Consider the following 56999-nt stretch of genomic DNA (forward strand, 5'->3'; position numbering starts at 1 on the left):
AGAAGAGCGAGCCCGAGTGGATGCTCGAAGCCCGTCTGAAGGCTCTCAAGACCTTCGACCGCAAGCCCATGCCCAACTGGGGTTCCGACCTGGACGGCATCGACTTCGACAACATCAAGTACTTCGTGCGGTCCAGCGAGAAGCAGGCCGCTACGTGGGACGACCTGCCCGAGGACATCAAGAACACGTACGACAAGCTCGGCATCCCCGAGGCCGAGAAGCAGCGCCTCGTCTCCGGTGTCGCCGCTCAGTACGAGTCCGAGGTCGTCTACCACTCGATCCGTGAGGACCTCGAGGCGCAGGGTGTGTTGTTCCTCGACACCGACACCGCACTCAAAGAGCAGCCGGAGCTGTTCCGCGAGTACTTCGGCACCGTCATTCCGGCAGGCGACAACAAGTTCTCTGCGTTGAACACCGCAGTGTGGTCCGGTGGATCGTTCATCTACATCCCGCCGGGCGTGCACGTCGACATCCCGCTGCAGGCCTACTTCCGGATCAACACCGAGAACATGGGCCAGTTCGAGCGCACGCTGATCATCGTCGACGAGGGTGCCTACGTGCACTACGTCGAGGGCTGCACCGCGCCGATCTACAAGTCCGATTCGCTGCACTCCGCCGTGGTCGAGATCATCGTCAAGAAGGGTGGTCGTTGCCGGTACACGACCATTCAGAACTGGTCGAACAACGTCTACAACCTGGTCACCAAGCGCGCCAAGGCAGAAGCAGGCGCAACGATGGAGTGGGTCGACGGCAACATCGGCTCCAAGGTCACCATGAAGTACCCGGCTGTGTGGATGACCGGCGAATACGCCAAGGGCGAGGTTCTCTCGGTCGCGTTCGCAGGGCCCGATCAGCACCAGGACACCGGTTCCAAGATGCTGCACCTGGCACCGCACACGTCGTCGAACATCGTCAGCAAGTCCGTCGCCCGTGGCGGTGGACGGACGTCCTACCGCGGTCTGATCCAGATCAACAAGGGCGCGCACGGCTCTCGTTCGACGGTCAAGTGCGACGCCCTGCTGGTCGACACGATCAGTCGGTCCGACACCTACCCGTACGTCGACATCCGTGAGGACGACGTGTCGATGGGTCACGAGGCCACTGTCTCGAAGGTCAGCGACGATCAGTTGTTCTACCTGATGAGTCGCGGCATGACCGAGGACGAAGCGATGGCCATGGTCGTCCGCGGATTCGTCGAGCCCATTGCTCGCGAACTGCCGATGGAGTACGCGCTCGAGCTCAACCGGCTCATCGAGTTGCAGATGGAAGGGTCGGTCGGATAAGTGAACAACCCCCTCACCGGAGTCATGGGTGCCGTGGCATCCGAGAACCCCGATTCCGCCAAGGAAGACAAGTCGAAGCTCGTCGCCAACAAGGGCGCTCAATTCACGTCGTACGACGTGAACGCGTTCGAGGTGCCGTCGGGCCGCGACGAACTGTGGCGCTTCACGCCGCTGCGTCGCCTTCGCGGCCTGCACGACGGTTCGGCAGTCGCCGACGGGACCGCTCAGGTCACCGTCGGGGCTGCAGACCAGGTGGTCGTGGAGACCGTGGGACGCGACGACGATCGACTCGGGAAGGCCGGCGTGCCTGCCGACCGGATTGCCGCACAGGCATATTCGGCCTTCACCGAGGCCACGATCGTCAGTGTTCCCAACGAGGTCGAGGTAACGGAGCCGATCGAGATCACGATCGACGGACCGGGCGTCGACCACGTCGCCTACGGACACGTGCAGATTCGCCTCGGCACGTTTGCTCGCGCCACCGTTGTGATCGATCAGCGCGGCAGCGGCACGTACGCCGAGAACGTCGAGTTCGTGCTGGGTGACAGCTCGCAGTTGCACGTCGTGCTGATCCAGGACTGGCAGTCGGACGCGGTGCACGTGGCCGCCCACCACGCCCTGCTCGGACGTGACTCGGTGTTGCGCCACTACAACGTCAGCCTCGGCGGCGACTTGGTGCGCATCAGCCCGACCGTGCGCTACAGCGCGCCCGGCGGTGACGCGAACATGCTCGGTGTGTACTTCGCCGACGCCGGTCAGCACCTCGAGCAGCGACTGCTCGTCGACCATTCGGCTCCGCATTGCAAGTCGAACGTGATGTACAAGGGCGCGCTCCAGGGTGAAACCGGACCCGGCACCGTCGACGCACACACCGTATGGATCGGCGACGTTCTCATTCGCGCCGAGGCCGAGGGCACCGAGACGTACGAACTGAACCGAAATCTCGTGCTCACCGACGGCGCTCGCGCCGATTCGGTACCGAACCTGGAAATCGAAACCGGCGAGATCGTCGGAGCAGGGCACGCCAGTGCTACCGGCCGATTCGACGACGAGCAGCTGTTCTACCTGCGTGCTCGCGGCATCTCGGAGGAGGTGGCCCGTCGACTGGTGGTCCGCGGCTTCTTCCACGAAATCATCGACAAGATTCCGGTCCCCGCCGTACGCGAGCGTCTCGATGCTGCCATCGAGACCGAGCTCGCCGTCGTCGGCGCGTAGGCCCAACCGAACCTTTCTCGACTGCACAAAGGAACTTTGATGTCCACACTCGAAATCCGCGATCTGCACGTCAGCGTCGCCAACACCGACTCGTCCGCCGAGCCGATCGACATCCTCAAAGGTGTCGATCTGACCGTGAAGTCCGGCGAGACGCACGCGATCATGGGGCCCAACGGCTCCGGCAAGTCCACCTTGTCGTACGCCATTGCCGGCCACCCGAAGTACACCGTCACCTCCGGCACCATCACCCTCGACGGTGAAGACGTTCTCGAGATGAGCGTCGACGAGCGCGCCCGCGCAGGTCTGTTCCTGGCGATGCAGTACCCGGTGGAGGTGCCCGGAGTGTCGATGTCGAACTTCCTGCGCACCGCCGCCACCGCCGTGCGCGGCGAAGCCCCCAAGCTGCGGCACTGGGTCAAGGAAGCCAAGACCGCCATGAGCGAGCTCGAAATCGAGGCGAACTTCCTCGAGCGCAACGTCAACGAGGGTTTCTCCGGCGGCGAGAAGAAGCGTCACGAGATCCTGCAGCTGGGACTACTCAAGCCGAAGATCGCCATCCTCGACGAGACCGATTCCGGCCTCGACGTCGACGCTTTGCGCGTGGTGTCCGAGGGCGTGAACAAGTACAAGGAGCGTGAAGACGGGGGAGTGCTGCTGATCACGCACTACACCCGCATTCTTCGCTACATCAAGCCCGACTTCGTGCACGTCTTCGTCAACGGTGAGATCGTCAAGTCCGGCGGCGCCGAGCTGGCCGACGAGCTCGAGGCCAACGGCTACGCCGGCTACACGCAGGCCGCGACCACCGGAGCATGAGTATGGCTGCACCGGCAGCTGTGGCGGTAGCGACATCGTTCGATGTCGCTACCGTTCGCCGCGATTTTCCTATCCTCTCGCGCACCGTCCGCGACGGAAAGCCGTTGGTGTATCTGGATTCCGGCGCAACCTCGCAGCGGCCGGTGCAGGTGCTCGACGCCGAACGCGAGTTCCTCACCACCTGTAACGCGGCGGTGCACCGCGGGGCGCACCAGCTGGCCGAGGAAGCCACCGACGCGTACGAGGGAGCCAGGGCGGATATCGCCGCGTTCGTCGGTGCAGACGTCGACGAGATCGTCTTCACCAAGAACGCAACCGAGTCGCTCAACCTCGTGACGTACGTGTTGGCCGATCAGCGCTTCGATCGTCATCTCGGACCCGGTGACGAGATCGTCGTCACCGAACTCGAACACCACGCCAATCTCGTTCCGTGGCAAGAGCTTGCGGCCCGTACCGGCGCAACTCTGCGGTGGTACGGATTGACCGACGACGGTCGAATCGACCTCGACTCGCTGGAATTGTCGTCCGCGGTGAAGGTCGTCGCGTTCACCCACCAGTCGAACGTGACCGGTGCCGTCGCTCCCGTCGAGGAGTTGGTGCGTCGCGCCCGAGCTGTCGGCGCGCTCGTCGTTCTCGACGCGTGCCAATCCGTGCCCCATATGAAGGTCGATTTCCACGACCTCGATGTCGACTACGCAGCGTTCTCCGGCCACAAGATGCTGGGACCCTCGGGTGTCGGAGTGTTGTACGGCAAGGCCGCGCTGCTCGATGCGATGCCGCCGTTCATCACCGGCGGATCGATGATCGAAACGGTCACGATGGAGAAGACGACGTTCGCTCCTCCGCCGCAACGCTTCGAGGCCGGTGTGCCCATGACGTCGCAGGTCATCGGGCTCGGTGCCGCCGTGCGGTACCTCGACAACATCGGTATCGACGCCGTGGCAGCTCACGAAAAGACCTTGGTCGCAGCGACTCTCGCCGAGTTCGCAAAGATCGACGGCGTTAGAGTCATCGGTCCGACGGAGAACGTCGATCGAGGTTCGGCAGTGTCGTTCGTCGTCGACGGTATCCACGCACACGACCTGGGGCAGATTCTCGACGACGAAGGCGTCGCCATTCGCGTCGGTCATCATTGCGCGTGGCCACTGCATCGGCGCTTCGGAGTGGCAGCGACCGCGCGGGCGTCCTTCGCGTTGTACAACACGGTCGAGGAAGTGCAGGTGCTCGCGAACGCGATTCGTCGCGCGCAATCGTTCTTCGGCACCGACCGCAACGGTGAGGAGGGACACGCCTGATGCGAATGGAACAGATGTACCAGGAAGTGATCCTCGATCACTACAAGCATCCGCACGGTCGTGGACTGCGCGAGCCGTTCGGTGCGGAGGTGCACCACGTCAATCCCACCTGCGGCGACGAGGTGACTCTGCGGGTTCACGTCGACAACGGCACCGTTGCGGACGTCTCGTACGACGGCCAGGGTTGCTCGATCAGCCAAGCCTCCACGTCGGTGCTGACCGATCAGGTGGTCGGCTTGTCAGTTCAGGACGCCCTGAAGACCGTGGATTCGTTCAGCGAGATGGTCGGCAGCAGAGGTACCGTCGAGGGAGACGAAGACGTCATCGGCGACGGCATTGCGTTCGCCGGTGTGGCCAAGTATCCGGCTCGCGTGAAATGCGCCTTGCTGGGTTGGATGGCTTTCAAGGATGCGGTTGTTCAAGTAGTGGACGCAGATACGACAGCTACGACGGGCGGGACCGCCCAGTCGGCACTTTCCGGAGGACAGCAATCATGACCGACGCAACAGAGACCACACCGGCTGTGACGACGACGCCGGTGGAACTCACCGCCGACGAGATCAAGGTACTCGAGGACCTCGAAGAAGCGATGCGCGACGTCGTCGACCCCGAGCTGGGAATCAACGTCGTCGATCTCGGTTTGGTCTACGACATCAAGATCGACGCCGAGGACATCGTCACCGTCGACATGACACTGACATCGGCGGCCTGCCCGTTGACGGACGTCATCGAGGATCAGGCCCGTGGTGCGCTCGTGCGCAGTGGGCTCGCCGCCGACCTCAAGATCAACTGGGTCTGGATGCCGCCGTGGGGACCGGACAAGATCACCGACGACGGACGCGAGCAGCTTCGGGCCCTCGGCTTCACCGTCTGACGGTCCGGTCCGGCTGCCCCGTCACGCACCCTTCGCTTCGTCGGTCGACGGGGCAGCCTTCTTTGCTGCGGCCTTCTTGGCCGGAGCCTTTTTTGCCGGGGTCTTCCGCGCAGTGGTCTTCTTGGCAGCGGTCTTCTTGGCCGGTGTCTTCGACGACGAAGATTTCGACGATGATGATGTCGACGAATCGGACCCCGACTTCGCGTTCTTTCCCGCGGCCTCGACGCTGCGCTGGAGGGCGGCGACCAGATCCACGACCTCCGCGTCCTCGCCGTCGTCCTGTGACTCGGCCTCGGTGTGGATGACCTTCTCGCCACCGTTCGCCAGTGTCTCGTCGATCAGTTTGCGCAGTTCGATCTGGTAGTCGTCGGTGTACTCCGTCGGATCGAATTCCGAGGACATGCTCTCGACGAGCGACGTCGCCATCTTCACTTCTTGCGGGCGCGCCGACGGGGCGTCGTCGAGCGACGGAAATTCTGCGGCTCGTACCTCGTCCGGCCACAGCAGAGTCTGGATGACCAGCACGTTGTCACGGACCCGCAAGGCGGCCAGCCGCGTCTTCTGTCGCAGCGTGAAATGGACCAGCGCGGTGCGTTCGGTTTCTTCCAGCGTCTCTCGCAGCAGTACGTACGCCTTGGGCGACGACGAGTCGGGCTCCAGGAAGTAACTCTTGTCGTAGAGGATCGGATCGATCTGCTCGGTCGGAACGAATTCGAGAACGGGGATCTCGTGCTTCTCGGCAGCGGGGAGTTTGTCGAAGTCGTCGTCGGTGAGGATCACGCGCTCGCCGTCGGGCGAGTCGTACGCCTTGTCGATGTCGGCGAACTGGACCGATTTTCCGCATTCCTGGCAGATGCGGTCGTACTTGATTCGTCCGCCGTCCTTTGCGTGCACTTGATGAAACCGGATGTCGTGTTGCTCGGTGGCCGAGTAGACCTTCACCGGAACGTTGACGAGTCCGAAGGCGATCGAGCCTTTCCAAATGCTGCGCATGTGTTCATGATCGCCGACCGGGCGCCTGTGTGTCGACCGTTGCCGAGAAACTCAGCCGCGTCTCGGAGCGTGGACGACGGTGCGCGCGATAGCGAGCCTGGCCGAGACCGGAAGTGTAGGGAACATTCTCAGCATTGCGGTCATGGTCCCCATGGCGTCGTCGTGGCCGGACAGGTAGGAGCGTTGCAGTTCGACCGGCAGCGAGAAGAAGCTGGCGAAGAACTGCGGAACCATCTCCGGCTCGAGGCTCAACGCAGTGCGCAGACCGAGATTGCGTAGCTTCTGCACCGTCCAGGTGTGGAGTGCACGTCGGCTCCCCGGCTTGCCGGTGCGAAGTCCGTCGACCAGGTGATCGGCAGACGCCAACGACGCGGCGACGCTGTATCCCGTCGCCGGATGCATCAGATTCGACCGCGACCCGAACAAGACGGGACCGCTTCGTGGGGTGTGCAGCCGTGAGCGCGGCGGAGGTTCGACCGAAAAGCGCACCCGCTCGACGTCCTCGGTCCCGGTCGGCACGAGATCGCGTCGGGCGAGACGATGATGCAGACGAGTCCGGAGTACATCGAGGTGGAGGGCAGGCCTGCCGACCAGGCACGTTTCTTCGAGCAGAACGCGGTGGTCGTCGAGTGCGACGGCATAGAGAAAACTCGGAGCGTCACCGGGTCGTACGCCGTTGTCGGTACGCCAATCCATGAACCAGGCGTCGGAGCCTTCCAGAATGGGCTCGGCGCGTTCCCGCTCGACGACGATTCCGTATGCGGTCTGTTGCGCCAGATCACGCGAGTCGAGCGTTCCTCGCGCATCGACGACGTGGCGAGCCGTGACGACCGTCCCGTCGACGGTGGTGACGCGGGTGCCGGTGACGTCGACTGCGGTGCCCGCGTGCACTCGTACGAGGTCGAGAGACAGCGAGGCTTGCAGGGCATGGGTGTCGAGCACGCAGTACGTCCGGTCGATGACGCGATGCCGATCGGTCCACACTGCGGGCCTGCGTGCAGTCGAGGCGATTGCGGACTCCGAGAGCCATGACGGCAATTCGTCCGCCCATGCCGAGTAGGTCGGCGTCCAGGTTCTGGACGGGTGCGGATCGAGTGCGAGAACGTCCATACCCGCGGCCGCGCAGCGGTGGGCGATCGCGCGACCCGCCGGTCCCAGCCCGATCACGGCGACGTCGGCCGACAGGTCGCTCACATTCCGCCGGTGGCGAGCAGGCCACCGTCGACGCGCACCGTCTCGCCGGTGATCCACGAGGACGCGTCCGAGACCAGGAACGCGACGAGCGATGCCACGTCCTCGGGGGTACCGAGTCGCTTCATCGGGTAGCCGGCCGCTGCTGCTTCTTCGCCGCCGGCGAACAACGCCTCGGCGAACTTGGTCTTCACCACGCCCGGCGCCACCGCGTTGACGCGGATCTTCGGACCGAGCTGCCATGCCAGCTCCTCGGTGAGCCGAATCAACGCAGCTTTGGATGCGCCGTACGCGGCAATGACTCCGGTGGAGCGGATGCCTGCGACGCTGGCGATGTTGACGACCGCACCGCCGTGTTCTCCCATCCACGCATGGAACGCGTTCTGCACGAAGCCGAGCGTGCCGACGACGTTGGTGTCGAAGATCTTGCTGACACCGACGAGGTCGGCATCCATCAGCGAGCCGTAGACGGGGTTGATACCGGTGTTGTTGACCAGGATGTCCAGCGAACCGAAGGTCTCGACGGTGCGGTCCACTGCGGTGCGCCGATGTTCCGGGTCGCCCGCGTTACCGTCCAGCGCGAGTACGGAGTCGCCGAGTTCCGCCGCGACGGCCAGCAACGGTTCCCGCTTACGCGCAGTGATGGCCACGTTGGCACCGCGCGCGAGCAGTTCTGCGGCGATCGCGCGGCCGATGCCTCGACTACCCCCGGTGACCAGTGCGGTCCGTCCGGTGAGGTCGAGGGGCAGGGCTGGGCGGGCAGTGGCCGTTTCGGTGACGTCGGTCATCGCTCAGACGTTACCGGGGTCACCTGCGTTCCTGGGTGGAGGCACGTGAATGCTGAGCTAAAATGGGGGTTTGCTGTGCCGACCTACGGCGCTTTCATTGCTCGCTCGTCGGTCGACGAGCACTCATCTTGTTCGGCAATCGCTAGGAGCTCACGCGTGATCACCGCCACCGACCTCGAAGTTCGTGCCGGTGTGCGGACCCTTCTGTCCACCGAGGGGCCCGCGCTCCGCGTGCAGGCAGGTGACCGCATCGGGCTGGTCGGCCGCAACGGTGCCGGAAAAACCACCACGCTGCGCATCCTGGCGGGCGAGGGCGAACCGTATGCCGGCGAGGTCGTACGCACCGGAGATCTCGGCTACCTCCCGCAAGATCCCAAAGAGGGCGACCTGGACGTGCTGGCCAAGGACCGGGTGCTGTCGGCCCGCGGGCTGGACACCCTCCTGCACAGTATGGAGAAGCAGCAGGCTCTGATGGCCGAGGTTGCCGACGAGACATTGCTCGACAAAGCTGTCCGTAAGTACGGCGAGCTGGAAGAGCGGTTCGCGTCCCTCGGCGGCTACGAAGCCGAAAGCGAAGCGGCTCGCATCTGCAACAGCCTCGGCTTGGCCGACCGCATTCTCGGTCAACCGCTGCGAACCCTGTCCGGTGGTCAACGTCGACGCGTCGAACTCGCTCGCATTCTGTTCGCCGCGTCCGACGGCAGTGGCGGACGCTCGAACACCACATTGCTGCTCGACGAGCCCACCAACCACCTCGACGCCGATTCCATCACCTGGTTGCGCAGTTTCCTGCAGAACCACGAGGGCGGACTCATCGTGATCAGTCACGATGTCGAACTGCTCGGTGATGTCGTGAACAGGGTGTGGTTCCTCGATGCAGTGCGCGGTGAGGCCGACATCTACAACATGAACTGGAAGAAGTACCTCGACGCACGCGCCACGGACGAGCAACGGCGCCGTCGCGAACGCGCGAACGCGGAGAAGAAGGCGGGTGCGCTGCGCGTCCAGGCCGCCAAGATGGGTGCCAAGGCAACCAAAGCCGTTGCGGCACAGAACATGGCCAAACGAGCAGACAAGCTGATGGCCAACCTCGATGCGGAGCGCGTATCCGACAAGGTTGCGCACATTCGCTTCCCTGAGCCTGCTCCCTGCGGCAAGACTCCGTTGATGGCCAAGAACCTGACCAAGATGTACGGGTCGCTGGAGATCTTCGCCGGCGTCGATCTGGCGATCGACAGAGGAAGTCGAGTGGTGGTGCTCGGGCTCAACGGTGCGGGCAAGACGACGCTGCTTCGGATCCTCGCGGGAACCGAGAAGGCCGACACCGGCGAGATCGAACCCGGCCACGGCATGCGCGTGGGTTACTTCGCCCAGGAGCACGACACCCTCGACGACATGGCGTCGGTGTGGGAGAACATCCGGCATGCGGCACCCGACACCGGCGAGCAGGAGCTCAGATCGCTACTCGGCGCCTTCATGTTCACCGGACCCCAGCTCGAACAGCCCGCAGGAACGCTGTCCGGCGGCGAGAAGACGCGTCTGGCGCTGGCCGGACTGGTGTCTTCGGCTGCGAACGTGCTGCTGCTCGACGAACCGACCAACAACCTCGATCCGATCTCACGCGAGCAGGTTCTCGACGCACTGCGCAGTTACAAGGGTGCTGTCGTTCTGGTGACTCACGATCCGGGTGCCGCCGAGGCGCTCTCACCAGAACGAGTCATCCTCCTTCCCGACGGCACCGAGGACCACTGGTCGCAGGACTACCTGGAACTGATTCAGCTGGCCTGACCCGGGTCGCGCCTGCGCACCGATTCTTCGACCAGATCCAGAATGGCCGACAGGTTCGACCCGCCGTTGCCCGACGCGATTCTGGCGACCAGACCGTCGAGAACCAGGTCCAGGTAGTCGGCCAGAACGTCGTTGGGAACGTCGTCCCGCAGTTTTCCTGCCGTTTTCTGGCGTTCGAGTCGGCCGAGTGTCGCGTCGGTCAGCTCGGCCGAACGCTCGGCCCAGCTGGTTCGGAAGTCGGCGTCGGTTCGTAGTCGTCGGGTGATCTCGAGCCGCGTTCCGAGCCACTCGAACTGCTCCGGCTGGGCCAGCATGTCTCGCATCACCTGAACCAGACCCTGCGTCGCCGCGACTTCGGCCATACGCCGGGCGTCCTCCTGCGCCAACGCGAGGAAGAGACCGTCCTTGTCCTTGAAGTGGTGGAAGATGGCTCCGCGGGAGAGGCCTGTCGCCTCCTCGAGGCGTCGCACGGTGGCACCCTCGTAGCCGAACTCTCCGAAGCATTTACGCGCACCGTCGAGAATTTCGCTGCGGCGGGCCGCCAGGTGGTCTTCACTGACCTTGGGCACGTGTGAAACTCCTACTTTCCGATGAAGGGGCCCGTACCGATACGGCGATGGGCCCGAAACACGTATCGAGTTCCGGGCCCATCGCTGTGCGTGGCGTTTGTCTACAGCGCCGTGTGACTAGCCTCTGATCATGTTGCGCAGGACGTACTGCAGGATTCCGCCGTTGCGGTAGTAGTCCGCTTCACCGGGGGTATCGATACGGACCACGGCGTCGAACTCGACCTTGGTTCCGTCTTCCTTGGTCGCGGTCACCGCCATCGTCTTCGGGGTGGTGCCCTCGTTCAGCTTCTCGACGCCGATGATGTCGAACGTCTCGGTGCCGTCGAGCTTGAGCGACGCGGCGCTCTCGCCTGCCGGGAACTGCAGCGGAACGACGCCCATGCCGATGAGGTTGGAGCGGTGGATGCGCTCGAACGACTCGGTGATGACCGCCTTGACGCCCAGGAGCGAGGTGCCCTTGGCCGCCCAGTCACGGGAGCTTCCGGAGCCGTACTCCTTGCCGCCCAGCACGACCAGCGGGATGCCGGCCTTCTGGTAGTTCTGCGACGCATCGTAGATGAACGATTGCGGGCCACCGTCCTGGGTGAAGTCGCGGGTGTAGCCACCCGAGACGTCGTCGAGCAGCTGGTTCTTCAGACGGATGTTCGCGAACGTTCCGCGAATCATGACCTCGTGGTTGCCACGACGCGATCCGAGCGAGTTGTAATCCTTGCGCTCCACGCCGTGCGAATCGAGGTACTGAGCGGCAGGCGTACCGGCCTTGATGGGTCCTGCCGGGCTGATGTGGTCGGTGGTGACCGAATCGCCGAGCAGGGCCAGCACGCGGGCACCCTTGATGTCCTCGACCGGAGCCGGGTCCATCGTCATACCGTCGAAGTACGGAGGCTTCCGCACGTACGTCGAGTTGGGATCCCACTCGAACGTGTCGCCCTCGGGGGTCGACAGGTTCTGCCAGCGGCTGTCACCGGCGAAGATCGTCTCGTAGGACTTGCTGAACATGTCCCGGCTGATCGAGGACTTGATCGTGTCCTCGATCTCCTGCGACGACGGCCAGATGTCCTTGAGGTACACCGGGTTGCCCTCGTGGTCGTTACCGAGCGCGTCGGTCTCGAAGTCGAAGTCCATCGTGCCCGCGAGGCCGTAAGCGATGACCAGCGGCGGCGACGCCAGGTAGTTCATCTTGACGTCGGGGGAGATGCGACCCTCGAAGTTGCGGTTGCCCGACAGCACGGCGGTCACCGAAAGATCGTTGTCGTTGATCGCCTTCGAGATCGGCTCGAGCAACGGGCCCGTGTTACCGATGCACGTGGTGCAGCCGTAGCCGCCCAGGAAGTAGCCGAGCTTCTCGAGGTACGGCCACAGGCCGGCCTTCTCGTAGTAGTCGGTCACGACCTGCGAACCGGGTGCCATGTTGGTCTTGACCCACGGCTTGGTGGACAGGCCCTTTTCGACGGCGTTCCGAGCGAGCAGTGCTGCGCCCAGCATGACCGACGGGTTGGAGGTGTTGGTGCAGGAGGTGATACCTGCCACCACGACGGCGCCATGGTCGAGAACGAACTCGCCTGCTTCGTCGGTGATGACACGAACCGGCTTGCTCGGGCGACCTTCGGAGCCGTATGCGGCCGACCGCACATCGACTGCATCGTCTTCCGCGAAGCTCAGCGACGCGGGATCGCTGGCCGGGAACGACTCGTTGAGGGCCTCGTCCAGCTTGCTGTCACCCTCGTGCGCCGGGTGGTTCTCCTCCACGTAGTTGTGGATGTCCTTGCGGAACGCAACCTTGGACTCGGACAACAGGATTCGGTCCTGCGGGCGCTTCGGGCCTGCGATGGACGGGACGACCGTGTTGAGGTCGAGCTCGATGTACTCGGAGTACACGGCTTCGTTCTTCGGGTCGTGCCACATGCCCTGTTCCTTGGCGTACGCCTCGACGAGAGCGAGCTGCTCGTCGCTGCGGCCGGTGAGGCGCAGGTAGTTGATCGTCTCTTCGTCGATCGGGAAAATGGCTGCGGTGGAGCCGAATTCGGGGCTCATGTTGCCGAGGGTGGCGCGGTTGGCGAGGGGAACCTCGGCCACACCTTCGCCGTAGAACTCGACGAACTTTCCGACGACGCCGTGCTTGCGCAGCATCTCGGTGGCGGTCAGAACGACGTCGGTGGCCGTGACTCCCGGCTGGATCTCGCCCGAGAGCTTGAAGCCGACTACACGCGGGATCAGCATCGACACGGGCTGGCCGAGCATGGCAGCTTCGGCTTCGATTCCGCCGACGCCCCAGCCGAGCACGCCGAGGCCGTTGACCATCGTCGTGTGCGAGTCGGTTCCGACGCAGGTGTCGGGGTACGCCTGACCCTTGCGGGTCATGACGGTCGGTGCGAGGTACTCGATGTTGACCTGGTGCACGATGCCCATGCCGGGCGGGACGACCTTGAAGTCGTCGAAGGCGCCCTGGCCCCAACGCAGGAACTGGTAACGCTCGCCGTTGCGCTCGTACTCGAGGTCGACGTTGCGCTCGAGTGCATCGGCGCGGCCGAACACGTCGAGGATGACCGAGTGGTCGATGACCATGTCGGCGGGGGAGAGGGGGTTGACCTTGTTGGGGTCGCCGCCGAGGGTGGTCACGGCCTCACGCATGGTGGCGAGGTCCACGACACACGGAACGCCGGTGAAGTCCTGCATGATGACTCGCGCAGGGGTGAACTGGATTTCGATACTCGGGTCGGCCGAGGGATCCCACGACGCGATCGAGCGAATATGGTCGGCGGTGATGTTGGCACCGTCCTCGGTGCGAAGGAGGTTCTCCGCGAGGACCTTCAGTGCATAGGGCAGTTTCTCGGCACCGGGCAAGGCCGACAGCCGAAAGATCTCGTACGAGTTCTCTCCGACTTCGAGGGTGCCCTTTGCACCGAATGAATTGTTACTTGCGGTCACTTCAGCTCCACTCGTCTATGAGGCACACCGCCGACGGGGCTGTGTCGACGGTTGAAGCGAGGCGCTGACCGTGTGTCTCGGCATGGCATCCGGCGTGCGGATTGCTTGCGGACCCTCGGGCAGTGTCTCGATGGAAGTCTAACAGTACGCTTGTCCTGTGAAAACGTGCGGGTCCGTTTCGCGGTGGACACCGCGAGAACGACCCACGTCACAATCCTCACGTAGTGCTTCGTGCGACGCAATGAAGGGCGGCCTCAGTTGCCGCGTCGGGCATACCTGCCTCCCGAGAATCGACGGCACCGTGACGTAGGGTTCCACGCGACTGGTTCCTACCGACTGGACGAGAGATGACTGAGCCGATCCACGCTGTTTCCCCACTTGCCACCGATATCCCGGCAGGTCTGGACGTCGACAGCATCGTCGCCACGGTCCGCGAGTCAGGAGTCAGTGCTCCTGCGGCAGAGCAGGACGGACTGACTGCCGCCGTGAACCGAGCCGAGGACCACGGAATCGATCTGAGCATCGTGATCGTCCCCGACGAACCGCGCCACGATTCGCAGCTACGCGACCTCGCCACTGCGGTCGGTGCCCGCGAGGGCGGAACGGTGTTGGTGCTGAGCCCGGGGCAGGTCGGAACGTTCAGCGACTCGATCAGCCGAGTGACACTCGAAGCCGGTCAGGATCGCACGTACACCGGAAATCACGTCGTCGCCGCCGACAACTTCGTCGACACACTCGTCGAGGACCAGACTCCGTGGGGCTTGCTGACGGGTGGGTTGGTGGTGATCGTCGCCGCGGTGGCCGCGTTGACAGCCGCTGTGAAGGTCCGGCGATACCGCGCGCGGTCGGCCACTGCCGACCCGCACGAAGCGCAGCCCGTCGAGCGCTGACGTAGCGCGCACATTCGTCATTCGACCGACCGACATCGACGCGCGATTACTCCACCGGACGTCGGTCCGGAAAAAGTCCGAAAAATTGTTTCGGGCAAACACCGAGTTCACGGCATTGTGCCTGGTGGAATTACAAATGTGTCATTTGTGACTGGAGTTTCTTTAGTGTGCGAAGTGTCGTACGGTGCCATTGGCACTGCTGGGGAAGGAGTGTCGCAGAAGGCAGGTGTCATCCGTGGGGAACTCGGGAGGCCACTGCTTCGGGTGTGACTGACGTGGTTCGCACCTGTCGTGTCGCTGCGCGCCACTTTCCCGCCCGGCGAACATGTTCACCGTCACCTGCGATCGGGGTGGGAACGGGGAACGCCTCGACGGCACGACGGTCCTCTCGGGACCCGAGTGAATGCCGGACCCGAGGGAGACATTTGTGAGCCGACGTCCAGTTCGCGGCACGCGCCGCAGAGCGCTCGTCCGTACCCGATTCGTACTGGCAGGTGCCGGTCTGGTTCTCGCGCTGACCGCGACCATGCCCGGAGTCGCCGCCGCGGTACCGCCGCCCCCGCCCAACCCGTCCGATACCGACATCGCCGCGGCCGGCAGCGCCGTCGACTCACGCCTGGGGCAGGTCGGACAGCTGATCGACGCGATCGCATCCGCCAACCAACAACTCGCACAGCTCGACGACGAGGTCGCCGTGAAGCGAGAAGGCGTCAACAAAGCACTGGTCGACCTGCAGAACGCACGGGACGCCGCCGACGTGGCCGCAGCAGTCGTAGGAGCAGCGCAGCAGGCGCTCGCCGATGCAGGCACACAGATTCAGGCAGCCCAGCGCAAGTTCGACGAATTCGCCAAATCGAGCTACACCCAGGGCTCGGGCGTCGCCTCGATGGCGTCGTTCCTCGGTTCGAGCGGACCGGACGACGTTCTCGACCGCGCCCAGGTCCTGAAGGTGCTGTCCAACAGCCAGAATGCCGTGCTCGACAGCCTCCAGCGGGCCCGAACCGAGCAGGCGAACCGGGACTCGGCCGCCCGCGAATCCAAGCAGCAGGCGGACGCGGCAGCGTCCGAAGCCGAATCCAAGAAGGCCGAGGCCGAGCAGGCCATCGCTGCAGCGCAGGCGGCGTTGCAAGCCGAGGCCGATCAGAAAGCCGCTATCGAGTCCCAGCGAGACGCCGCTCAGACCGAGCTCGACGCAGCCCGAAGCAATGTGGCCGGCCTCCAGGGTCAACGAGCCGCATACAGCGACTGGGAGGCGCAGAAGGCAGCAGAGGACGCAGCAATAGCAGCAGCCGCAGCTGCCGCTCGTGAGGCCGCGGTTCAGGCGGCGGCCCGGGTCTCGGCCAACCTGGCCGCACAACAGCGAGCCGCTGCGATCGCCGAGGGCCAACGCTCGCACGTCGATGTCGACGACGACTCGAGTTCGTCCACCGACTCCGACAGTTCGAGCGGAACCACGACTCCGACCCAGCCCACACCCAGCAAGCCCACTCCCAGCAAGCCCAAGCCCTCGACCACACCGTCGGTCACGGGCAGTGCTGCCGTGGAATTGGCGATCGACCGCGGGATGAGCCAGCTCGGTGTTCCGTATTCCTGGGGCGGCGGCGACGAGAACGGGCCGACCAAGGGAATCCGAGACGGCGGAGTCGCAGACAGTTACGGCGACTACAACAAGGTCGGCTTCGACTGCTCCGGCCTCATGATCTACGCATTCGCAGGTCTGGGTATCTCTCTGCCCCACTACACCGGCTACCAGTACACGGCAGGCAAGCAGGTTCCGTCGTCGCAGATGAAGCGTGGCGACATGATCTTCTACGGACCGAACGCCAGTCAGCACGTCGCGCTCTACCTCGGCGACGGGAAGATGCTCGAGGCTCCGCAATCCGGATCGGTGGTCAAGGTCTCCGACGTCAGATACAGCGGTATGACGCCGTACGCCGTGCGCATGGTGTCCTGAGCTCGCTGTCGCTCCCGAGGTCGCTGTTCGGTACTTCTGCGTCGTTCCGCAGGCTCCACTCCGGCGCGCGGGTCAGGGGTGGGTTTCGGCGCGCGCGAGCATCACCTGGAATAGTTGATCTCGGCGGTATGGAACGTGCCCGACGATGATCGACTGAAAGCGGTGAATTCTTGGTGACATCACGTGACGGCCGGATTTCGAACGACGAGGAGCCGACACAGATCGGGTCTTCGAGTCCGAATCCTCGGGGTGGGGAGCCGGAGCGGGTGGACAGTCCCGATCTCGCCGAGGACGTTCGGCTTCTCGAGAAGGCCGTGTACGAGGTCAAAAGGGTGATCGTCGGTCAGGATCGTCTGGTCGAGCGCATTCTAGTCGGCTTGTTGGCCCGTGGGCATGTGCTGCTGGAAGGCGTTCCCGGCGTGGCGAAGACCCTCGCAGTGGAGACGTTCGCCCGCGTGGTCGGTGGCTCGTTCTCCCGCGTCCAGTTCACCCCGGACCTGGTGCCCACCGACCTGGTCGGAACCCGCATCTACCGTCAGGGCCGCGAAGAGTTCGACACCGAACTCGGCCCGGTCGTCGCGAACTTCGTCCTTGCCGACGAGATCAACCGAGCACCGGCGAAGGTCCAGTCGGCGCTGCTCGAAGTCATGGCCGAGCGGCACGTGACCATCGGTGGCAGGACGTTCCCCATGCCCGATCCTTTCCTGGTGATGGCGACGCAGAACCCCATCGAGAACGAAGGCGTGTACCCGCTCCCGGAAGCCCAGCGCGACCGCTTCCTGTTCAAGATCGTCGTCGACTACCCGACGGTGGAGGAAGAACGCGAGATCGTCTACCGCATGGGGATCAAGGCCCCCGAGCCCAAGCAGATACTCGACCCTGTCGAGTTGGTCCGTCTGCAGAACCTGGCCAGTTCGGTGTTCGTGCACCACGCGCTCGTCGACTACGTGGTTCGGGTCATCGCCGCCACCCGCACGCCCGAACAGTTCGGGTTGGACGATGTCGGCAGCTGGATCGCATACGGGGCCTCCCCGCGTGCGACCCTCGGCATCATCGCTGCGTCCCGCGCCCTCGCCCTGCTGCGAGGCCGCGACTACGTCGTTCCTCAGGACGTGCTCGAGGTGATTCCCGACGTGCTCCGGCATCGGCTGGTGCTCTCCTACGATGCCCTCGCCGACGAAGTGACGCCCGAGACCGTGATCTCCCGCATTTTGCAGACCGTCGGACTACCGCAGGTGTCGCCGCAGGCGGTTCCGATGTCGCAGGACAACGGCACCGCACCCGGTCAGCCCTTCGGTGGCCAACAGGGCACACCGCAGTTTCCGGGAGCGGGGCCGCAGTATCCGGCTCAGGTACCGCATCCGGCCCAGGGGCAGTACCCGGGTCAGCCGCAGTTCCCCGGGCAAGGGCCCGGCTCGGCACCCCAGCCCGGACCCGAGCAGCGCCCACCGGGCGGTCCGGCCGGCGAACCCGCTCCGTCGCTGCACAAGCCGTCGGGTGATGCATCGTCGACCGGTTCGCCGGGTCAGTGAGCGCAGCCGACAGAGCCGGCCGAGGTGCGGTCTCACGGCCGCCGTCGTTTCGGTCCGGCGAACTGCGTGATCCGAAGCTGGCCGCTGCGCTGCGCACGCTCGAGATAACGGTACGTAGGCGTCTCGACGGCGTTCTGCACGGCGACCACCTCGGCCTGATACCCGGCCCGGGATCCGAACCGGGGGACGCGCGCGAGTATCAGCCCGGTGACGACGTTCGGCAGATGGACTGGTCGGTCACTGCCCGGACGACACACCCACACGTGCGGCAGTCGGTGGCCGATCGCGAACTGGAAACGTGGCTTGTCGTCGATCTGTCGGCCAGCCTCGACTTCGGAACCGCGGGGTGTGAGAAGCGCGATCTCGCGGTCGCGGCCTCGGCCGCCATCACCCACCTGACCGGCGGCGGTGGTAATCGCATCGGAGCTGTCGTGGCCACCGGCGCGACGACGACGCGAATCCCGGCGCGCGGGGGCCGGGTGCACAGCCAGTCGATGCTGCGGACGATCGCTACGACACCGTCCGCCGCGGACGGCGTCCGAGGAGATCTTCGCGATGCCGTCGAGGCGCTGCGGCGTCCCGAACGCCGTCGCGGTCTGGCCGTGGTGATCAGCGACTTCCTCGGCCCGATCGACTGGGAGCGATCGCTGCGGGCGATCTCTGCCAGACACGACGTACTGGCCGTCGAGGTACTCGATCCGCGAGACCTCGAACTTCCGGATGTGGGAGACGTGGTTCTGCACGACCCGGAGTCCGGCCGCACTCGGGAGTTCGCCGCGACGCCCCGGCTCCGCGCCGACTTCGCGCGAGCAGCCGCAGCACACCGCGACGACGTGGAGAAAGCGTTGCGCCGATGCGGGGCACCGCGTTTGACTCTGCGCACCGACGGTGACTGGATCGCCGATGTCGTCCGCTTCGTCACTGCTCGCAGGCACACCATCGGCTCCGGTTTCACCAATACCGCGAGGGCAGGTTCGCGATGAGCCTCACCGATTTCTCTGCGCCGTGGTGGCTCGCGTTTCTGGTCGTCGTCATCGCCTTGACGGCGGGGTACGTCTGGATTCAACGCCGCAAGCAGAAGCACGTGCTGCGTTTCTCCAACATGGAGTTGCTCGAGTCGATCGCGCCGAACCGGCCCAGTCGTCTGCGTCATCTCCCGACCGCACTGGTACTGGTCGGGCTGATGTTCCTGACCGTCGCGTTGGCCGGCCCCACTGCCGATCAACGTGTTCCACGCAACCGCGCGACGGTCATGCTCGTCATCGATGTGTCGCTGTCCATGGAAGCGACGGACGTCGAACCCACTCGGCTGGCTGCGGCCCAAGAAGCAGCGAAGTCGTTCGCCGATGGCCTAACGCCCGGCATCAACCTCGGTCTCGTCGCGTTCGCCGGCACTGCCTCGGTATTGGTCTCACCCACGGCCAACCGCGACGCCACCAAGTCGGCAATCGACAAACTGCAGCTCAGCGAGCGGACGGCCACCGGTGAAGCAATCTTCACCTCGCTGCAGTCGATCGATACTCTCGGCGCGATCCTCGGGGGTGGCGACGCGGCACCGCCGGCCCGCATCGTGCTGCTCTCGGACGGTAAGCAAACCGTTCCCCAGAACCTCGACGATCCACGGGGCGGCTACACCGCAGCGCGCGCAGCCAAGGACAAGGGAGTGCCGATCTCGACGATCTCGTTCGGCACCAGCTACGGGTCGGTCGAGATCGAAGACGAAGGTGGAGGCGGGGTCGAGCGCGTCCCCGTTCCGGTCGACGACCCGTCGTTGCGCGAGATCGCGACTCTGTCCGGAGGGAGTTTCTTCACGGCCTCCTCGCTCGAGGGCCTCCGAGACGTCTACGACACCCTGGAGGAGCAGATCGGTTTCGAGATCACCCGCGGGGACGCATCGCGACCCTGGTTGATCCTCGGTGTCCTGTGCATCTCCGCCGGGCTCGGTTCGGCGTTGGTGATGCGGCAACGATTGCCGTGATCGCTGTTATTACTCACCAGTAAGTTTCGCTTTGTCATTCCAGGACGAACAGATAGGTTGCTAGGCATGTCCACACCTGACTTCATCGCGCGATCGGTACTCGTCACCGGAGGTAACCGGGGTATCGGTCTGGCCATCGCCCAACGGCTCAGTGACGACGGACACAAGGTGGCCGTCACCCACCGCGGATCCGGGGCTCCCGACGGATTGCTCGGGGTCGTCTGCGACGTCACCGACTCCGATTCGGTCGACGCGGCCTTCAAGGAGGTCGAGGAGAAGCACGGACCTGTCGAGGTACTCGTCGCCAACGCGGGCATCACCGACGACACCCTGCTGATGCGTATGACCGAGGAGCAGTTCCAGCGGGTCATCGATGCGAACCTGACCGGAGCCTTCCGAGTCGCCAAACGCGCCAACCGGGCCATGCTGCGCGCGCGCTGGGGTCGGATGATCTTCCTCAGTTCCGTTGTCGCGATGGCCGGCGGGCCGGGGCAGATCAATTACGCGGCGTCGAAGGCCGGAGTCATCGGCATGGCCCGGTCGATCACGAGGGAGTTGGGTTCGCGGTCCATCACGGCGAACGTCGTCTCACCGGGATTCATCGAAACCGACATGACCGCAGAGTTGTCGGACGACTTGCGCGGCAAGGCGAAGGAATACATTCCACTTCAGCGTCTCGGTCAGCCCGAGGACGTTGCAGCAGTCGTGAGTTTCCTTGCGGGACCGGACTCGTCGTACGTGTCCGGTGCTGTCATTCCCGTCGACGGCGGCATGGGCATGGGGCACTGAGAAACCCTCTCGCACAACGATTTCGATAGATACTCACCTCCGAATTAAGGACGTAGCATTATGGGCGGATTGCTCGAAGGCAAGACCATTCTCATCACCGGCATCATCACCGACGCGTCGATCGCGTTCCACGCCGCGGCCATGGCGCAGGAGCAGGGTGCCAAGGTGATCATCACCGGGTTCGATCGGCTGCGGCTCATCGACCGCATCGCGCAGCGGCTGCCCAAGGAGGTGCCCCCGGCGATCGAGCTCGACGCCACCAACGAGGAGCACCTCGCCGCGCTGGCGGACCGAATTCGTGAAGTAGCGCCGGAGGGTATCGACGGAGTTCTGCACTCCATCGCATTCGCACCTCGCACCCTGATGGGCCCGGATGCCAAGCCGTTCCTCGACGGCCCCGGCCCCGACGCGGCGAGGGCATTCGAGATCTCGGCGTGGAGCTACGCATCTCTCGCGCGTGCCGTGCTGCCGGTCATGAACGAGGGTGGCTCGATCGTCGGAATGGACTTCGATCCGCGGACGTCGATGCCCTACTACAACTGGATGGGCGTAGCCAAGGCTGCTCTCGAGTCGGTGAATCGTTACGTGGCACGGGAAGTGGGCGCAGCCAAGCGTATCCGCTCCAATCTCGTTGCAGCAGGACCGATCAGGACTCTTGCCGCCAAGGCGATTGCGGGCACCGCGACCGGCGATGCGGCCAAGATGGACCAGCTGAACGTGTACTGGGACGGTGCCGCTCCCATCGGATGGGACGTCAACGATCCGACCGTCGTCGCCAAGTCGATCGTCGCGTTGCTGTCGGATTGGCTGCCCGGAACCACCGGGTCGATCGTGTACGTCGACGGCGGAGCGAGCCACAACACGTACCTGCCCGAAAACATGTGACACGTCGGTGAGCGGAGTCCGACGTGGGCTCGCTCACCGTAGGTTTCGTCGACCGATTGTGCCCCTGCCGCAGCCCTGCTGCGACAGGGGCACAATGGATTCATGACCACCCCTGGAGATTTCGACGCACTGTTGGTGCTCTCGTTCGGCGGACCGGAAAAGCCCGCCGACGTTCGCCCGTTTCTTGAGAACGTCACTCGCGGACGTGGTGTGCCGCCCGAGCGTCTCGACGCCGTCGTCGAGCACTACATGCACTTCGGTGGCGTGTCACCGATCAACGAACTCAATCGCGACATCATCGCCGCACTGCAGGCCGAGTTCGATTCGGCCGGAATCGAATTGCCGATCTACTTCGGCAATCGCAATTGGCATCCGATGGTCGAGGACACCGTTGCGACGATGAAGGCGGACGGCGTCCGCTCCGCGCTCGTCTTTCCGACTTCCGCGTGGGGCGGGTATTCCGGGTGCAGGCAGTACCACGAGGACATCGCCAGGGCCCGTGCGTCCGTGGGGGACGACGCCCCGCATTTGCTCAAGATCCGTCAGTACTACGACCACCCGTTGATGGTCGAGGCGTTCGCCGAGGCCGTCGATGCCGCGCGCAGGTCGCTGCCAGAGGAGCATCGGGCAGGAGCGCGGCTGGTGTTCACCGCGCATTCCATTCCGTCGGCAGCCGACGCCAATGCAGGCCCACCCGCGGATGGTGGCCACCTGTACAGCCGGCAGGTTGCGGAGGCGTCGCGTCTGGTCGCGGCCGCATCCGGCAGCACCGAATACGATCTGGTGTGGCAGTCTCGTTCCGGACCACCGCAGGTTCCGTGGCTCGACCCCGACATCTGCGATCATCTCGAAGCACTGTCCGAGAAGTCCGTCGACGCGGTGATCGTGTGCCCGATCGGTTTCGTGTCCGACCACCTCGAAGTGGTGTGGGATCTCGACACCGAAGCCGAGGAGAAGGCCCGTGAACTCGGGATGGCTTTCGCCCGCGTGGGTACGCCCGGTTCCGATGCTCGATTCCCGAAGATGATCAGGGAGCTGGTGGACGAGTATCGCGTCGGCGGGACGTGCCGAGGACTCGGCAGCGTTCCCGGCTACGGATCCACCCTCGACGGCAATCGATGTGCCGTCGGATGTTGCGAGCAGCCGACGCGTCCATCGCGGCCTGCGACGGCACCTGCCTGACTGGCGGCTCCTGCCTGACGGGTGGCCTCTTGCCTGTCTCGCGGCCCAGCCCCGACAGGACCGCTACGTGTCGGTCCTGTCGGTCATCGGGCCGACTGCATCGAGGCACCGATGCTCGTCGCCACGGCGATGGTCCGGGCCGTGCGCACGGCGGCCCACAGCGGCCGGACGAGTTCTTCTCGGGCGGCCGCTGCGGCGGCAGTCGGTGCCTCCGAGGGAGCCGATCCGGCGGCGACGGTGAGGATGGCCGCGACCCGATCGGCCGATTCGAGCACTCGGAAGGCGCGTTCGGACATCTCGGGGGGATAGCGGTGCCGTGCAGCGTCGGCGATCAGCTCGGCGATGCGAGTGCGCGGGTCGGCCTCGAGAGTGCGGGTGGGGAGCGATTGCATCTGTGCGAGTGCATCCGCCGCGCCGCGCACGGCCTCGCGCATCTCGTACTCGGCCTCACCGAGACCTCGATCTCGGTGGGCGTGAGAGGGAACGTCGATCGAATACACGGTCCAGCGCAGCACGTCGGGGCCCTCGACGACGGGTACCACCCCGATTCCGGCGGAGCCCGGGGTACCGATCATCACCGCCTGCTCGGCACCGATCGCTGCACGAGAGAATTCTGTCCGGGCCGGCAGTTCGGCCACCGCACCCGCTGCGGGCAGCACCAGACGTATCCGTTCCTCCCCGGCTGCGGGTGAGGGTCCTGCGTTCGCGGCGGTTCGGACCGCGGCGAGCGCCCCGGCGATGCCCTCTGCGTAGCCCGGAAAGCGCAGCCCGTACGTCGTTGCTGCTTCGTTGTCACCGGCACCGACCAGATGCATCGGTGCCCACTCGGACATCGCGTCGATGACGTCGTCCGGCGAACCGGCACCGGCCAGCCAGGAACCGGCCCACAGGGCAAGACTTGCACTCGGAGAACACACGACTCACGAGCATAGGTCGGCGTGGCGAACCGTGCTCGGGACGCCGGTATCGCTAGCGTTGGTCGCCGTGAACGACATGTACGGCGGAGACATTCTCAAAGGGCACAGTCGCATGCGGAAGGTTCCGGCACCGGAGGTGCCGGCCGAGCGCGGCATGGTGGTCGAGGACGCAGGTTCGGGTTATTGCGGTGCTGTGGTCGGCTTCGAGCGCACATACGACGGAGATTTCGTCCGACTCGAGGACGGCGCCCGAACGACGCGACTGTTCGCCCTGCGCGAGGCCGCATTTCTGATCGACGGCCGCCGGGTGACGCTGGTCCGCCCGAAGCCCGCGACCGCGGCCAAACCGACCAGATCGGCGTCCGGATCCACCAAGGTCGAGGGCCTGCGAGCCCGGACGGCTCGTGCCAGCCGTATCTGGGTCGAGGGTGTGCACGACGCGGCCCTGGTGGAAAGCGTGTGGGGACACGACCTTCGAGTGGAGGGCGTGGTCGTCGAACATCTCGAGGGCCTGGACAATCTGGGGGAGCGGTTGGCCGATTTCGGCCCCGGCCCGGGCCGTCGCGTCGGGGTCCTGGTCGACCACCTGGTGACCGGGTCCAAGGAATCGAAGATGACCAGATCGTTGGGCGAACACGTTCTCGTCACCGGCCATCCGTTCATCGACGTGTGGGAGGCCGTCAAGCCGTCGGCGGTCGGCATTGCGGCGTGGCCGAAGATTCCGCGCGGTCAGGACTGGAAGACCGGAATCTGTCGAGAGCTGGGCTGGGGAACTCCGCAGGAAGGATGGCGGCGGGTGTACTCGTCGGTGTCGAGCTTCCGAGATCTGGAGGCTCCACTGATCGGTGCCGTCGAACAGTTGGTCGATTTCGTCACCGAGTAGCTGTTACGACCAGCTGATCCGTCGGCGGATGTCCGATTCGTGCCAGGATGGAGCTTGTGGCAGCGATCTTGTGGCTCATAGCGGCGGTTGTGCTTGCCGGTGCCGAAGCACTGACGGGGGACTTCTTCCTACTGATGATCGCCGGCGGTGCGCTCGGTACCGCCGGGGTGTCGGCGTTGACCGACTTCCCGGTATGGGCAGACGCAATCGTTTTCGGCGTGTTGTCGTTGGCGTTGGTTCTGGGTCTGCGTCCGATCTTGTTGCGGCGCTTCGCACATCCGCCGGACACCCCGATGGGGGTTGCGGCTCTCACCGGTAAGAGCGCAGTCGTGCTCGAACAGGTCACTGCGCACGAAGGCCAGATCAAACTCGGTGGCGAGGTGTGGACCGCGCGTCCGTTGGACGAGACAGAGGTCTACGCCCCCGGTACCACCGTGACCGTGATGGAAATCGACGGTGCCACCGCCGTCGTATGGAAGGGACCGTAAAGCCAGTGGAAGCACTCATAGCACTGGCCGTCATCGTTGCGTTCGTCGCCGTGTTGATGGCCAAGTCCATCTCGATCGTCCCGCAAGCCGAGGCAGCAGTGATCGAAAGACTCGGTCGGTACACGCGTACCGTGTCCGGTCAGCTCACGTTCCTCGTCCCGTTCGTCGATCGCATCCGTGCGAAAGTCGATCTGCGAGAACGGGTCGTCTCGTTCCCGCCGCAGCCGGTCATCACCAAGGACAACCTGACGGTGTCGATCGACACCGTCGTCTATTTTCAGGTGACCAATCCACAGTCGGCCGTGTACGAGATCAACAACTACATCGTCGGTGTCGAGCAGTTGACCACCACCACGCTGCGTAACGTCGTCGGCGGAATGACGTTGGAAGAGACTCTGACGTCCCGTGATTCGATCAACGGTCAGCTCCGAGTGGTGCTGGACGAGGCCACCGGTCGGTGGGGTCTTCGAGTCGCCCGCGTCGAGCTCAAGAGCATCGACCCGCCACCCTCGATTCAGGAATCGATGGAGAAGCAGATGAAGGCCGACCGCGAGAAGCGCGCGACCATTCTCACGGCCGAGGGGCACCGTGAATCGGCGATCAAGACAGCCGAGGGCGACAAGCAGAGTCGAATCCTCGCTGCCGAAGGCGGTAAGCAGGCGGCCATCCTCACTGCCGAGGGTGAGCGGCAGTCCAGAATTCTGCGGGCTCAGGGTGATCGCGCCGCGAAGTACCTCGAGGCGCAGGGGCAGGCGAAGGCCATCGAGAAGGTCTTCGGTGCCATCAAGGCGGGTAAGCCCACTCCAGAACTGTTGGCCTACCAGTACATGCAGACGTTGCCTCAGATGGCGCAGGGCGACGCGAACAAGGTGTGGATGATCCCGAGCGATTTCGGCGACGCTCTCAAAGGGTTCGCCAAGACCCTCGGAGCCCCAGGCGAGGACGGGGTGTTCCGATACGAGCCCAACGAGTCCGCGGGCAACGAGCCGAAACCCGAGGACGACTCGGACGAGGTTGCGGAGTGGTTCGAGACCAAGACCGATCCGGCTGTCGCCGAAGCCGTCAAGGCCGCCGAGGCGGTGGCCCGTAAGCCGGTGGACACGTCGTTGGCCGCATCTCCGGAGCTGTCCAAGGGTATGGATATCGGTGCCCTGTCGGCATCTCCCGAGGCAGAACCGGAAGCGCGCTGATCACGAATTGATCGCGAATCCCACGCCCGCTGCCGCCAGTGCCCACAGAACGCTGGCGAAGGTGCCGATGATGAACTGTTCGGAGGCGTGGGATTCGCGCAGTTCGGGGTAGCGCGCAAGTCCTTTGACCGCCAGTACGATGGCGATTCCCTCGGGCCAGCCGGTGAGAATGGATACCGCAACCGCTACACGTTCGAGAATTCCTATCGTCAACCCTCCACGCAGCGGCTCGACCGGCTCGTCGTCGGTCGAGTCGTTCTGTCGTCTGGCGACGCGAAAGACGCTCGGCACCACGGCAGTGCCGCCGACGGCGGCCACGGCAACGCTCAGGACGACTCCGACTGCATGACCGACGCCGTGTGCCGGCCCGGCGAGCGTGGCAAGCACAGCGGCTGCGGTGAGCAGAGTCGAGGCAGCCACAGTGGGGACCCACAGCCTGATGCGGTCGCCGGCCGGGACGAGGGCGACACCTGCCGTCAGAGCCAGAAGAACGAGGGCGACGACGATCATGACGTGTGACTTCCTGTCGCGTCAGCCGCGTTCAACAACCTCGCGGCAAGGGTGCGGCCGGCATTTTCGACGTGCCAGCCGGCGACGGAAAGTCGTTGCGACATAGCCTGTTTGCTGATACCGAGCCTTTCGGCCGCGTCGGTCTGCGACATTCCCTCTGCCATGAGCGCAACCGCCTCTCGGCCCTGGTCCGAGCGACGAGCGACGAGTATGGCAACCAAGGTCGATGCGGTTTCGGCGTCCTCGGCCGCTTCCGGCTCGGGTCCGGTGACGGCGAGCGCAGCAGGCGCATTCTTCGCTCTGGTGACGGCGTCTCGGGCAGCCTCGAATGCCTGGCCCCGGCCGGCGCGCGTCGTGTCGGGTAACGGAAGCTCGACCGAACCGACGCCGATTCCCACGCTCCAATGTGGCGTCGCCACCAGGTCGAGGGCGATCGCGACGACGGTTGCTGCGTCCTCACAGACGGCCTGGACCTCGTCGCCTGCGGTGCGTTCGAACGGGCGGATCAGATCGAAATCGCGATACCGGTCCAGTAGATCGGGCACGCGATCGATGTCACGTCTGCTGCGACGCTGGTCGACGGTCATCACGAACATGCGACAAGGCTAGAGCGTTGATTTGATCAAGTCAAGCTTCCAGGCTTGATTGTCCCGAATCAAGGTTCTCGCCCTGACGCCTGTTCTCCGGTGCCGATGCGGCCTCACGAGTCCGCGACAAACGCCAGTCGACGAACAACCCGCTCACGCCGATCGCAATGCAGATCCCGGACAGCACCAGCAGTACCGGATGGGTCTGCCCGCCGATTGCTCCACCGATCACCACGATCCCGAGGGTGCCGGGCAGCATGCCGGCGGCAGTGGCCAGAGCGAAGGGGACAAGCCGAACCGCCGACACACCGCAGGCGTAGTTCACCAGAGAGAAAGGCACCGGGGCGATCAATCGCAGAGAGCCGACCGCGAGCCACCCTCGTCGGCGCAGGCTCTCGTCGACAGAGTCGAGAGCTGAATGCGACATTCGCGCCGCCACGGCTTCTCGCCCGATCGCCCGAACCAACAGCAGGGCGAGGACCGCGCTGACCGTAGAGGCGCCGATCGTCACCGCCAGACCGGTGAATGGCCCGAACAGCACTCCGGCGCTCAATGTGAACAGGGTTCTGGGAATGGGTGCAATGGTCACCAGTGCATGGACGGCGAAGAACACGAGCGGAAACGCAGGACCGACCGAGGTGCCCCACTGGCGCATCTGCTCGACACTCGGATGCGGGGCGAACACCGCAACGACAGCCAGGACGACGATCACCGCCAGTAGCGCGATCAGACGAAGGTCGCGCAGGTGCCGGGTCACGAGAGGCAAGAGTACCGGCGTGAGATGACAGAACGGTTCGGGAGCGGAGCCTGCGGAGTGACCCAGGGGGCGGGAGCGGAGCCTGCGGAGTGACCGAAAGGGGGCGGGAGCGGAGCCTGCGGAGTGATCGAAAGGGGGCGGGAGCGGAGCCTGCGGAGTGACCAGACGGTTCGGGAGCGGAGCCTGCGGCGTGGGTCACCGAACGTGAGGTGATCCTCACGATAGCCTGCATGTAGGTGGGGTTAGCATCACTTCAAGTCGGGTGTAGGACTGCCCGCCGAACCGAGGGAGCAGCACACGTGTCCATCGCGTCGCACGAAGATGCCGCACGCAGTGCCCACGCGGCCTGGCAGCAGGCGGTGGCCGGGGTCCTGGCCAAGTCTCGCCGGGTCGATGTGGCCGATCTGCCTGCCGATCCCGAACATCTTCTCGATTCCACGACGTACGACGGAATCACGGTGTCTCCGCTGTACACCGCGTTCGACGAGCGCCCCGAGGGTCCGTTGCCGGGGCAGTTTCCGTACCTGCGGGGGCGTGATCCGCATCGGGACGTCAACGCGGGCTGGAAGGTGTGCACGCGTCACGGTTCCGACGTTCGTGACGGTGTGCCCGCGCTGAACGGTCAGATCCTCGATTCGCTCGCCAACGGCACCAGTGCGCTCTGGTTGACGGTGGGGTCGCGTGGGTTGGATCCGTCGGATCTGTCGGAGGCTCTCCGTGGCGTACTGCTCGAGCTGGCCCCGTTGACGATCGATGCCCGCAGGGATGTTCGCGCGGCAGCGACGGCACTGTTCGACGTTCTCGATGCGGCAGAAATCGACGATCGCGCCGCCGTCGACGTCAGACTCGGAGTGGACACTCTCACTGCTGCAGTGGCAGGCACGGAATCCATAGAGATGGCCGAGGCGCTCGACCTGGCCCGCGCGTGCATCGACCGCGCCGAGTCGATGCGTGCCATCACCGTCGACGGCACCGTGTTCCATAATCTCGGTGCGTCGGATGCGCAGGAACTGGGTGCGTCGATCGCGGCCGGGCTCGAGTACGTCCGATCGATGACCGAGAACGGTGTGGCCGTCTCGGATGCTTTGCGCCAGATCGAGTTTCGATTCGCAGCAACCGACGACCAGTTCCAGACCATCGCCAAGTTTCGCGCTGCTCGCATTCTGTGGGCACGGATTGCGCAGGTGTGCGGTGCGCCCGACGCCGGTGATGCTCCTCAGCATGCGGTGACGTCGGAAGCGATGATGTCTCAGCGCGATCCGTGGGTGAACATGCTGCGTACCACTCTTGCGTCGTTCGGGGCCGGAGTGGGTGGTGCGGATTCGGTGACGGTGCTGCCGTTCGACGCGGCACTGAACGGTGGCGCCGCCGGAGTGTCCAAGACGTTCGCTGCCCGTATCGCGAGAAACACTCAGTTGCTCCTGCTGGAGGAAGCCCATCTGGGTCGGGTTCTGGATCCGGGTTCGGGCTCGTGGTACATCGAGGAACTCACGGCTGCGGTTGCCGCGACGGCGTGGGAGTTCTTCCGGGGCGTCGAGGCTTCGGGCGGATTCGCTGCAGCAACCGCGGACGGTTCGCTGGTCGCCGACATCGAGAAGACCCGTGCAGAGCGCGATTCCGACATCGCGCATCGCATCACTCCGCTGACCGGTGTCAACGAGTTTCCCAATCTGGCCGAGGCCCCCCTGACTCCCGAGCAGACGCAGCCTGCCGGCTCGGCACCCGTGTATCGGTACGGCCGGGCATTCGAGTCGCTCAGAGATCGATCGGATTCTTATCTGGCCCAACATGATTCGCGGCCCCAGGTGCTACTGGTCCCGTTGGGGACCGTCGCCGAGCACAACGTCCGGACGACCTTCGCGTCCAATCTGTTGGCGTCGGGGGGAATCGAAGCGGTCAACCCCGGCCCCCTGGGCGTGGACGCTGTCGCCGGTGCTGTCGAAGCGTCGGGAGCCTCGATCGCCGTGGTGTGCGGAACCGACAAGCGCTACGGCGACGAGGCCGCTACTGCCGTGGACGCTCTGCGTGCAGCAGGGGTCTCGCGGGTTTTGCTCGCCGGCCCGGAAAAGATCTTCGCCGGCGTCGACGGCCCGTCCCGTCCCGACGGATTCCTGACCGCCAAGGTCGACGCCGTCGCCGTGCTGACCGAACTTCTCGACACGCTGGGAGCCTCGAAGTGAGTACCGACGAGAACCGAATCTCGCACACCATCGGCAGTTTCGCCGACGTACCGCTGGTCGATCCCGACGAGCCGACGCCGTCGCCGCCGTCTGCGGAGGACGTGGCCACACACGTGAAGAACGGTGCCAAGGCGAACTTCTACACCCCCGAGCAGGTGGTGTGGTCCACTCCCGAGGGCATCGACGTCAAGCCGGTGTACACCGAGGCAGACCGGGACGCCGCCGAGGCCGAGGGCTACCCGTTGCACAGCTATCCGGGTGCCCCGCCGTTCCTCCGCGGGCCGTATCCCACGATGTACGTCAACCAACCGTGGACCATTCGCCAGTACGCCGGATTCTCCACCGCAGCCGAGTCCAACGCCTTCTACCGCCGCAACCTCGCGGCCGGGCAGAAAGGCCTGTCGGTGGCGTTCGATCTGGCCACGCACCGGGGCTACGACTCCGATCACCCGCGAGTGCAGGGTGACGTCGGAATGGCCGGTGTGGCAATCGATTCCATCTACGACATGCGACAGCTGTTCGACGGTATCGACCTCGGTAGCGTCTCGGTGTCGATGACGATGAACGGAGCGGTGCTGCCAATTCTGGCGCTGTACGTCGCCGCCGCGGAGGAGCAGGGCGTCGGGCCGGAGAAACTCGCCGGCACCATCCAGAACGACATCCTCAAAGAGTTCATGGTGCGCAACACCTACATCTATCCGCCGAAGCCGTCGATGCGCATCATCTCGGACATCTTTGCGTACACCAGCGAGAAAATGCCGAAGTACAACTCGATCTCCATCTCCGGCTACCACATCCAAGAAGCCGGTGCCACAGCCGATCTCGAACTCGCCTACACCCTCGCGGACGGTGTCGAGTACATCCGAGCCGGCCTGGACGCCGGCATGGACATCGACACGTTCGCGCCGCGACTGTCGTTCTTCTGGGCCATCGGAATGAACTTCTTCATGGAGGTTGCCAAGCTCCGCGCCGGGCGGCTGCTGTGGGCCGAGCTCGTCCAACAATTCGAGCCCAAGAGTGCCAAATCCCGTTCCCTGCGCACTCATTCGCAGACGTCGGGTTGGTCGCTGACCGCACAGGACGTGTTCAACAACGTCGCCCGCACCTGTGTCGAAGCCATGGCCGCGACCCAGGGCCATACGCAGTCCCTGCACACCAACGCGCTCGACGAGGCACTGGCGTTGCCGACCGACTTCTCGGCCCGTATCGCCCGCAACACTCAGCTACTCATCGCGCAGGAATCCAACACCGTTCGGCCGATCGATCCGTGGGGCGGGTCGCACTACGTCGAGTGGCTCACCCATCAGCTGGCGAATCGGGCTCGCGCACACATTGCGGAGGTCGAGGAAGCGGGCGGCATGGCGCAGGCCATCGGCGAAGGCATTCCGAAGTTGCGCATCGAGGAGGCGGCGGCTCGTACCCAGGCGCGCATCGACTCCGGCCGACAGCCGCTGGTGGGCGTCAACAAGTACGTGCCCGACGAGCCCGACACCATCGAGGTACTCAAGGTCGAGAACTCGAAGGTGCGAAAAGAGCAGATCGAGAAGCTCGAGCGTCTTCGTGCCGAGCGGGACACTGCCGAGGTCGAGGCGGCACTGGCGAACCTGACTCGGGCCGCAGCGTCGGACCAGCCGGGCATGGAGAACAATCTGCTGGCTCTCGCCATCGATGCCGCCCGCAAGATGGCCACCGTCGGTGAGATTTCCGACGCCTTGGAGAAGGTCTACGGGCGCCATCAGGCGGAAATCCGGACAATCAGTGGTGTGTACCGCGACGAGGCAGGTAAATCCGAGAACATCACCCGCGCCACCGCGCTGGTCGAACAGTTCGCCGAGGACGAGGGCCGTCGTCCTCGTGTTCTGGTGTGCAAGATGGGGCAGGACGGACACGACCGAGGCCAGAAGGTCATTGCCACGGCGTTCGCCGACATCGGCTTCGACGTCGACGTCGGTCCGTTGTTCCAGACGCCCGAGGAGGTTGCCCGGCAGGCAGCGGACAACGACGTCCATGTCGTCGGAGTGTCGTCACTGGCGGCGGGCCATCTGACGCTGGTGCCCGCCTTGCGACAGGCCTTGGCCGACGTCGGGCGCGAGGACATCATGATCGTCGTCGGTGGCGTCATCCCGCCCGGCGATTTCGACGAGCTCTACGCGGCGGGTGCCGCGGCGATCTTCCCTCCGGGCACCGTCATCGCCGACGCGGCGATCGGCCTGGTGGAGAAGCTGTCCGTTGCGCTCGGGCATGCACCACGCGAGGCCAACGCCTGAATATGAACTCTCCGAACAAGGGCCGCGTCATCGACATCGATGCGGTGGCCGAGTCGGTCCGAGCGAACGAACGATCCGGCCTCGCGCGGGCGATCACGTTGGTCGAGTCGACCCGCGCGGACCATCGCGACTTGGCGCAGCAGTTGCTCCTCCGGGTACTGCCCGACGCCGGCGGATCGCACCGGGTGGGCATCACCGGGGTTCCGGGGGTCGGGAAGTCGACGTTCATCGACGCGCTGGGAATGCGGTTGATCGAACAGGGACATCGGGTCGCGGTGCTGGCCGTCGATCCGTCGTCGACGCGGACCGGTGGTTCCATCCTGGGAGACAAAACCCGGATGTCGCGTCTCGCGGTGCAGGAGAACGCGTACATCAGGCCGTCGCCGACCTCGGGAACGTTGGGCGGAGTCGCACGCGCGACGAGAGAGACCATCGTGTTGCTCGAAGCCGCAGGGTTCGACGTGATCCTGGTCGAGACCGTGGGCGTGGGCCAGTCCGAGGTGACGGTCGCGAACATGGTCGACTGCTTCACGTTCCTCACGCTTGCGCGTACCGGGGATCAGTTGCAGGGCATCAAGAAGGGCGTTCTCGAACTCGCAGATCTGGTGGCCGTCAACAAGGCCGACGGCAAGCACGCGACCGACGCGAAGAACGCGGCGCGAGAGTTGGCGGGTGCACTGCGGCTGATTTATCCGCACGATGCGATCTGGAAGCCCCCGGTGTTGACGATGAGTGCCATCGAAGGCACCGGCCTCGACGAGTACTGGAACACGGTGCTCCGCCACCAGCAGGTGCTCCGTGACGCAGGCGAGTTCGCCGAGAAGCGGCGCAAGCAGCAGGTGGACTGGACGTGGACGATGGTCAACGATCAGCTACTGCGTCGGTTGGCTCAGAGCCCGTCGGTGAAGGCAATTCGAGACGACGTGGAATCTCGCGTGCGCGACGGGTCGCTCACGGCGGCGTTGGCCGCTCAGGAGCTACTCGACGCCTTCGATTCCTGACGCCTGCTGTCCCTGCTGGGTGGGGTACAGAGTCGCCGCCAGCTCGCCGACGCGTTCGACGAGCTGATCGAAGAACGCCTGAGGATCGGCGTGGGTGGCGATGGCTGCGTTCGGAGGCCTGCCCCACATTCCGCGCCAATCCGCCACCGTCGTTCCGCGAGTGAGGGTTCCGACCAGTTCCACGTCCACGGTCGCGTGCCGGTAGGTGGCGATATCCGGTTGCACCGCCACTGCTGCGGCGAACGGATCGTGCATGTGGGCCAGGAACCCCTGATCGTGATCGCGATGGAATTCGAAGTAGAAGCGGACCGCGTCCGAGAAATGACGCACGATCGGGTTCGAGGCCGTCGATCGCGCCCCCGGCGCATCGGTCGACGAGATCAGCTCGGCCGGAACGCTTCCGGCGCGTTCACCGAGAAGGCGAATGTGCTCGGGTGTCATCTCTATGGTCTCGGTGATGTCGAGTGCGCAGACGATCGGGCGGCGGTCCTCGGGTAGTCCGGAGAAAGCGGCGAAGACCTCCGCTGCAGCCTCGGGGTCCACCGCGATGTTCCACTCGCTCGTCGGCGTCGTGTTGCCCTGATGCTGAAAAGCACCACCCATCAACACCAATCGCTTCAACAGCCGAGGCAACTCGGGGTCTCGGCGAACCGCCAGCGCGAGATTGGTCAGCGGACCGGTGACGAGACCGGTGATCTCACCCGGTCGCGAGCGAATCAACTCGATCCACATCGTGGTGGCATCGCGTGCGGACAGGTCCCGACTCGACACCGGCAGCTCCGCATATCCGATGCCCTGCGGTCCGTGCGTGTCCTCGGTGGTCATCAAAGGTGCCACCAACGGCACCTGCGCACCGAGCGACACTTCGATATCGGCCGCGCGGCACAGGTCGAGCCAGGCCAGGTTGTTCGCGGCGACCTGGTTCACCGGCACGTTACCGGCGGTGGACGCTATGCCGAGGATCTCGGCCTCGTCGGTGGCCAACAGATACAGCAGTGCGAGCGAGTCGTCGATCCCGGTGTCGACGTCGACGATCATCGGTACGGTCATGCGTTCACCCGAGTCGTCGGGTTGTGGCGGACCGGGAAGTTGACCGATCGGGCGATGAAGCACTTGGCTGCGGCCTCGGCGTGCAGTTCCTCCGCACGGGTCACCATCGAGGAATCGGCGACCGTCACTACCGGAGCCAGGGTCACCTCGACGAACTGCCCCGAGCCGTCGGATTGCTCGGTCATGACCCCGGTGGGGGAGTCGACGTAGTCGGTGACGGTCACGTGCGACGCGGCGGCCAACCCGAGGTACCACAGCATGTGGCAGCTCGACAGCGACGCCACGAGTAGCTCCTCTGGATTCCACCGCTCGGGATCGCCGCGAAAGCTCGGATCGGAACTGGCCGAGAGATCGGGTTTTCCGGGTGCCGTGACCAAATGATCGCGGTCGTATGCGGCTGCATTCGCCGTCCCGTGTCCGCGATTGCCGGTCCAGCTCACGGCCAGGGCGTAGTCATGGGTGGGCATGGGTCCATCGTGCCAGGCCGCCGTCCACCGTCGTCACGCACGCCGGGGAGACCTGTCCGTATTGCGATCAATGCGCCAATTGTCAAGGTAGTGGCCAAGATTCGATCGACCGACCTCTACCTGGGGGAATGCACGCTCGTGCGTGCCGATGTCCGTTTCGGCGTTTGTCTGCTGGTCATTGCGCTCGCTAACGTTGCTGCAATGACGGTTGCGCAAGGTCCAGAATCGCCCGAGTCGTCACCCCAGATCCCGAAATGGGGCCAGCGCCACGTACAGCGTCTGCGGCGTGACGCATTCTTCAAACGTATGCGTCGCAAGCCGGCGATGTCGGAAGAGAGCATCACGGTCGTGGACCAGCCCATGCTCAAGCGGGCCGTGTCTGCTGCGGCACTGGGCAACACGATGGAATGGTTCGACTTCGGTGTGTACGGCTACCTGGCCGCGACACTGGGCAAGGTGTTCTACCCGGACGCGTCACCCGCGGTCCAGTTGCTGTCGACCTTCGCCACGTTCGCGGCCGCGTTCGTAGTACGGCCACTCGGTGGACTCTTCTTCGGCCCTCTCGGCGACCGCATCGGACGCCAGAAGGTCCTGGCCGCCACCATGATCATGATGTCGATCGGTACGTTGGCCGTCGGCCTGATTCCCAGCTACGACTCCATCGGAATCTGGGCTCCCATCCTGCTGCTCGTCGCCCGCCTGGTTCAGGGATTCTCCACCGGTGGTGAATACGGCGGTGCCACGACTTTCATCGCCGAATATTCACCCGACAAAAGACGAGGTTTCCTCGGCAGTTGGCTCGACTTCGGCACTTTCGTCGGATACGCGATGGGGTCCGGATTGGTGACAATTCTGAATGCGGTACTGGGCGACGCCACCATGATCGAATGGGGCTGGCGCATACCGTTCTTCATTGCCGGACCGATGGGCATCATCGGTTTGTACCTGCGCCTCAAGCTGGAGGACACCCCCGCGTTCCGCAAGCAACTCGACGAGCACGACTCGAAGGTCAAGGCGCAGGAGACCGGACGCAGCTCGATCGGAAAGATCTTCACGGTCCATTGGAAAGCACTGCTCATCTGCATGGGAATCGTGTTGCTCTACAACGTCACCAACTACATGGTGACCTCGTACCTGCCCACGTACTTCACCGAGGTCGTCGGTCGCAGCCAGCTCAGCGCCGATCTGTTGGTCCTGTCCGCGATGGTCGTGGTCGTGTCCATCATCGTGGCCGTCGGTCGGCTGACGGACCGAATCGGCCGCAAGCCGGTGTTCGTGTTCGGTGCCATCGGACAGATAGTCCTGGCCATCCCGTGCTTCCTGCTCATCCAACGCAGCGGATGGATCGGACCTCTGATTGCGTGCCTGCTGCTGGGAGTGGTGCTGGCGTGCTTCGCCGCACCCAGCGCCTCCACCTTGCCTGCACTGTTCCCGACGCGCGTGCGCTACGCCGCACTGTCGATCGGATTCAACCTGTCGGTGTCGATCTTCGGCGGCACCACACCGCTGGTCACCTCGGCCCTGGTCAGTTCCACCGGCAGCACCATGATCCCGGCCTACTACCTGATCATCAGCGGCGTCATCGGTCTGATCGCCGTCGGTTTCCTCCGCGAGTCGGCTACTCAGCCGCTCGATGGTTCTCCGCCCCAGGTGGATTCGACCGAAGAGGCCAAGGATCTGTACACCGAGGCGTCTGCGCTGACCGGGAGTAGCTCCGCAGATCGGTCAGCGCGGTAACCAACCGGCCTCGTCGCTACCCCAGGCGTGAGCCGGGTACGCGTAGTCGGAGTAGCAGTCGAACACCGGTCTCGCTGCCGTCACCGAGCCGTGCGTGACCACGCACTCGGGTGGCGGTAGCGCGGCGGGGCCGTGTTCGGGGTCGCGCCCGGGAAGACCGGTCAGCCACGCCGCCGTTGCTGCGAGCGCTACGTCGACCGGTGCCGCAGTGCCCGACCCTTCTACGCGCGCCGCCAGTTCCGAGACGATTCCGGCAGCCAGCAGATAACCGCTCGCATGATCGAGCGCCTGAGCCGGAAGCCGACCGGGCCGACCGTCCCGGCCTTCCAGAACAGAGATACCGCAGGCGGCCTGAACAAGGCTGTCGAAGCCCCGCCGCCGCGACCAGGGACCCTCTGTGCCCCATGCGCTGATGTGCCCGTGGACGAGGTCCGCCCGATGTTCGAGGCCGAAACGATCGAGGGCCCCCGGCCGATACCCGGTGACGAGCACGTCGGCCGAGTCGAGCAGCCCGAGCATCCGATCGAGTCCCTCCGCCGTGTCCAGGTCCAGCAGGGCCGACCGCTTGCCCTGGCCGTTCTCCAGATGCTGCCAGGGCAGTTCCGGGTGCCGGGGCGAATCGACACGGAGCACATCGGCACCGAGAAGTGCGAGAGCGCGCGTAGCGACAGGACCGGCAATCACCCGCGTCAGATCGAGCACCCGGATACCCGCCAACGGGTAATCGGCACCCCGCGGCCGAAGCGACGAAAGCAGCCGGAACGACGGAATGCGCACTCGGGCAGCCGGATCGGCCGCACCTCGTGTAACGACCGGACCGGAGCTCGCGGCAATACCAGCGGGGTGAGCGGACCATTGTTCTTCCGTGCGGACCCGCACGGCCAGAGCGCCCGACGCCGCGCACAGCTCTTCGAGCTCGAACCCGGACATTCCGCGGAGTCGATCGCCGAACACGTCGATCGACTCCGCCGAGCCGGCGCCACCGAGGCCCACCACACCGAGCAATGCCTCTCGGTGGTGTGGGTAGTTGGCGTGGGTTCTCACCCAACCGTCGGACACCGGGAAGAAGCCGGACAGATCGGCGAAACCCTGCACCGGCTCGCCGTCGATCCGCAACACGGTGTCGCCCATGAACGACGCGGCGATACGCGCCAGGGACGCTGTCGGCGTCACCGTCTCGGATTCCGTCGTCACCGATCCCAGCGCGCTTTGCAACTGGGCGACGGCGGTGCCGAGGGCACCGACCGACTCGGCGGCGAGCGCCGCGACCGGAAGCGTCGATGCGAGATATCCAGTGGTGCCCGGCGTTCCCTGCACCGCAATCAGTTCCGCTTGGCCCAGATCTCCATGCCGGCCGCATTCAGACGGTCCACCAGAACGTCGCCCATGGCGGTTGCGGGAGTGAGAACTCCGCTGGCTTTCGGCAGTGCGTCTTTACCGAGAACCAGCGCGAGTGCGGACTCGGCGAGCATGACCGCCGTCGCCTTGTAGCCGGGGTCGCCGGACGCCTTGACCCGGGCCCGGTATCGCGCCCCGGACGTCGTCTGGGTGTACAGATCGACCGTGAAATGGCCCTTCTCTCGGGCCTTTTCACTGGGGCCGCTACCGGGCTTGGGCAGGATGCGATCGAGCACCTTGCCCGGCAGTACCGTCATGGCCGACACTCCGACGAACAGTCCTGCCGACAGTGCACCGGCGAGCACCGGGCTGACGACGGACGAGCCGACGCTCATCACCTCGCTGTACCGGAACTGCTTTCCGTAGGCCCAGTCTCGAAGTGCATTGGTACGCCGCACGACTCGTGTGTTGTACGAGGCCATCACGAACGGAGCCTTCCACCCGCGCAGGCTCGGATCGATCTTCTTTCCGTCGATGAGCACGGTATCGAGTTGGCGGCCGAGCTGGGGCTCGAGGCTTCGATCGGGGCTCAGCGAATACGGACGGGCCGCGATGCGTCTGGCCCGCTTGTCCTTCTTCATGGCCTCGATCTGACCACGGAGCGAGTCGACGGTACCGCCACTGACCCCGCCCGACATCGAGGTGACCACGAGCGTGGTGTCGGTGAGTTCGCCCGCATTGTCGGCCGTGACGGCCTCGTACAAAGCGTGGACACCGATGTCGGACGGAACCGAGTCGAACCCACACGAGTGGACGATCCTGGCACCGGTACGTTGTGCGATCTCGTGGTTGGTATCGATGCTCTCGCGAGCGAAGAGCACCTCGCCGGTGAGGTCGACATAGTCGGTTCCGGCCTCGGCGCACGCAGTCGCCAGTGGCATGCCGTACTTGGCATACGGGCCGACCGTCGTGATGACGACTCGGGACGACTCGGCCATGGATCGCAGCGCAGCGGTGTCGGAAGCGTCGGCTTCGATGACGGGCCAGTTCTGGGCGTTGGGTCCCAGTTCCTTTCGCGCTGCCTCGATGCGTCCGGTGGACCTGCCTGCCAGCGCGATACGGGTGTCGGCAGGCGCGTGTTCGGCGAGGTATTTCGCCGTCAGCTTTCCTACGAATCCGGTGACGCCGTAGACGACGATGTCGTGGGTGCGGTCGGGGCCTGAGGTGAAATCCGAGTCGGACGTAGTCATGGTTACGACACTAACGCGGACGCCGCCGGCAGCGTCGGTTAGTGGGTCCAGGTGTGCACGGGTTCTCCCGTGTCCATCCTGTCCACGTAATCTCCCAACATCCCCGCGAGAGCCTGCTCCCGAGTATCGCCGGCCCGTTCGCGCGCGACGACGGCGGCTCGCTGCCACCCCGAACCCGACTGCTTGGCCAGGCACCGCGCTTCGATAATGCCGAGATAGCGGTCACGTACGGCAGAGTCGACGCCGTACGCGGCGAGACCGGCCTCGGCCATCGGAAGCAATCGGCGCAGTACCAGCTCCTGCGGACTCACCCAGCCGACCTCGGGCCAGTAGAGCATCGAATCGAACCCGCCGCGCGCCGCGGAGTGCACGTTCTCCTCGGCGGCATCGAACGACATCTGCGACCACAGGGGCCGATCGGCATCCGCGAGAGCCCGTACGGTGCCGTAGTAGAACGCGGCATCGGCGAGGGTGTCGACGACTGTCGGTCCGGCAGGCAGAACGCGGTTCTCGAGCCGGATGTGGTGCCCGTCGCCGGATCGATCGTAGATCGGCCGGTTCCACCGGTACACGGTTCCGTTGTGCATCCGCAGTTCCGACAGCGACGGTGTATCACCTCGGGCCAGAGCGGCTTTGGGGTCCTCTTCGCTGCACACCGGGAGCAGGGCGGGGAAGTAGCGCGAGTTCTCCTCGAACAGGTCGAAGATCGAGGTGATCCATCGCTCCCCGAACCACACTCGCGGGCGAACTCCCTGGTTCTTGAGTTCCTGCGGCCTCGTATCGGTGGCCTGCTCGAACAACGGTATGCGGGTCTCGTGCCACAGTGCACGCCCGGCGAGGAACGGCGAATTCGCGGCGAGCGCAACCTGAACACCCGACAACGCCTGTGCGGCATTCCAATACGACGCGAACTCGTCAGGGGCGACTTGCAGATGCAGTTGGACGGACGTGCAGGCCGCTTCGGGCAGAATCGTGTCGGTCACGATATCGAGGTTCTCGGCGGCCGCAGACCCGGGCAGACGCACGCCCGCGATCTTCAGTTCGATGTCCTCACCACGGGCGGCGAAGATCTGCTGGTTCAGTAGGTCGTATCGCGGATTCGCCGACAGCCAGCGGTGTTCGAAGTGTTCCTTCGTCAGAGTCGGGAGCATGCCGATCATGGCAAGTCGACTACCCGAGCCACGGGCCCGCTCGTCGGCAGCATTCAGCGATCGCCGCAGATCCGTCTCCAACTCGGCGATCGACGAGCCCCGCAGCGGTCGAGGATCGACGTTGATCTCGATGTTGAACTGGCCCAGCTCGGTCTGATAATCAGGATCGGCGATGGCGTCGAGTACCTCGGCATTGGCCATCGACGGTGCCATGTCCTCGTCTACGAGGTTGAGCTCGATCTCCATGCCGATCTGGGGTTCGCCGACCTGGAACGTCTCGTCGGCCAACATGATGGCCAACGCGTCTAGACAGTCCTGAACCTTCTGCCGAAACTGGTGTCGGTCCTGTCTGGTGAACTTTCGGCGTTCGACATCCTCGCCCATGGTGACCGCCTCACGCTGTGTCTCGGTGCCGTTCGCTCACGCGAGACGGCGTCGTTTCCGAGTATCGCAGCCCGGGGTTGCTCCGGGGCATCCACGTGCAGAATCGCCCGGAGGAACGACCCCGGGGCCGATCGTCACCAGGGCGAGGGCTGGTAATCCTTGAGGAACGAGCCGTACAGATCGACTCCGAGTTCGCCCTGCACGATGGGGTCGTACACCCGCGCAGCACCGTCGACCAGATCCAGCGGCGCGTGGAAGCCCTCGTCGGCCAGCCGCATCTTGGTGGGGTGCGGGCGCTCGTCGGTGATCCATCCGGTGTCGACGGCGGTCATCAGGATGCCGCTCTCCACCATCTCCTTGGCACTGGTGCGGGTCAGCATGTTCAATGCCGCCTTGGCCATGTTGGTGTGCGGATGCCCCGGGCCCTTGTATGCCCGACCGAACTGACCCTCCATGGCAGAAACGTTGACCACATACTTGCGTCGAGCCTGTGACGCCTCCATCGACGCGCGCAGGCGTGAGACGAGGATGAACGGTGCCACGGAATTGCACAGCTGCACTTCGAGCAACTCGACCGGATCGACCTGCTCGACGGTGTGAATCCAGCTGTTGGTCTCGGCGAGGTCGGGCACCAGGCCGCCCGCGTCGATCGCCAGTCCGTTCTCGATGCGCTCCGCTGTCACCGAACCCGCCACCATCGCCAGAGACGCGACGTCGTCTGCACTCAGAGTCGCCGAGACCTGCTGACCGCCGATCGCCGTGGCCGGCAACGAGCTGGCCAACGACGCAGGGTGGGCGTCGCTGGTCTTGCCGAACGTGATCCGTTGCGGCCCGGCACCGTCGGTCAGTGCCGCGGGCAACGGTTCCGCTTCGGCGTCGGCCAGCGCGCTGTACGAGCCGGGGGAGCGCTTGACCGTCTGCGCAGCATTGTTGATCAGGATGTCGAGCGGTCCCTCGGCGGCGACCGAATCGGCAAGTGCCACAACCTGAGCGGGGTCTCGTAGATCGATACCGACGACGCGCAGGCGGTGCAACCACTGATCGCTGTCGTCCATCGCAGCGAACCGGCGCACGGCATCGTTGGGAAAACGCGTGGTGATCGTCGTGTGTGCGCCGTCGCGGAGCAGCCGAAGGGCGATGTACATGCCGATCTTCGCCCGACCTCCGGTCAGCAGTGCTCGCCGGCCGGACAGGTCGGTTCGTGCGTTGCGTTTGCCGCGGTTGAGCGCCGCGCACTCGGGACACAGCTGGTGGTAGAACGAATCGACATCGGTGTAGCGCTGCTTGCAGATGTAGCACGGGCGCGCCCTGATCAAGGTGCCCGCGATCTCACCCTCGGCGCGCGAGGTGAGGGACAGACCTGCGGTCTCGTCGTCGATACGATCCGGGGATCCGGTCGCCGTGGCCGCCACGACTGCCCGGTCGGCTGCGTTGACGGCGTTGCGTGCGGCAACGCGTCGAGCACGCTTGAGATCTTTGAACATGGCACCGGACGCCCGCTGGACGGCGATGGAATCCGGATGGTTCTTGTCCAGCTCGGCGGCTTGTGCGAGCACCCGCAGACACGTGTCGAGATCGGTGGGGTCGATCGAGTCCATCTTCAGTCTCCTAGCATCGGCCCGGTCGAGCCGTCGACGTGAGAACAACGAAAAAGACCCCGATTCCGAAGAATCAGGGTCAGTTTCGTCTGTCTCAACTCAGATCTTTGAAAATCTTTGTCTGTGAACAACATTCAGACGGTGTCCGAGGGGGGACTTGAACCCCCACGTCCGTTAATAGGACACTAGCACCTCAAGCTAGCGCGTCTGCCATTCCGCCACTCGGACATGTGCGACCGTTGCCGCATATTCTCTTGTTGCTCTCACAGCTGGTCGCTGTGCGCTGCGTAAGATTATCCGACGGGTTCCCGATAACCCAAATCCCCACGTCAGTTCATGCGTCGAGCGGTTTTCGGTGGTGCCCCGACCCCTCGGTGATGGTAGGAACGACGATGTGGCAAACGATTCGAACGATCCCGAAGTGAGCAATGCCCGAAGCCGAGGAGAACGCGCTCCCACCGTCGCTCTCGACGAAGTGGTGGAGCTGGTCAGCTCTCTGATCAGGTTCGACACCTCGAACACCGGCGAACTCGACACCACGGTCGGCGAGAAGGAATGCGCCGAATGGGTGGCGAGCAAGCTCGAAGAGGTGGGGTACGAGACCGAGTACGTCGAATCCGGTGCCCCCGGACGCGGCAACGTCTTCGCCTGGCTGCGCGGTGCCGACTCGTCCCGTGGAGCTCTGCTCGTACACGGACACCTCGACGTCGTCCCGGCCGAGCCGGCCGACTGGAGTGTGCACCCGTTCTCCGGAGCCGTCGAAGACGGCTACGTCTGGGGTCGAGGTGCCGTGGACATGAAGGACATGGTCGGGATGGCACTGGCGCTGGCCCGCCAGTTCAAGTCGAACGGCACGGTTCCGCCCCGCGACATCCTGTTCGCGTTCCTCGCCGACGAGGAGGCAGGCGGCAAGTACGGATCGCACTGGCTGGTCGACAACCGACCGGATCTGTTCGAGGGCGTGACGGAGGCAGTCGGCGAAGTCGGCGGGTTCTCTCTGACGGTCGCTCGACCGGACGGCACCGAGAAGCGGCTGTACATGGTCGAAACCGCCGAGAAGAGTCTGGCGTGGATGCGGCTGACCGCGAAGGCGCGGGCCGGACACGGATCGTTCCTGCACGACGACAACGCCGTGACCTACCTGGCCGAGGCCGTCGCGAAACTGGGCAATCACACATTCCCCCTGGTGCTCACCGAGTCCGTATCGCAGTTCTTGCAGGCGGTCTCCGAGGAATCCGGACTCGACTTCGATCCGACGTCACCGGACATCGACGGGACACTGCTCAAACTCGGCAGCATCGCCCGCATCGTCGGCGCGACCCTGCGCGACACGGCGAACCCCACGATGCTCTCGGCCGGCTACAAGGCCAACGTGATCCCGCAGACCGCGACGGCCGTGGTGGATTGCCGCGTGCTGCCCGGACGCCAGGCGGCCTTCGAGAAGGAGGTCGACGAACTGATCGGCCCGAATGTCGAACGGGAATGGATCACCAAGCTCGAACCGTACGAGACCACGTTCGACGGGGATCTCGTCGACGCGATGAACGACGCGGTCCTCGCGCACGACCCCAACGGCCGCACCGTGCCGTACATGTTGTCCGGCGGCACCGACGCAAAGGCGTTCGCGCGCATCGGAATTCGTTGCTTCGGGTTCGCTCCGCTCAAGCTTCCGCCCGAACTCGATTTCGCGGCGTTGTTTCACGGCATCGACGAACGAGTACCCGTGGAGTCGTTGGAGTTCGGCACACAGGTGCTCGAGCACTTCTTGTTGCACAGCTGATACGAAAGGAACCATCGTGGCGTACAACCCATACGACTCGCTTCCGGACCTACCGTCCTTCGAGTTGACGTCCGAGGATGTGCAGGACGGCAAGCCCCTGAAGGCCCAGCAGGTCAGCGGAATCATGGGAGCCGGTGGACACGACAACTCCCCGCAGCTGTCCTGGTCCGGGTTTCCCGAGGGCACCAAGAGCTTCGCGGTGACGGTCTACGATCCCGACGCACCGACCGCCTCGGGGTTCTGGCATTGGGCCGTGGCGAACATTCCGGTCGAGACGACGTCGCTGGTCTCGGGAGCAGGCGACGACGGTGGAACCGGGGTGCCCAGTACGGCCGTGACGCTGAAGAACGACGCGGGCCTGTTCCGGTACATCGGTGCTGCCCCACCCGCAGGCCACGGCCCACACCGCTACTTCATCGCGGTGCACGCCGTGGACGTCGATCGGCTCGAAGTCGACGAGACGGCGACCCCGGCGTACCTCGGGTTCAACCTGTTCTCGCACGCCATCGGACGTGCCGTGATCACGGGCACCTACGAGGCCTGATCTGGGTCTCGTCGTGCGCGTTTTGCGTACCTCTGGGTACGCAAAACGCGCACGACGGGGGTGTCAGTGCCTGTTCTCCGAACCCACTGCGTCGGCCAGACGAGCGAATCCGTGCTGCTCGAGTCGGGACAGCAGACCACGGTTGATGTTCCTGATCCACAGCGGTCCGCCGTAGATGAACCCGGTGTATCCCTGCACCAGGGACGCACCGGCAACGATACGTTCCCAGGCCTGCTCTTCCGTTTCGATTCCTCCCACCGAGATCAGCGTCAGCTGCGTCCCGACCCGGCGGTAGAGGCGCCGAATGACGTCCAGCGAGCGAGCCTGCAGTGGAGCACCGGACAGCCCGCCTGCACCGATGGCCGCGACCGCCTCCGCGTCGGTACGGAGTCCGTCGCGAGAGACAGTCGTGTTGGTCGCCACGATGCCGTCGAGGCCGAGTTCGACAGCCAGATCAGCGACGGCGTCGATGTCCTCGTCGGACAGGTCCGGCGCAATCTTGACTAGAACCGGCACCGACACCACCGACTGCACAGCAACCAGAATCGGCCGCAACGACTCGACGGCCTGCAGATCCCGTAGACCCGGCGTGTTGGGGGAGCTGACATTGACGACGACAAAATCTGCCAGAGGGCCTAGCAAGCGGGCGCTGGTGGTGTAATCGGCGGCGGCATCCGCCGGCTCGACGATCTTCGTCTTGCCGATGTTCGCACCGATGGGAATCCGCGTTCTGCGCGAACGCAGTTTCGCGGCCGCGTACTCCGCACCGTGGTTGTTGAAGCCCATCCGATTGATGATCGCGCGGTCGAGAGGCAGCCGGAACAGACGAGGCGTCGGATTGCCGGGTTGCCCCTGCGCAGTCACGGTGCCGATCTCGGCGAACCCGAACCCCAGCGGGGCCCACGCATCGATGCCATCGGCGTTCTTGTCGAACCCGGCCGCAAGCCCGAGGGGTGCCGGAAACTCGATGCCGAATGCCGTCGAACGCAACCGCGGATCGTCGACGACGAACAGTGCACTTGCCAGCTTACGAAGCGGAGGAAGCGCCGCAACAGCCCTGAGAACACCGAACGCGAGGTGATGAATCCTCTCCGGCGATACGAGGAACATCAGGCGCAACAGGACGCGGTACAGACGGTCTCCCACGGTCTTCTTTCCGGTCGGTACTTCAGGGTCGGTACTTCAGGGTCGTTGTTCGGAGTCGATCGGTGCTGCCGTCGAGCCGGTCAGATTCCGGGCTCCGGCACATGATGTGCGGTCTTCTTGCGCTTGAGCAACACGCGGCGACTTCCGTCGGTGTACAGACGTACCCGAGACAGCTCCCAGCCGCCGAATTCGGCCTGAATCGCGAGCCGCATCGATGCGGTCACGCGAGTGACGTCCGGTGGCAACCGGAGAGGGACGTACTCCCAGTCGTCGGACGGGGACACCTCCCACCCGACGGGCATCTTCGCTCGGCCCGGCATCGAATTCTCGTGTGCGTTCACGTGCCTCCACCATTCTCGAGGGTCGTTCCTGCGGGTACCGTCTCCTGCCGATTCAGCAGGTCAACGGCCCGCGGCGGGGATGCGCTGCAGCCCGTCCCCGGTCGCCGATCCCACGTACAGATCGCCGGTATCCGCGTCGACGGCAACCGAGTTCGGCTGTCGCACAGTGGGCAACCGTTGCGCCTCGACCGGAATTCCGGTGTCGAGTGTGTACCCGACCACCTCGTTGCGAGCCGGCAAGGTGACCCATGCAATACCGGATTGTTCATCGTAGGCGATCGCCCAGGGCGCGGACCCGACCGGAAACCGTTGCCGCATCAGCAGATCGTGCGAGGTGAAGACCAGCAGCTCGGTGCCGGTCGAGTCGGTGACCAGAAGTCGTCCGTACTCGTCGCTGGTCATCTCGGCGGCGCCTTCGCCCGCGCGCAGGGCCACACCGAGGGTGTCGTCGTCGAGGTTCAGATCGGTGATCGAGGTCTGGCGGCGATCGAGTACCGAGACACCGTCCGGTGTGCTGGCCAACGCGTCGGCCGAGGTCACGCCCGGTCCTGAGACCGTGCTCGTCACCTGTCCGGCGGCGTCGAGAATGCGGATACGCCCGGTGGCGTCACCGACCGCCGTGGTGCCGTCGGGTAGATCGGCAGCCGACAGAGTCCGGCCGTCGACGGGGGTATCGGTGCGCTGAGCGTCTGCCACGGTGATCCTCGAGAGAACTCCGTCCATCGGAACCAAGACACTCGAGTCGCGCCCGGCGACCAGCTCTGCAGCGGATCCGCCCAGATCCACCACGCGGGGCTCGCTCGACGCCTCCCCGTCCACCAGGCTCACGGTGGTCGACGCGTCGGTCAGGGCAACCAGAGTGCGCGTTGCAGAATCGAAAGTCAGTGCGTCCACGGGAGCGAAGGCGCGGACGACTCCGGCCGGAGCCACTGCAGTCGCGGGGGACAAGGCCGGCGGCTGCGGCTCGACGGAGATCTCGTCGGCGTTCTCGTCCTCGCTCGAGCAACCACCCAAACCGACGAGTGTGACGACGGCGAGCGCGGACGCCACTGCCGTCCTGGCCGTACGTGCCGACGGTGTTCGCATGGAACCGAACCTACTTCCTGTGGTGACTGCCCCTGGTAAGGCGCTGCCACATCTGTACCAGCGCGCGTCGACCTCGGCGAAATCGACAGCCCGGGACTCGGTGCCGTTCGTCGGGGGCGCGGAGACGGTAGCGTGTTCGATCGGCATCGAATTCGTGAACGAGCACGACATGGGAGCGGATGTGGGATCCGAAGGAACGCACTTCGTGGTCGAGGAAGTGAATGCGGGTACGCACGCCAACGGCTTCGGCAGAACCGACGACGGACGCGCGTTCGCGTTCAGAGTGCAGCGCAGCACGCTCTACGTGAAGATCTATCGGGCCGATGTCGTGTCGGCCGTGCCGGATCGAACCGAAGTGGACGCCGTCGCCGAGCACTCGGTCACCGAGATCGATCTGACCGACGAACGCAGCATCATCGGGGTGGTTCGTGACGCAGTCGCTCACGCTCAGCAGCTGTCGGATGTGTCACTGCGAGACACGGCAGTCCGGGCCTTCTTCAATCGCGTCAACTCTGCGCTCGAGGGTTTCTGAACCCTGGTCGTTCCGCAGGCTTCACTCCTGACCCCGCTTCGGGATCACCAGTTGCTCACCGGTGACGGGGTGGTCGAAGACATCGACCGGGTGTCGGTAGATCCGGCCGAGCCGCTCGGCGGTGAGAACCTCCCGGGGCGGTCCCGTAGCCACCAGCTCGCCTGCGTCGAGAATCGCGACCCGATCGGCGTAGGCCGCAGCAAGCCCCAGATCGTGCAGTACGACAACCACGGCACGACCGGACGCGGCCAGTGAACGCACCACGGCCATCACCGACTCCTGGTGTCCCACATCGAGCGCCGCGGTGGGTTCGTCGAGCATGATCGTGGCGGTGCGCTGTGCCATGACACGGGCCAACGCGACTCGGGACTGCTCACCGCCGGATAGGAAACCGAACGGACGTCCGGCGAATTCGGACACGTCGCAGGCGGCCATGGCGGCGGCCACCTGCGCGTCGTCCTCGCGTACCGCCGACGTTCCGGTCCACGGAGCTCGGCCCATCCGCACGATCTGCTCGACGGTGAATGCGAACCCGATCGCGTGCTGTTGCGGGAGCACGGCGCGTCGTCGCGCGAGGTCGACCGGCCGGAAGCGGGACAGTGGTCTCTCGCCGAGCAGTACCGATCCGGAACTGGGCTCGGTGTCTCCGGACAGGACCGACAGCAACGTGGACTTACCCGCCCCGTTCGGGCCCACGAGAGCCAGAATCTCTCCGACGACGACCTCGAGATGCACGTCGTTCAGAACGGCCCGGTCACCGCGGTGTGCGCCGACCCCCACGGCGACCAGGGTGCGTGAACCCGGTGTCGGGTCGGCAGGAATGTCGGAACGGTGTCCACCGAACTTCCCGATCATGCCCAGCCGCCCTGACGAGCCCGGGTGCGGCGCAGCAGCCAGAAGAAGAACGGTGCGCCCGCCAACGAGGTCACCATCCCGAGCGGAAGGTCGACGTTCGCCACGAGCGTCCGCGTGACGAGATCGGCCCCGAGGAGGACCACGCCTCCCGCGAGTGCGCTGGCAGGGATGAGTACCCGGTGCGCCGGACCGAGCACCATGCGCATGGCGTGGGGTACCACCAGACCCACGAACAGGATGATCCCGGTGAACGCCACTCCGGACGCGACGAGCACTGCGACGACCACGATGGCGAACTGACGCAGGCGCTCGACGTTCACGCCGAGATGGCGCGCCACGTTCTCACCGAGTGCGAGCAGGTCCAGTCGGCGGGCGATCATCGACGACGCTCCGATCCCGACCAAGGCCAGCGGACCGACCACCGCGACCGACTGCCACGTGGCACCGGCAAGGGATCCCAACTGCCAGAAGACGATCTGGTCGCGAGCGGCCGGGCTGGCGACGAACGTGAAGAACGCGATCACGCCGCCGGCGAACGCATTGACGGCGACTCCGGTGAGGATGAGGGTCACCACCTCGGTTCGGCCGGCATTGCGAGCCAGGAAGTAGACCGCAATCGTGGTGACGAGTCCGCCCACGAAGGCTGCGAGCGCAACGGTCCAGACCCCGGCAAAGCTGCCGCCCAGGACGAAGACCGAGCTCGCACCGACAGCCGCGCCCGACGACACGCCGACGACACCGGGTTCGGCGAGAGGGTTGGCGAACACACCCTGGAGCAGTGCACCCGCGCATCCCAGACAGGCACCGACGAGCATCGCGAGGGTCAGCCGAGGAAACCGGACCTGCCAGAGGGTCACCTCGCCGCTGGGGTGAGCGGGCATCGGGCCGATGTCGAGGCCCACCCGATGCGTCAGACTCCCCAACACTTCCGCCGGAGTCGTCGGTACCTGCCCTACGACAGCCGACACCAAGGCCAGGACCAACAGCGCGACCGCCAGCACGACGAACGTCGAGACCACCCGCGTCGTACCCGACCGCGACCGCGCAGACGACACGTCGCTCATGAGGCAGGTTCGTAGACGGCCTTCGACAATGCAGCCAGCACCTTTCCGGTGTTCGGACCGAAACTGAGAACGGTGCCGTCGTCCATGTCGACCACCCGACGCTGCTGGCCGGCGGGCGTCTGCGCGATACCGGGTATCTGCTCGAGCCCGTCGATCCCGCCGATCGATTGCAGCCCCTTGGTCATCATGAGAATCACGTCGGGTGCCGCAGCGATGAGTGCCTCACTGGTCACCGGGACGAACTGTTCGGTCAGACCCGATTCGACCCCTGCATCCCGAGCACCGATCGCCTCGATGAGAGCGTCCGCTCCGGAACCCGGACCGGCGAGCATCTTGATCGCCGGACCACGCATGTACAAGAACGCAACCTTCAGCGGCTCGTCGGATCGGGGCGCGTTCTGTGTCGCGGCGGCAATCTCTTCGGTTGCCCGTTGCGCCAGTGCGGAACCGGCGTCGGGAACCCCGAGAGCCGCCGCAACAGCGTCGATCTGTCCTGCTACCCCGGCCAGAGTTCGAGCGGGGTCGAAGTAGACGACCGGAATTCCCGCGGCCCGAATCTGATCCTGGACAGCGCGCGGGCCGATACTGGTGTCGGTCAGGACGACCGTCGGCGACAGCGCGAGAATGCCTTCGGCACTGAGCGAGTGGCCGGTAGGGGTGACGTCGGGTACGTCTGCTGCCGCGGGAAACGACGCCGAGGTGTCGCGCCCGACGAGATTGTCGCCGAGTCCGAGCGCGAACACCGTTTCGGCGAGGGTGCCGTACTGGTCGGCCGCCACGATCCTGCTGTTGTCCGAAATCGTGACGGGCACGCCGTCGAAACCGGTGACGGTGACCGGTAGTTCGGCAGCCGGATCGACCGCGATGGGCTCCGGATCGGGGTCGTCGACGACGGCGGTGCGGGGGCCGATCGTGCCGGAGTCCGGTGCCGCGGAGTTGTTCACCGAACACGACACCAGCAGTCCGGCCGTCAGCAGCGCGGCGGCGAGGCGTTTGACGATCACGACCATAGGTTAGCCTGCCCGACCTTCAGGTGACCTCACCCAGGCCGAGCAGCACCTGCGATCAACCGCTGACGTCGTCCAGGGCCGACGTGATGGCCGCCGGCAGTTCGAGCTCCTCGGCCATCAGAGCACCCATCAACTGGGCCAGATCGCGGGCACCGACGATCGCACTGCTCACCCCGGGACGATCACGGGCCCACGCAAGGGCGACGACCAGGGGAGAGGTGGCAAGACCATCGGCGGCCGTGACCGCCGCATCGACGACACCTACCGCCGAGTCGGTCAGGTACGCATTCACCGCGTCGGCGTGTAGCTCGTCGGCCCCGCGCGAATCGGCCGGAATCCCGTTGCGGTACTTACCCGTCAGGACACCACCCGCCAGGGGAACCGCCGCGAGGATGCCTATGCCGTGGTGCAGGGCGGCGGGAACCAGTTCGTCCTCGATCCCACGGGCCAACAGTGAGTACTCCGCCTGCGTCGACACGATCCGTCCGATACCGGCCGCACCGGCAGCCGTGGCCAACTGCCAGCCCAGATACCCGCGGGCACCGGTGTAGCGAACCCGTCCACTCGAGACGGCGTAGTCGAGTGTCGCCGCCACCTCGTCGACCGGGGTCATCGGATCCCACGTGGCTACCTGCCACAGGTCGAGATAGTCGGTACCGAGCTCACGCAGCGTTGCGTCCAACTGACCGAGCAGTCCGCGCCTCGAGCAATCGACGTGATACCGGCCGTACCGCGAACCGACCCCCGCGGCACTGCTGATCACCAAGTCCTGTCGAGGAACCACATCGTCGAGCAACTCCGCGAGTACTCGCTGAGCTCGACCGTCGCCGTACGCCGGAGACGTATCGACCAGGGTGCCGCCCGCCTCGGCGAACGCCGACAACTGCGCCGCAGCGTCGTCCCCATCGGTCCCGCTGCCCCACCCGAGAGTGCCGAGGCCGAGCCTCGACACCCGAAGTCCGCTGGTGCCGACCGATCTCTGCTTCATATGTGCCGAATGTCCTTTTGCCTGTGATCGTCGGGTTCGTACTGGCCTGCCGCCAGTGCACAGTAGTGCGCCGCGCCGCTCGGTGCGCAAGTGCCGCGCCGGGTACGGTCGTCCCCGTGAATCGCGAATCCAGGGGGCGGGCACTCGCCCACGCGCCGGCAACAATCGAATCGTCCACTTCGACGCTGGGACGGGGCGCCGCATGATCGACATGACGTGGCTGCAGGCGATCATCCTCGGCGCAGTCCAGGGACTGACGGAGTTCCTCCCCATTTCCTCTTCCGGGCATCTGCGAATCGTGTCGGGGGTGTTCTGGAACGAGGACGCCGGCGCGTCGTTCACCGCGGTGACGCAGCTGGGTACCGAAGCCGCTGTCCTGCTGTTCTTCTGGCGCGACATCGTCAGAATCATCAAGGCCTGGTTCGTCGGATTGCGCAGGAAAGAAGAACGGGGTCTCGATTACCGTATGGGGTGGTACGTGATCATCGCCACCATCCCGATCGGCATTCTGGGTCTGTTGTTCAAGGATCAGATCCGCACCGGTGCGCGCAATCTGTATCTGATCGCGTTCATGCTGATCGCTTTCGCCGTAGTCATCGCCGTCGCGGAGAAGCTGGGCCGTAAGGAACGGCCGATCGAGGAACTCACCACCAGGGACGGCATCTTCATGGGCCTCGCTCAATGCCTGGCGCTGATTCCCGGAGTGTCCCGCTCCGGAGCCACCACCAGCGCCGGCCTGTTCCTCGGACTCGAACGCGAAGCTGCAGTGCGGTTTTCGTTCCTGCTCGCCATCCCGGCCGTCACGGCGTCCGGCTTGTTCTCGCTGCCCGACGCCTTCGAGCCGGTCGGCTCCGGCCTCGCCGCGTCGGGACCACAGCTGCTGGTGGCCACGATCATCGCGTTCGGCCTGGGTTATGCCTCGATCGCCTGGCTGCTCAAGTTCGTCGCGAACCATTCGCTGTACTGGTTCGTCGGTTACCGCATCGTGCTCGGTGTCGTTGTTCTGGGTCTGCTGGCCGGCGGGGTTGTCTCGGCTACGTGAACCGTTCCTCGTTAGGCTCGGAGCAATGACAGTCATCTTGCTTCGCCATGGACGTTCGACGTCGAACACTGCGGGCACGCTCGCAGGTCGGAGCGAAGGGGTGGAGCTCGACGACCGGGGCCGAGAGCAGGCACAGGCGGTTGCCGAACGGCTGGGGGTCCTCCCGGTCGTGGAGATCGTGCGCTCTCCGTTGTTGCGGTGCGAGCAGACCGTGGAACCGTTGGCCACTCGGTTGGGGCTGACTCCGATGGTCGAGGACAGGATCGTCGAGGTCGACTACGGACAATGGACCGGTCGAACCATCAAGAAGCTGCTGGCCGAGCCGCTGTGGAAGGTCGTTCAGCAGCATCCGTCCGCGGCGGTGTTCCCCGAAGGCGAAGGCTTGGCTACGGTGCAGCAACGCGCGGTCCAGGCGATACGGGAGCACGATGCGCGGCTGGCCGCCCACCACGGCCGGGATGTGCTGTGGGTGGCCTGCTCTCACGGGGATGTGATCAAGTCGGTGCTGTCCGATGCGATGGGTGCCCATCTCGATTCCTTCCAGCGGATCGTTGCCGATCCGGCGTCGATCAGCGTCGTGCGCTACACCTCGACTCGGCCGTTCGTGTTGCGGACCAACGACACCGGATCCGACTTGAGCGTGTTCGTGCCGAAGGCGGAAGAGCCGACGTCCGACGAAGCAGGCGCGAAACCCGACGTTGCAGACTCGTCCGATGCAGTGGTGGGCGGCGGCGCGGGCACCTAGAGATGCCGGTTCGCCGCCGATCTCCCGATCGGTGGCAGGCTGGAGGGCGAGCAATACCGTCCACGGTCGATCTGTGGCCGATAATGGAAGTTCGCGATTCGTTTCGCGGAGCTTTTCGAGTCGTTAGGAGGTGCAATGCCGCGCGCCATACACGTTTTTCGCACCCCTGATCGTTTCGTCGCCGGGACCGTAGGTGAGCCGGGTGACCGAACGTTCTTTCTCCAGGCGGTGCACGATGCCCGAGTGGTCTCGGTCGCGTTGGAGAAGCAGCAGGTACAGGTGCTGGCCGATCGAATGGGACTGCTGCTCGAGGAGGTGCAGCGTCGCTTCGGTACCGATGTGCCGACCGAGGAGGCCGAGACACTCGACACCAGCCCGTTGGTGACCCCGATCGACACCGAATTCAGGGTCGGCACGATGGGGTTGGGTTGGGACGCCGATGCCAATGCCGTCGTGGTGGAGTTGTTGGCCGTCAGTGAGGTCGAGGTCGACGAATCCGTCGTGCTCGACGACACCGACGAGGGCCCCGACGCGGTTCGAGTGTTTCTGACACCCGTTCAGGCTCGCGAGTTCGCAGCGCGGTCCGAGCTGGTCGTGGCGGCCGGCCGAGCGCCGTGCCCGCTGTGCGGCCTGCCGCTCGCCCCCGAGGGACACGTCTGCATCAGGACGAACGGCTACCGCCGCGGTGCCACCTTCGGTCCGGTGACAGAGGTCGACGAGTCTTGACCGTCGAACTACCTCCCTTCGAGGGCCGCGAGACCATGGAGACCGGCGAGCTGACTGTGGTCGGCCGGGTGGTTTCGGCGTCCAACGCCACCCTCGTGTGCGAGGCGGGCGACGGCGACTCGGCAGTGCGGTGCGTGTACAAACCCGTGCGCGGAGAGGTGCCGCTCTGGGACTTTCCCGACGGCACCCTCGCCGGGCGGGAGGTGGCGTCGTACGAGATCTCCGAGGCGCTCGGGTGGGGCGTGATTCCGCCCACGGTGCTGCGCGACGGTCCGTTCGGTCCCGGCATGGTGCAGAAGTGGATAGATACTCCCGAGGAGCGGGTCGAGGGCCGCGTGGACCTGGTCGACATCTGCCGTCCCGATCTCGTTCCGGCGGGCTGGATTCCGGTGTTGCAGGCCTACGACGGCGATGGGGAAGAGATCGCTCTGATCCATGCCGACGATCCACGCCTGCAGCGGATGGCGGTTCTCGACGTCATTCTCAACAATGCAGATCGCAAGGGTGGGCATGCCCTCGAAGGTCTCGACGGTTATGTCTACGGGGTGGATCACGGCATCTGCCTGCACGCCGAGAACAAGCTGCGCACGGTTCTCTGGGGGTGGGCAGGCCAGGCGGTCGACGATGCTCTGATGGCCGACGTCGTGCGGTTCGTCGAGACCTTCGACACCGTCATCGCTCCACGGCTGGTCGACAAGATAACGCTGGCCGAAACCGTTGCGGTGTTGGATCGGGCCCAGCAGCTGATCGCGCGCCCGGTCATGCCGGAACCTCGATCGAGCAGACCGATACCGTGGCCCGCCTTCTGAACGGGCTCGGATAGGCTCGGCTGCATGCATTCTTGGTCCAGCCCGGAGATCCCGACAATCCCAGGACAGGGTCCAGCGCTTCGGTTGTTCGATACCGCAGATCGCCAGGTCCGTCCGGTCACCCCCGGTTCGACCGCTCGCATGTACGTCTGCGGAATCACCCCGTACGACGCCACCCACCTGGGACATGCGGCAACGTATCTGACGTTCGATCTGATCAACCGCTTGTGGCGTGATGCGGGTATCGACGTGCACTACGTGCAGAACGTCACCGATGTCGACGATCCGCTGTTCGAGCGCGCGAATCGTGACGGTGAGGATTGGCGCGATCTCGGTGCGCGCGAGATCGAGCTGTTTCGCGCCGACATGGAGGCTCTGCGGGTCGTGCCTCCGCACGACTACATCGGTGCCGTCGAGTCGGTGGAGGAGGTCGTCGAACTGGTGGAGAAGCTGGTGGCGTCCGGCGCTGCCTACGTCGTCGACGACGCGGAGTACCCCGACGTGTACTTCCGTGCCGACGCAACCGAGCAGTTCGGCTACGAATCCGGCTACGACCGTCCCACCATGGACACGTTCTTCGCCGAACGCGGCGGAGATCCCGATCGTGCGGGCAAGCGCGATTCACTCGATGCGCTGCTGTGGCGCTCGGTACGTCCCGGCGAACCGTCGTGGCCGTCGCCGTGGGGCCCCGGCCGACCGGGCTGGCACATCGAATGCGCTGCCATTGCATTGAACCGCATCGGAACCGGTTTCGACATCCAGGGCGGCGGAAGCGATCTCATCTTCCCGCACCACGAGTTCTCGGCAGCACACGCCGAGGCGGCAACCGGTGACCCTCGGTTCGCCCGGCACTACGTGCACACGGGAATGATCGGTCTCGACGGCGAGAAGATGTCGAAGAGCCGCGGCAACCTGGTGTTCGTCTCGAAGCTCCGCGCAGAGAACGTCGATCCGGCCGCGGTGCGGCTGGGCCTGCTCGCGGGCCACTACCGGCAGGATCGGCCGTGGTCCGACGAGGTCCTCGAGCGAGCCCACACCCGCCTCGCGCTGTGGCGTCGAGCAGCGGCGCTCGAGTCCGCAGCGTCGGCCGACGACGTCGTCAACCGCCTGCGTCAGCATCTGGCCGATGACCTCGACACGCCCAAGGCTCTCGACGCCCTCGACGCGTGGGCGAGTTTCGCAGTCGAGCGCGGTGGATCGGATGCGACCGCACCCGGCACTTTCGCCGATGCGGTCGATGCGCTGCTCGGAGTTCCGCTGCGTTAGTCCGCGGGCCCCAGGCGTAGATCCGCCAGCAGATCCGGGATCAGGCGTTCTTCCATGACCGCTCGTCCCGAATCCCGCAGTGCAGCAGCCAGTTCCGGGTCCCACGGAGTGTCCGTGGGATGCCCCTTCAGTGGTTCCGAGTTGCGCGCGTCCAGTGCGCGGCGGTACGAGTCGACGTCCATTCGCCACGGCACCGCGTCGTACCGGGTGAGTGCGCGGGTCACCATGTGCATTCCGGCCCAGTCGAAGTCGGCACGCCATTCGATCGTGGTGCCGGGGGCGCGCGCAGCCAGCAGCCGATGCACGGCGGCCGAGGGCTGACCGTCGGTGCAGATCAAGCTGGCACAGTTCGAGCCGAGA

53 protein-coding genes and 1 tRNA gene (2 of these 54 only partly in view) are annotated in these 56999 nt (G+C 65.1%); 30 read left to right on the plus strand and 24 right to left on the minus strand.

All coding sequences use genetic code 11. The features are described 5' to 3' along the window. The 6 genes in view from sufB to RFA01S_RS12115 are tightly spaced (at most 39 nt apart) and all read left to right on the plus strand, a layout consistent with a single transcriptional unit that may run on beyond the window. Positions 1-1283 carry the 3' portion of a Fe-S cluster assembly protein SufB gene (sufB, locus tag RFA01S_RS12090; protein WP_027497021.1) on the plus strand. 163 nt of this gene lie to the left of the window's left edge, so 1283 of the gene's 1446 nt are visible here — the last part of the coding sequence; its start codon lies off the left edge, out of view; the stop codon is at positions 1281-1283. 24 nt (positions 1284-1307) lie between these two features. Beyond that, positions 1308-2498, plus strand: coding sequence for a Fe-S cluster assembly protein SufD (gene sufD / locus RFA01S_RS12095; RefSeq protein ID WP_139278438.1), 1191 nt, complete (start codon positions 1308-1310; stop codon positions 2496-2498). Positions 2499-2537: 39 nt separating this feature from the next. Further along, complete coding sequence (gene sufC / locus RFA01S_RS12100; RefSeq protein WP_027497023.1) at positions 2538-3314, plus strand: Fe-S cluster assembly ATPase SufC; 777 nt, start codon at positions 2538-2540, stop codon at positions 3312-3314. Between the two features lie 2 nt (positions 3315-3316). After that, entirely contained in the window at positions 3317-4609 is a 1293-nt protein-coding gene (locus RFA01S_RS12105) for a cysteine desulfurase (protein ID WP_032408273.1), read from the plus strand. Next, the gene (sufU, locus tag RFA01S_RS12110; RefSeq protein WP_032372456.1) at positions 4609-5106 is read left to right on the plus strand and encodes a Fe-S cluster assembly sulfur transfer protein SufU; all 498 of its coding nucleotides are present in this window, start codon (positions 4609-4611) and stop codon (positions 5104-5106) included. The genes RFA01S_RS12105 and sufU overlap by 1 nt, the downstream gene beginning before the upstream one ends. After that, entirely contained in the window at positions 5103-5483 is a 381-nt protein-coding gene (locus RFA01S_RS12115; protein ID WP_027497026.1) for a metal-sulfur cluster assembly factor, read from the plus strand. Before sufU ends, RFA01S_RS12115 begins: the two co-directional genes overlap by 4 nt. 21 nt (positions 5484-5504) lie before the next feature. Here the strand turns inward: RFA01S_RS12115 and ku are convergent, their stop codons facing one another. The 3 genes from ku to RFA01S_RS12130 are packed head-to-tail and all read right to left on the minus strand — an operon-like array spanning position 5505 to position 8455. Continuing rightward, positions 5505-6476 (minus strand): non-homologous end joining protein Ku, encoded by a 972-nt coding sequence (gene ku, locus RFA01S_RS12120; RefSeq protein WP_032365768.1) that lies wholly within the window; start codon positions 6474-6476, stop codon positions 5505-5507. A gap of 51 nt (positions 6477-6527) precedes the next feature. Further along, complete coding sequence (locus RFA01S_RS12125; protein ID WP_032372455.1) at positions 6528-7670, minus strand: lycopene cyclase family protein; 1143 nt, start codon at positions 7668-7670, stop codon at positions 6528-6530. Then, positions 7667-8455, minus strand: a complete 789-nt coding sequence (locus RFA01S_RS12130) for an SDR family oxidoreductase (protein ID WP_045841762.1) — start codon at positions 8453-8455, stop codon at positions 7667-7669. The genes RFA01S_RS12125 and RFA01S_RS12130 overlap by 4 nt, the downstream gene beginning before the upstream one ends. A gap of 156 nt (positions 8456-8611) precedes the next feature. Between RFA01S_RS12130 and RFA01S_RS12135 the strand changes: the two genes are divergently transcribed. Beyond that, positions 8612-10243 (plus strand): ABC-F family ATP-binding cassette domain-containing protein, encoded by a 1632-nt coding sequence (locus tag RFA01S_RS12135; RefSeq protein WP_027497030.1) that lies wholly within the window; start codon positions 8612-8614, stop codon positions 10241-10243. Here RFA01S_RS12135 and RFA01S_RS12140 read toward each other — a convergent pair. Both RFA01S_RS12140 and RFA01S_RS12145 read right to left on the minus strand, forming a co-directional pair. Then, complete coding sequence (locus RFA01S_RS12140) at positions 10231-10812, minus strand: TetR/AcrR family transcriptional regulator (protein ID WP_027497031.1); 582 nt, start codon at positions 10810-10812, stop codon at positions 10231-10233. The genes RFA01S_RS12135 and RFA01S_RS12140 overlap by 13 nt on opposite strands. Positions 10813-10929: 117 nt before the next feature. Next, on the minus strand, positions 10930-13740 hold the full coding sequence (locus RFA01S_RS12145; protein ID WP_027497032.1) for an aconitate hydratase: 2811 nt from the start codon (positions 13738-13740) through the stop codon (positions 10930-10932). A gap of 347 nt (positions 13741-14087) precedes the next feature. On the opposite strand from RFA01S_RS12145, the gene RFA01S_RS12150 reads away from it, so the two are divergent. The 8 genes from RFA01S_RS12150 (at position 14088) to RFA01S_RS12185 (ending at position 22950) form a co-directional block, all read left to right on the plus strand. Continuing rightward, complete coding sequence (locus RFA01S_RS12150; RefSeq protein WP_032372454.1) at positions 14088-14630, plus strand: Rv1476 family membrane protein; 543 nt, start codon at positions 14088-14090, stop codon at positions 14628-14630. A gap of 403 nt (positions 14631-15033) precedes the next feature. Then, entirely contained in the window at positions 15034-16584 is a 1551-nt protein-coding gene (locus RFA01S_RS12155) for an NlpC/P60 family protein (RefSeq protein ID WP_371129002.1), read from the plus strand. A gap of 221 nt (positions 16585-16805) precedes the next feature. Beyond that, on the plus strand, positions 16806-18116 hold the full coding sequence (locus RFA01S_RS12160; protein WP_045841910.1) for an AAA family ATPase: 1311 nt from the start codon (positions 16806-16808) through the stop codon (positions 18114-18116). Further along, positions 18113-19099 carry a DUF58 domain-containing protein gene (locus RFA01S_RS12165; RefSeq protein ID WP_032365771.1) on the plus strand — a complete coding sequence of 329 codons (987 nt, stop codon included), beginning with the start codon at positions 18113-18115 and terminating at the stop codon, positions 19097-19099. The genes RFA01S_RS12160 and RFA01S_RS12165 overlap by 4 nt, the downstream gene beginning before the upstream one ends. Next, positions 19096-20094, plus strand: a complete 999-nt coding sequence (locus tag RFA01S_RS12170; protein ID WP_032372452.1) for a VWA domain-containing protein — start codon at positions 19096-19098, stop codon at positions 20092-20094. Before RFA01S_RS12165 ends, RFA01S_RS12170 begins: the two co-directional genes overlap by 4 nt. Positions 20095-20160: 66 nt before the next feature. Continuing rightward, the gene (gene fabG1 / locus RFA01S_RS12175) at positions 20161-20883 is read left to right on the plus strand and encodes a 3-oxoacyl-ACP reductase FabG1 (RefSeq protein WP_032372451.1); all 723 of its coding nucleotides are present in this window, start codon (positions 20161-20163) and stop codon (positions 20881-20883) included. 60 nt (positions 20884-20943) lie between these two features. Beyond that, positions 20944-21768, plus strand: coding sequence for an NADH-dependent enoyl-ACP reductase InhA (gene inhA, locus RFA01S_RS12180; RefSeq protein ID WP_027497037.1), 825 nt, complete (start codon positions 20944-20946; stop codon positions 21766-21768). Positions 21769-21870: 102 nt separating this feature from the next. After that, entirely contained in the window at positions 21871-22950 is a 1080-nt protein-coding gene (locus tag RFA01S_RS12185; RefSeq protein WP_032372450.1) for a ferrochelatase, read from the plus strand. Positions 22951-23033: 83 nt separating this feature from the next. On the opposite strand, the gene RFA01S_RS12190 is transcribed toward RFA01S_RS12185, so the two are convergent. After that, a complete protein-coding gene (locus RFA01S_RS12190) occupies positions 23034-23867 on the minus strand; it encodes an Rv1486c family protein (RefSeq protein ID WP_027497039.1) in 834 nt (277 codons plus the stop codon). 76 nt (positions 23868-23943) lie between these two features. Here RFA01S_RS12190 and RFA01S_RS12195 point away from each other — a divergent pair, with 76 nt between their 5' ends. From RFA01S_RS12195 to RFA01S_RS12205, 3 genes are read left to right on the plus strand one after another with little or no spacing between them, the layout of a single operon-like run. Further along, positions 23944-24750 (plus strand): DUF3097 domain-containing protein, encoded by an 807-nt coding sequence (locus tag RFA01S_RS12195; protein WP_032365846.1) that lies wholly within the window; start codon positions 23944-23946, stop codon positions 24748-24750. Between the two features lie 56 nt (positions 24751-24806). Next, the gene (locus tag RFA01S_RS12200; RefSeq protein WP_027497041.1) at positions 24807-25238 is read left to right on the plus strand and encodes an NfeD family protein; all 432 of its coding nucleotides are present in this window, start codon (positions 24807-24809) and stop codon (positions 25236-25238) included. Between the two features lie 5 nt (positions 25239-25243). Then, positions 25244-26428: an SPFH domain-containing protein gene (locus RFA01S_RS12205; protein WP_027497042.1), complete on the plus strand. Its 1185-nt coding sequence runs from the start codon at positions 25244-25246 to the stop codon at positions 26426-26428. On the opposite strand, the gene RFA01S_RS12210 is transcribed toward RFA01S_RS12205, so the two are convergent. From RFA01S_RS12210 to RFA01S_RS12220, 3 genes are read right to left on the minus strand one after another with little or no spacing between them, the layout of a single operon-like run. Continuing rightward, positions 26429-26938: a hypothetical protein gene (locus RFA01S_RS12210; RefSeq protein ID WP_027497043.1), complete on the minus strand. Its 510-nt coding sequence runs from the start codon at positions 26936-26938 to the stop codon at positions 26429-26431. Beyond that, positions 26935-27534 carry a hypothetical protein gene (locus RFA01S_RS12215; protein ID WP_027497044.1) on the minus strand — a complete coding sequence of 200 codons (600 nt, stop codon included), beginning with the start codon at positions 27532-27534 and terminating at the stop codon, positions 26935-26937. The genes RFA01S_RS12210 and RFA01S_RS12215 overlap by 4 nt, the downstream gene beginning before the upstream one ends. 31 nt (positions 27535-27565) lie before the next feature. Continuing rightward, positions 27566-28282, minus strand: a complete 717-nt coding sequence (locus RFA01S_RS12220) for a TVP38/TMEM64 family protein (RefSeq protein WP_027497045.1) — start codon at positions 28280-28282, stop codon at positions 27566-27568. 299 nt (positions 28283-28581) lie between these two features. Here RFA01S_RS12220 and mutA point away from each other — a divergent pair, with 299 nt between their 5' ends. The 3 genes from mutA to meaB are packed head-to-tail and all read left to right on the plus strand — an operon-like array spanning position 28582 to position 33730. Further along, complete coding sequence (gene mutA / locus RFA01S_RS12225) at positions 28582-30462, plus strand: methylmalonyl-CoA mutase small subunit (RefSeq protein ID WP_032408272.1); 1881 nt, start codon at positions 28582-28584, stop codon at positions 30460-30462. After that, positions 30459-32729, plus strand: a complete 2271-nt coding sequence (gene scpA, locus RFA01S_RS12230) for a methylmalonyl-CoA mutase (protein WP_032365779.1) — start codon at positions 30459-30461, stop codon at positions 32727-32729. Before mutA ends, scpA begins: the two co-directional genes overlap by 4 nt. Before the next feature lie 2 nt (positions 32730-32731). Continuing rightward, the gene (gene meaB, locus RFA01S_RS12235; protein WP_027497048.1) at positions 32732-33730 is read left to right on the plus strand and encodes a methylmalonyl Co-A mutase-associated GTPase MeaB; all 999 of its coding nucleotides are present in this window, start codon (positions 32732-32734) and stop codon (positions 33728-33730) included. On the opposite strand, the gene RFA01S_RS12240 is transcribed toward meaB, so the two are convergent. After that, positions 33707-34780 carry a nucleoside hydrolase gene (locus RFA01S_RS12240; RefSeq protein ID WP_032370518.1) on the minus strand — a complete coding sequence of 358 codons (1074 nt, stop codon included), beginning with the start codon at positions 34778-34780 and terminating at the stop codon, positions 33707-33709. The two genes, meaB and RFA01S_RS12240, sit on opposite strands and share 24 nt — an antisense overlap. Continuing rightward, positions 34777-35247, minus strand: a complete 471-nt coding sequence (locus RFA01S_RS12245; protein ID WP_032370519.1) for an OsmC family protein — start codon at positions 35245-35247, stop codon at positions 34777-34779. Before RFA01S_RS12245 ends, RFA01S_RS12240 begins: the two co-directional genes overlap by 4 nt. Positions 35248-35553: 306 nt before the next feature. Between RFA01S_RS12245 and proP the strand changes: the two genes are divergently transcribed. Continuing rightward, positions 35554-36984, plus strand: coding sequence for a glycine betaine/L-proline transporter ProP (gene proP, locus RFA01S_RS12250; protein WP_370878783.1), 1431 nt, complete (start codon positions 35554-35556; stop codon positions 36982-36984). Here the strand turns inward: proP and RFA01S_RS12255 are convergent. The 5 genes from RFA01S_RS12255 to RFA01S_RS12275 form a co-directional block, all read right to left on the minus strand. Next, positions 36973-38301, minus strand: a complete 1329-nt coding sequence (locus tag RFA01S_RS12255) for a CoA transferase (RefSeq protein WP_238325181.1) — start codon at positions 38299-38301, stop codon at positions 36973-36975. The two genes, proP and RFA01S_RS12255, sit on opposite strands and share 12 nt — an antisense overlap. Before the next feature lie 5 nt (positions 38302-38306). Further along, the gene (locus RFA01S_RS12260; RefSeq protein WP_032408270.1) at positions 38307-39572 is read right to left on the minus strand and encodes a saccharopine dehydrogenase family protein; all 1266 of its coding nucleotides are present in this window, start codon (positions 39570-39572) and stop codon (positions 38307-38309) included. 38 nt (positions 39573-39610) lie between these two features. Continuing rightward, complete coding sequence (locus RFA01S_RS12265) at positions 39611-41107, minus strand: glutamate-cysteine ligase family protein (RefSeq protein ID WP_032370522.1); 1497 nt, start codon at positions 41105-41107, stop codon at positions 39611-39613. A 134-nt stretch (positions 41108-41241) separates the two neighbouring features. Beyond that, positions 41242-42705: an SDR family NAD(P)-dependent oxidoreductase gene (locus RFA01S_RS12270; RefSeq protein WP_032382054.1), complete on the minus strand. Its 1464-nt coding sequence runs from the start codon at positions 42703-42705 to the stop codon at positions 41242-41244. 142 nt (positions 42706-42847) lie between these two features. Beyond that, positions 42848-42933 (minus strand) — tRNA-Leu (locus RFA01S_RS12275). Positions 42934-43126: 193 nt separating this feature from the next. Here RFA01S_RS12275 and RFA01S_RS12280 point away from each other — a divergent pair. Together RFA01S_RS12280 and RFA01S_RS12285 are read left to right on the plus strand one after the other, a co-directional pair. Further along, positions 43127-44485, plus strand: coding sequence for a M20/M25/M40 family metallo-hydrolase (locus tag RFA01S_RS12280; RefSeq protein ID WP_072692091.1), 1359 nt, complete (start codon positions 43127-43129; stop codon positions 44483-44485). Positions 44486-44501: 16 nt separating this feature from the next. Then, a complete protein-coding gene (locus tag RFA01S_RS12285) occupies positions 44502-45029 on the plus strand; it encodes a YbhB/YbcL family Raf kinase inhibitor-like protein (protein WP_027497057.1) in 528 nt (175 codons plus the stop codon). A gap of 63 nt (positions 45030-45092) precedes the next feature. Here RFA01S_RS12285 and RFA01S_RS12290 read toward each other — a convergent pair whose 3' ends face one another. From RFA01S_RS12290 to RFA01S_RS12300, 3 genes are all read right to left on the minus strand, one after another. Further along, positions 45093-46163 carry a quinone-dependent dihydroorotate dehydrogenase gene (locus tag RFA01S_RS12290; protein WP_032408488.1) on the minus strand — a complete coding sequence of 357 codons (1071 nt, stop codon included), beginning with the start codon at positions 46161-46163 and terminating at the stop codon, positions 45093-45095. A gap of 92 nt (positions 46164-46255) precedes the next feature. Next, positions 46256-46495 (minus strand): DUF5703 family protein, encoded by a 240-nt coding sequence (locus RFA01S_RS12295; protein ID WP_027497059.1) that lies wholly within the window; start codon positions 46493-46495, stop codon positions 46256-46258. An 81-nt stretch (positions 46496-46576) separates the two neighbouring features. After that, positions 46577-47602: a YncE family protein gene (locus RFA01S_RS12300; RefSeq protein WP_027497060.1), complete on the minus strand. Its 1026-nt coding sequence runs from the start codon at positions 47600-47602 to the stop codon at positions 46577-46579. Here RFA01S_RS12300 and RFA01S_RS12305 point away from each other — a divergent pair. Beyond that, the gene (locus RFA01S_RS12305; protein ID WP_228139215.1) at positions 47601-48134 is read left to right on the plus strand and encodes a hypothetical protein; all 534 of its coding nucleotides are present in this window, start codon (positions 47601-47603) and stop codon (positions 48132-48134) included. The genes RFA01S_RS12300 and RFA01S_RS12305 overlap by 2 nt on opposite strands. Before the next feature lie 21 nt (positions 48135-48155). On the opposite strand, the gene RFA01S_RS12310 is transcribed toward RFA01S_RS12305, so the two are convergent. From RFA01S_RS12310 to RFA01S_RS12325, 4 genes are all read right to left on the minus strand, one after another. Further along, the gene (locus tag RFA01S_RS12310; RefSeq protein WP_032408268.1) at positions 48156-48989 is read right to left on the minus strand and encodes a heme ABC transporter ATP-binding protein; all 834 of its coding nucleotides are present in this window, start codon (positions 48987-48989) and stop codon (positions 48156-48158) included. After that, complete coding sequence (locus RFA01S_RS12315) at positions 48986-50053, minus strand: FecCD family ABC transporter permease (protein WP_032365790.1); 1068 nt, start codon at positions 50051-50053, stop codon at positions 48986-48988. The genes RFA01S_RS12310 and RFA01S_RS12315 overlap by 4 nt, the downstream gene beginning before the upstream one ends. Continuing rightward, entirely contained in the window at positions 50050-51054 is a 1005-nt protein-coding gene (locus tag RFA01S_RS12320) for a heme/hemin ABC transporter substrate-binding protein (RefSeq protein WP_063216911.1), read from the minus strand. Before RFA01S_RS12320 ends, RFA01S_RS12315 begins: the two co-directional genes overlap by 4 nt. 64 nt (positions 51055-51118) lie before the next feature. Then, positions 51119-52051: an aldo/keto reductase gene (locus RFA01S_RS12325; RefSeq protein WP_032365792.1), complete on the minus strand. Its 933-nt coding sequence runs from the start codon at positions 52049-52051 to the stop codon at positions 51119-51121. A gap of 211 nt (positions 52052-52262) precedes the next feature. Between RFA01S_RS12325 and RFA01S_RS12330 the strand changes: the two genes are divergently transcribed. The 5 genes from RFA01S_RS12330 to mshC all read left to right on the plus strand — a co-directional run bounded on the left by RFA01S_RS12330 (position 52263) and on the right by mshC (position 56639). Continuing rightward, positions 52263-53093, plus strand: coding sequence for an undecaprenyl-diphosphate phosphatase (locus tag RFA01S_RS12330; protein WP_169879437.1), 831 nt, complete (start codon positions 52263-52265; stop codon positions 53091-53093). Positions 53094-53118: 25 nt separating this feature from the next. Further along, positions 53119-53838 (plus strand): histidine phosphatase family protein, encoded by a 720-nt coding sequence (locus RFA01S_RS12335; RefSeq protein WP_032408266.1) that lies wholly within the window; start codon positions 53119-53121, stop codon positions 53836-53838. A gap of 135 nt (positions 53839-53973) precedes the next feature. After that, positions 53974-54564, plus strand: a complete 591-nt coding sequence (locus RFA01S_RS12340; protein ID WP_027497067.1) for a DUF3090 domain-containing protein — start codon at positions 53974-53976, stop codon at positions 54562-54564. Between the two features lie 35 nt (positions 54565-54599). Next, the gene (locus tag RFA01S_RS12345) at positions 54600-55373 is read left to right on the plus strand and encodes an SCO1664 family protein (RefSeq protein WP_169879440.1); all 774 of its coding nucleotides are present in this window, start codon (positions 54600-54602) and stop codon (positions 55371-55373) included. 24 nt (positions 55374-55397) lie between these two features. Further along, entirely contained in the window at positions 55398-56639 is a 1242-nt protein-coding gene (gene mshC, locus RFA01S_RS12350) for a cysteine--1-D-myo-inosityl 2-amino-2-deoxy-alpha-D-glucopyranoside ligase (protein ID WP_032365793.1), read from the plus strand. On the opposite strand, the gene RFA01S_RS12355 is transcribed toward mshC, so the two are convergent. After that, a protein-coding gene (locus tag RFA01S_RS12355) for a DUF2399 domain-containing protein (RefSeq protein WP_230593496.1) crosses the window boundary here: on the minus strand, positions 56636-56999 show its end. Its footprint extends 875 nt past the window's final position; the window shows 364 of its 1239 coding nt (coding positions 876-1239); its start codon lies off the right edge, out of view; its stop codon occupies positions 56636-56638. The genes mshC and RFA01S_RS12355 overlap by 4 nt on opposite strands.

The organism is Rhodococcoides fascians NBRC 12155 = LMG 3623 (assembly GCF_001894785.1).
In the GTDB taxonomy this organism is placed as follows: Bacteria; Actinomycetota; Actinomycetes; order Mycobacteriales; family Mycobacteriaceae; genus Rhodococcoides; species Rhodococcoides fascians.

Excerpts from the sequence above, each read along its gene's own strand:
- sufD (WP_139278438.1), top strand. The coding sequence starts at position 1,308 with ATGGGTGCCGTGGCATCCGAGAACCCCGATTCCGCCAAGGAAGACAAG.
- sufC (WP_027497023.1), top strand. The coding sequence starts at position 2,538 with ATGTCCACACTCGAAATCCGCGATCTGCACGTCAGCGTCGCCAACACC.
- RFA01S_RS12105 (WP_032408273.1), top strand. The coding sequence starts at position 3,317 with ATGGCTGCACCGGCAGCTGTGGCGGTAGCGACATCGTTCGATGTCGCT.
- sufU (WP_032372456.1), top strand. The coding sequence starts at position 4,609 with ATGCGAATGGAACAGATGTACCAGGAAGTGATCCTCGATCACTACAAG.
- RFA01S_RS12115 (WP_027497026.1), top strand. The coding sequence starts at position 5,103 with ATGACCGACGCAACAGAGACCACACCGGCTGTGACGACGACGCCGGTG.
- ku (WP_032365768.1), bottom strand. The coding sequence starts at position 6,476 with ATGCGCAGCATTTGGAAAGGCTCGATCGCCTTCGGACTCGTCAACGTT.
- RFA01S_RS12130 (WP_045841762.1), bottom strand. The coding sequence starts at position 8,455 with ATGACCGACGTCACCGAAACGGCCACTGCCCGCCCAGCCCTGCCCCTC.
- RFA01S_RS12150 (WP_032372454.1), top strand. The coding sequence starts at position 14,088 with ATGACTGAGCCGATCCACGCTGTTTCCCCACTTGCCACCGATATCCCG.
- RFA01S_RS12155 (WP_371129002.1), top strand. The coding sequence starts at position 15,034 with ATGCCGGACCCGAGGGAGACATTTGTGAGCCGACGTCCAGTTCGCGGC.
- RFA01S_RS12170 (WP_032372452.1), top strand. The coding sequence starts at position 19,096 with ATGAGCCTCACCGATTTCTCTGCGCCGTGGTGGCTCGCGTTTCTGGTC.
- fabG1 (WP_032372451.1), top strand. The coding sequence starts at position 20,161 with ATGTCCACACCTGACTTCATCGCGCGATCGGTACTCGTCACCGGAGGT.
- inhA (WP_027497037.1), top strand. The coding sequence starts at position 20,944 with ATGGGCGGATTGCTCGAAGGCAAGACCATTCTCATCACCGGCATCATC.
- RFA01S_RS12185 (WP_032372450.1), top strand. The coding sequence starts at position 21,871 with ATGACCACCCCTGGAGATTTCGACGCACTGTTGGTGCTCTCGTTCGGC.
- RFA01S_RS12195 (WP_032365846.1), top strand. The coding sequence starts at position 23,944 with ATGTACGGCGGAGACATTCTCAAAGGGCACAGTCGCATGCGGAAGGTT.
- RFA01S_RS12210 (WP_027497043.1), bottom strand. The coding sequence starts at position 26,938 with ATGATCGTCGTCGCCCTCGTTCTTCTGGCTCTGACGGCAGGTGTCGCC.
- RFA01S_RS12215 (WP_027497044.1), bottom strand. The coding sequence starts at position 27,534 with ATGTTCGTGATGACCGTCGACCAGCGTCGCAGCAGACGTGACATCGAT.
- meaB (WP_027497048.1), top strand. The coding sequence starts at position 32,732 with ATGAACTCTCCGAACAAGGGCCGCGTCATCGACATCGATGCGGTGGCC.
- RFA01S_RS12240 (WP_032370518.1), bottom strand. The coding sequence starts at position 34,780 with ATGACCGTACCGATGATCGTCGACGTCGACACCGGGATCGACGACTCG.
- RFA01S_RS12245 (WP_032370519.1), bottom strand. The coding sequence starts at position 35,247 with ATGCCCACCCATGACTACGCCCTGGCCGTGAGCTGGACCGGCAATCGC.
- proP (WP_370878783.1), top strand. The coding sequence starts at position 35,554 with ATGCGTCGCAAGCCGGCGATGTCGGAAGAGAGCATCACGGTCGTGGAC.
- RFA01S_RS12260 (WP_032408270.1), bottom strand. The coding sequence starts at position 39,572 with ATGACTACGTCCGACTCGGATTTCACCTCAGGCCCCGACCGCACCCAC.
- RFA01S_RS12265 (WP_032370522.1), bottom strand. The coding sequence starts at position 41,107 with ATGGGCGAGGATGTCGAACGCCGAAAGTTCACCAGACAGGACCGACAC.
- RFA01S_RS12270 (WP_032382054.1), bottom strand. The coding sequence starts at position 42,705 with ATGGACTCGATCGACCCCACCGATCTCGACACGTGTCTGCGGGTGCTC.
- RFA01S_RS12295 (WP_027497059.1), bottom strand. The coding sequence starts at position 46,495 with ATGCCGGGCCGAGCGAAGATGCCCGTCGGGTGGGAGGTGTCCCCGTCC.
- RFA01S_RS12305 (WP_228139215.1), top strand. The coding sequence starts at position 47,601 with ATGGAACCGAACCTACTTCCTGTGGTGACTGCCCCTGGTAAGGCGCTG.
- RFA01S_RS12300 (WP_027497060.1), bottom strand. The coding sequence starts at position 47,602 with ATGCGAACACCGTCGGCACGTACGGCCAGGACGGCAGTGGCGTCCGCG.
- RFA01S_RS12310 (WP_032408268.1), bottom strand. The coding sequence starts at position 48,989 with ATGATCGGGAAGTTCGGTGGACACCGTTCCGACATTCCTGCCGACCCG.
- RFA01S_RS12315 (WP_032365790.1), bottom strand. The coding sequence starts at position 50,053 with ATGAGCGACGTGTCGTCTGCGCGGTCGCGGTCGGGTACGACGCGGGTG.
- RFA01S_RS12325 (WP_032365792.1), bottom strand. The coding sequence starts at position 52,051 with ATGAAGCAGAGATCGGTCGGCACCAGCGGACTTCGGGTGTCGAGGCTC.
- RFA01S_RS12330 (WP_169879437.1), top strand. The coding sequence starts at position 52,263 with ATGACGTGGCTGCAGGCGATCATCCTCGGCGCAGTCCAGGGACTGACG.
- RFA01S_RS12335 (WP_032408266.1), top strand. The coding sequence starts at position 53,119 with ATGACAGTCATCTTGCTTCGCCATGGACGTTCGACGTCGAACACTGCG.
- RFA01S_RS12340 (WP_027497067.1), top strand. The coding sequence starts at position 53,974 with ATGCCGCGCGCCATACACGTTTTTCGCACCCCTGATCGTTTCGTCGCC.
- RFA01S_RS12345 (WP_169879440.1), top strand. The coding sequence starts at position 54,600 with ATGGAGACCGGCGAGCTGACTGTGGTCGGCCGGGTGGTTTCGGCGTCC.
- mshC (WP_032365793.1), top strand. The coding sequence starts at position 55,398 with ATGCATTCTTGGTCCAGCCCGGAGATCCCGACAATCCCAGGACAGGGT.